This is a genomic window from Streptomyces flavidovirens DSM 40150 (assembly GCF_000429085.1).
Classification (GTDB): Bacteria; Actinomycetota; Actinomycetes; order Streptomycetales; family Streptomycetaceae; genus Streptomyces; species Streptomyces flavidovirens.
The window spans coordinates 1-57139 of record NZ_AUBE01000011.1; the positions used below are offsets into that span (position 1 = coordinate 1).

Sequence of the window (57139 nt, forward strand, 5' to 3'; positions counted from 1 at the left end):
AGATCATGCTGCGACCCCAGGAAGAACACGAGGTCATCCGACACAGCCGGGCCGAGCAGCAAACCGATGCCTGGAAGGACCGTTACAAGATCCGTGCCGGGGTCGAAGGCACCATCTCACAAGGAGTTCAACGCTGTGGCCTGCGAAGATCCCGTTACCGAGGTCTCGCGAAGACAAGCCTCCAGCACCAGCTGACCGGCGCCGCCATCAACCTCGCCCGCATCGATGCCCACCTCACTAAAACACCCCGAGCCCGCACCCGCACCAGCCACTTCGCAGCACTTCGCCCCGCTGAGCTGACACTCAGCGGGGCGAAACAGGGGCCGAATTAACCAACAGCGTCTCATCAAAGTCCGCCCCCCCCCTGAGCGAACACAGACCGGCCAACTGCGAAGATGCGGCGATCACACGTTGAAGCGGAACGTGCCGCGCAGGGCTCTCACCTGCGAAAACGCGGTCTCCGGGACCCATATCCAGCACCGATCCAGCACGGTGCAGCCTTATCCAGGACATCCAGCACGCGCGACCGCGGCGAAGGAAGCCCGTCCCCTCGCCACAGCGACGCATTGTGTACACATGAGACACTCGGTACCCTTGGGCGCATGACGCAGCCGCTGCCCATAGAGTCCATCCGTGATGTACGCGCGCACCTGGCTGAGGTCGTGGAGCGCGCCGATCGCGACGACGTCCCCACAGTGATCACGCGCCGGGGCAAGGAGGTAGCCGCCGTCGTCTCCATCGAGGTGCTGCGCAAGTACCAGGAGTGGGAAGAGCGCGAGATCAACCGGATCATCGATGAGCGCATGGCCAACCCGGCACCCGGCATCCCCATCGAGGACATCATGAGGGAGACGCTGGCGCGCGGTGAGTGAGTACCGAACCGTCTTCCACCCAGAGGCACAGTCCGAGCTTCGCAAGATCCCCCGCGACACGGCGCTGCGCATCCTGGCCAAGCTGACCGAGCTGGAGAGCGACCCCTTCGGATTCAACACCACGGCGCTCGTATCGCAGCCAGAACGCCGTCGCCTGCGGGTCGGCGACTACCGCGTCGTCTACACGATCGACAACGGAGAGCTCGTGGTGTGGGTCGTGCACGTCGGGCACCGCTCGACCGTCTACGACGCTTGATAACAGCTGATCCGGCGTCAGAATATCCAGCACCCATCCAGCACGGTGACGGCGAAGGGGTCGCCCCCTAGAGGAGTCGACCCCTTCTGACCTGCACGCTTGCGGAATCGCCTCGCGTACAGTAACGAACTAATCACACATTGAAGCGGAACTCCACCACAACCGCTCTGACCTGCGGTTATGCGGGCACATCCCAGCACCATCTCAGCACGGTATTCACAGCAAAGTACAAGAGGGCTCGGGCCCGCCAAGGCTACACAACAGCAGTCAGCCAGGGGCCGAGGTTTGTGGGACTTCTCTACACATCCGTTCAGCATGATGGCGCTCCCCGACGCCCCTGCCGAGTCTGCTATACGCGGCTCACAGAGGCCAGGCGGTCAGCAAATCTCCGGGCCATAAAGGCGCCAAGTCCGGACAGTCGACCCCACTGCGCAAACCGCCAGGACTGGAACAGGTTCGTCGATGAGGACGGCCAAATGCCGATAGAGCGACCAAGTCTGTGACCATGAAGGGCTCGAGTGGCGTCGTTAGCTCGCAACGGGCCGTTATCGGCCGCCAACTCGCGGCACTTCTGGCGTTCGAGGCGTCACATCCGAATCCTGACTCCGCGCAAGCGGACCAGCGCCCGGCTCAGAGGACTTCGTGGCTCACATCAATCGGCCGGGAACCGCCCTGCGACATCTCGTGCAGTACCAGGTCTTCCATCACACAACTCTCTTTGCCCGCCGCACGCGCAAGGTCATGCAAAGCAACGGCACGCGAGGCGAATTCCTGCCTGACCGCAACATCCGGCCAGGGGATCTTGTAGCGAGAGAAGTCCTTACGCCGCATAGCTCGGGCCTGCGTCCCCTGGGCCATGTCCACCAGCTCCCGGCTCCGGTGTCGCAGTGAGTGCAGCAGCCACATGCGATCAGCATCTGATTCCGTACGGATCGCAAGCGTGCGGGGACCCGCCACTACCGGGACAGCGGTCAGAACAGTCCGTACCTCACCAGGGCGCGGCGCGATCAGAAGAGTGCCAGACGGGCACACCGCATCGGGCTGCGCCACAGTGCCCGCAGCTGTCGCATCCAGAAAGACGGACCTGCTGTTCAAGACTTCCGCGGGGGACACGAACGGATAGGACACCTGCTCACCGTTCGGCGGCGACGGGACCGCACCGGTCACAATCCGGCCCACGTCGCCCACCGCACGCTCGTTAGTCGGACCGCGTCCGTAGTCATCAAGCGTCTTGACGAAGTACGTGTCGGCAAGTTCGGTCGCGCAGGCCTCAATCCGGGTGCTCAGCGCATGCTGCTGCTCAGCATGGGAGATCGCTCGCAGCAGCCGTTCCCGCTCCGAAGGCGGCGGCACCGGTACGGGTAGCCGGCTGAGGGCCTGGAGGGGCAGGGTCACGTGCTCGGAGTTGGACGAGGAGACCGTGAGATAGTCGCGGCTCTGCTGGGTTCTGAGCCACCAGCGAAGCCACAGATCCCATTGTTGGTCCCGGGATTCAGGTGTCCAGCGGATGACCAGGACAGACCTGGCGACGTTCCACCCTTGATGTTCCTCCGTCGCCACCGCCGTCTCCCCCACACGGCCTACAGCCACGACGAGGAGATCCCCCGCTCTGAGCATGCTGCGTGGGTGACGTCTGGCTACCTCCGGATCGACGTACGTGGGCGCCTGGGCCTGGATGACTCCCCCGATGATCTCTTTGGCGCCGATCATGGGAACTCCATAGGGAGACTTTCGCGGGCGCGTGATGCCGTACGCGATGTGCTCGACGCCGGGGAATTCGCCCAGCTCAACAACGGGCCACGACGGGGGAAGGCTCTCCAGCTCTCTGGTCATTCATGCCTGCCTTCCAGTACGCCGCGGACTCGATGCCGGGCAGCGGCACTACGGTCCATGGCCTCGTACAGCTGACGCTTCCGGATCCGGCTGTCCGTCCCGGAATTCGATGTCACGTTGTTTCGCTGCTGTAGGTAGCGCGCAGGCCTCAGATCAAAGCCCGCCCGGGCAATTTCCTCAAGGCTTGCCGCACGGCACCAAGGCACTGAGTCGGGCGCGTCCTCGCCTACAGGACTCTGTTCCCCCTGCCACGCCCTGAACATCCGGAAAAGGCGCTCAGCCTGCGCGGTGTCGAACCCGCGCCGCGCGCCGTCCCTCCACGTCGGCAGTTCTCCCGCATCTGCGAACAGGACTCGATCGCCGTTGGGCCGCGCCCCTTTCGCCAGCAGCCACAACGCTGTGCTCGTTCTGGTGTGTGCTAACGGCCACGACGGCAAGTCGACGATGCCTGCGACCAGCCCGTTTTCCAGCAACCTCTGGCGGATCAGCCCATCCGAACTGCTGCTGCTGTGCGCCGCCGCCGAGGAGAGCAGGATGACCGCCCGTCCGTGCGGTGCGAGATCGGCCAGGACGTGCTGGATCCAGGCGAAGTTCGCGTTGCCAGGCCGTGGCACGCCCAGGTCCCACCGTGCATCGCTCTGCAACTCACCGTGGCCCCAATCCCGCATGTTCACAGTGGGGTTGGTGATGATCACGTCGGTCCGTTCCTGCGGAAGCCCTGCCCGAAGAGTGTCAGTGCCGTCACCGGCGAGGTCAGCGCGGAATCCGTGCAGTGCCAGGTTCACGGCTGCGGCATAGCGCGCCAAGGGCCGAATATCTGCCCCGGACAAGTGCAATTCGGCCCCTTGTGCCTGGGCCCGGAAGGCGGCGGCGCGCAAGAGTCGCCCCGAACCGCACGCCGGGTCCCGCACCATCTCCCCGGCTCGGGGCGCGGCCAGCCCCGCGAAAAGGTACGCCACAGTATCCGGCGTGAAATAGTCGCCGCCTCGCGCATAGCGCGTGGAATACAAGTCCAGCAACACATCGAGCAGATACTCGGCCGTCTCCAACCGACCCACTTCCGTGACCAGCTCTTCGAGAGCCGCGTCCGTCTGCGCGAAGGGGCGGCTCACACCTTCGTCGCGATACGCGGGGAGTCGGTATTCGCGGGCAACATGGGTGCGCGACCAAACAGCGCTCAGCGCCTCCCCCACGGACTTGGGCCGGGGGGTAGCGTCGCTCCACCACCGCTTGTCCGTCCCCCTCACCCCACCTGCTCCAGCCCCGAACTTGCACTGGAGATACACCACCTGAAACGCCAGCCGGTACGCCGTATCGGCATCCGACGCACGCCGCAGCCGATCAAGCGCGCCGAGCACCCGGCGATACGTCAGCTGCCCCTGGCCTCTCTCCCGCTCCCCCGGTGTCACGACGACATCAGCCAAGTAGCGGTGGCCAGACCGATCAGCACGGCCGCCCCACAGGCTCCACCGCCATACTTGACGGCCGTAACAACCTTGCCCGCGCTCGCGTACTCGAGGATGCCGGCGACGAGACCCACTACGGTGGACGCCAGGATGACCACTGCCAACAGCAGCGCTCTGTGCGGCATGCTGCAACTCCCTTACGTGTCCCAACAGTTCGGCGGAATGTTCCGCGGACACGAACGTAGTGGCCGGGCGCACCCCACGTCTCGCAGCACGAGAGTTTGTTTCTCCGAGAGGTAGGGACGACGGCGCCCAGGCTCAACACGGCCATCGCCATCCTGGCGAAAACGGCATGCTCGCTGTGGGGCCAGACGGTTTCGGACCCGCTCCCGCCGCTGGGGCCCGCAGACAGCGAGAACCCGGCGACGAGCGGGGGAGTTCGAATCAGCTGGCAGCAGGCCCGTCCGTGGACCACTCGTTGGCGAAGTGTTCCATCTGCTTCAGCACAAGCTCGATGGCTGCCGGGGCCTGCTTCGGCGGGTAACCGCGGCGGGCGAGAAGGCGCTTGATCGTGGTGCGGAGTTTGGCACGGACAGGTTCACGGGAGATCCAGTCTGGCTTGAGCTGCTGTCGGATCTGCACGACGAGTTCGCGGGCGATCTCCGCGAGGGTCTCGTCGCCCATGAGCTCGCGGGCGCTGCCGAGGTCAGCCACAGCGTCGTAGAAGGCAAGCTCGTTGTTGTCGAGGGCGGGGGTGAACTGTACGCCTCGCCTGGCGTCGTTCGCGATCTCCTTGGCCATCTCAACCAGCTTGGCAATGATTTCGGCACTGGTGAGCTGCTGACGCATGTAGCGCACCATCAGGTCCTGGAGCCGGTCGGAGAACGCCGTCTGACGGACGATGTTGTGCCGGGTGACCTCGCGCATCTTCTGTTCGACGAGGCGACGCAGGGCCTCAGCAGCCAAGTGCGGGGTCTCGCTGCCCTGCAACTTGGCGACAAGTGCGTCGTTGAGGTGGGTCAAGTCCGCGGTCTCCAGGCCGGCTTCGGCGAAGAGGTCCGTCACGCCTCCCGTCTCGACGACCGCGGAAGTCAGCTGGGCGAGGTACAGCTGTACGTCGCGGGCAATCGGCAGACCCCGCGCCTCGCGTTCCATGGCGTCGAGCTTCGCCATATACGCCCGGACCTCGACGAAGAACTGGATGTCCCGCTTCCAGTGGGGCTGGTCCTCGAAGCACGCTCCGATATCCGCGGACGAGCCGGCGAGCGCGAAGAAGCGTTCAAGGCGATGTGCGTGGTTACGGAAGCGGCGGGCGAGAGTCTCCTCCGGGTTGTCGAGCTCCTCGGGGTTGTTGCCCGGAGTCTGCGGACTGCGCAGGTAGTTTGCGGTGCCCAGGGCGGCGTCGATGAACGCCGTCCGGATGGGCCGGGCGAGCCGCTCGCGCCAGTCCCAGCCGTGGAGCATCTGGTCGAGGATGTCGTACTCGTTGCGCAGTTCCTCCAGGGCCCGGTCGATGTCCTGGCCGAGGGTACGGTCCTTCTGGTCTGACTCGGAGTACTCGGCGATGGCCCGCTGCAGGTTCTCGGTGAGCGGGGCGTAACCGACGAGGAGGCCGTCCTCCTTCATCCGGTAGCGACGGTTGACGCGGGCCAGGGCCTGCATCAGGTTGGCGCCCTTCAGGGGCCGGTCCAGGTACATGGTGTGGATCGGCGGTGCATCAAATCCGGTCAGGAGCATGCTGTGGACGATGAGCAGCTCCAGCTCGTCGTCGGGGTCCTTGGCCCGGTTGATGACGGCCTTGCGCTGGCCGTCGCGTAGGGCGTGGGCCTTGAGGTGCTCGGCGTCCTGACGGGTGTTGGACGAGAACACGATCTTCATCGCGCCCTTGTCGATGTCGTCGCTGTGCCACTCGGGGCGCAGCGCGCGCAGTTCGTCGTAGACCTTGACGCAGATGTCGCGGGTGGCACACACGATCATCGCCTTGCCGGGCGCGCCACCGCTCTCGGAGACCCCGACGAACGGCTGCATCCGCGTGCGCCGCGCCTCCCAGTGCTCGACCAGGTCCCGGGTGAGGTCCCTTATCCGGGCCGGAGCACCGTATAGGGCGTTCATGGTGGCCACGGCCTGCTCGATGCGGGAGCGCTCAGAGTCGTCGAGACCGTCCGTGATCCGGTCGGCTTCCTCGTCAATGACCGTCGGATCGACGTCCCGGTCGAGGACGAGCTGCACCACACGGCTCTCGTGGTAGACCTTCACGGTCGCGCCGTCGTCGGCGGCCCGCTTCAGGTCGTATACGTCGATGTAGTCGCCGAAGACCTCACGGGTGTCGCGGTCGGACTCGGAGATCGGGGTTCCGGTGAACGCGAGCAGGGTCGCGTGCGGGAGCGCGTCGCGCAGGTGGCGGGCGTAGCCGTCGAGATTGTCGTAGTGGCTGCGGTGGGCTTCGTCGACGATGACGATGATGTTGCGTCGGTCGGAGAGCAGCGGGTGATCGTTGCCCGACTCCTTCTCCTCCTTGGTCTTGCCGAACTTCTGCAGGGTCGTGAAGAGGATGCCACCTGTGCGCCTGGCGGCCAGCTCCTCGCGCAACTGGGCGCGAGTGAGAACCTGTTGGGGTTTCTCCGGCAGCACCTCGCTCTCCAGGAAGGTGCCATACAGCTGGTCGTCGAGGTCGTTCCGGTCGGTGATGACGACGATGGTCGGGTTGTGCAGCGCCGGGTCGCGGGAGACGAGGTTGCTGGTAAGCACCATCTCCTCGGACTTGCCCGAGCCCTGTGTGTGCCAGACCACGCCTGCCTTGCCGTCACTGGCCGCGGCCTGCCGTACCTTGTCGGCGGCGCGAGTGACGGCGAAGTACTGGTGCGGCTTGGCGATGCGCTTCATCCTCTTCGACGGTACGAAGTTGATGAAGCTTTCGATCAGGGAGAGGAAGCGCGGCTGCGTGAACAGGCCGTGCAGGGCGAGATTCTGAGCCGAGTCGACGATGCCCTCGCCCCGGAGGGGGTCCACGCGGGCGCCGAACTCGTCGGTGTTCCACGGGGCGAAGTGCTCGTACGGCGTGAACGGGGTGCCGTACTTGGCGGTTATCCCATCGGACAGCAACACGAGCGCGTTGTAGCGGAACGCCGTCGGGAACTCCTCCACGTACCGGCTGATCTGCGCGTGCGCACCTTCAAGGGTGGCGCTCTCGTCACCGGCGCGCTTCAGCTCGATCACGGCGAGGGGGAGGCCGTTGACGTACAGGACGAGGTCGAAGCGGCGGTTCTTCTCACCATCGATGACGGTGACCTGGCGGACAGCACGGTAGGTGTTCGCGTCGGGGTCGACGAGGTCGATGACGCGGACGGTGGGATTGTGTTCCGCGCCGAAGGAGTCGGTGTAGGTGACGGACCGGATGCCGGCGGTCAGGAAGCCGTGCGCGGTCCGGTTCTCCTCGTACGCGTCCTGAGAGGCGGGGGTCGCGGCGGTGGCGAGGGCGTCGCGGACGGCGTCCGGGGGCAGGTCGGGGTTCAGGCGCTCGATCGCGTCGCGGAGGTCGGTGTAGAGGACCAGGTCATCCCAGGAGGTACGGTGGCCCGAGCCGGGGGCGAGCTCATTGCCCTCGGCCTTCGGCCAGTCGAGCTCGAGGAGCTCGTCGAGGGCGAGGTGCTCCCAGTCGGCTTCCAAAGGGCGGCAGTTGCCGCTCGGCAGGTTCTCGACGACGTGGGCGTCGTACGTGCTGGCCGTGTCGGCGCGGTTGTGGTGACGGTCGTTCGTCATACCTGGTCCTCCACGATCTTCTCGGCGTCTTTGACGCGGAGCCGGCCGGACATGAGTTGGGGGAGAAGGGTGTCGCGGAGGGCGGCGAGGGTGCGGGACTGGGTCTCCAGGGACTCCATGTGCGCGAAGGCCGATGATGCCTGCCGCCCGAAATTTCTGAGCGCAATTGGGTCGGGCTTATTCACCAAATAGTTGGAAGCATCTGCCGCACTGACACGCTGGCGCCCCGATGTGCCAACCATGTTGCGAATGGCGTGAGCCCGGAACCGTGCATCACGTGCCATGAAGTAGCTCAACTCGCTGGGAACTCCCGGCCGGGAGCGCATCACGATGAACTCAGTGGATCCGAGCCCAATCTCTCCCTCACTCATGAAGTCGACGTAGCCAGTCTTCCCGTTCTCCAGGCACGGCGTGATGCGTGCCAGAAGAGTGTCGCCGTTCATGAATCGCGGCCCAGACTTCGGAGCGCGTCGACTCCAGGCAGGAATACCAGCTCGGTTCGTTTGAAGGGCGGCCATGTCGACATATATCGGCTCTTCCGCACTGGGCTTTGCCAGCTTGGGGTTGAAGGTGATCAGATCCGTCAGAGGAATGGCCAGTGCATCGTCAGGCTCGTCAGCCATCCCCAACTCGGCGAAACCCAAGCGGAGCAACGCTTCGTAAGTGGCCGCGATGCGCTCATTGACGGCGATCTTGTCGTCCAGCGCCCCGAGCACCGCGGCAATCGCATCCTGCTCCGACCGCTCAGGCAGGCATACATGAAAAGCTTTGGCTTCAGGGAAATAGACCGTCTGATGCGTTGTCCCGTGCGCGAAACGCCTCACCGACTCCTGCTCCATGAGCAAAATATAGTGCAGGTATCGCGAAGAAAGTTTCGGCCCACAGACCCAGTTAATAAAGTCCTGGCTGGTTGCCATGGGAACACCCATCGTGACGACATACCCAACGGAAGCGGTCCGAGACAAGCAGACCGTCCCGGCAGGCAACAAGCGGGCGGACGAGTTGTCCAGGCCAGCTTGGGTAACCCATTGCTGAGTCGAGGTGATAATGCGCCCATGGTTGCCTGTGGCATCTCGAATACCAATCCACGGGATATCCCCGTCCCAGTATTCGGGATGCCGTCGACTCGGCGTGTGCCCGCTTTCCAGGCGAGCCACTTCCGAAAGCAAGGTCCACTGGAATCCAGGTGCTGCCGGCGTACCCGGGTGGCCTACGCTTAGAGCACCTTTACCAGGGATCACACCGGCTGTTGCTGCACGACCACCGGTCCTCGTCGTCGTCCTAGCCATCGAGTGCCCCCAGCTGCTCGCGGACCGTCTTCGTCAGCTCATCGCTCTTGTCGAAGAGTTCGTACAGCTCCCCTGTCAGCCGTGCGATCTTTTCCGCGACCGCCTCCGCGTCTTCTTCCTCTGCCTCGACGGCGCCCACGTACCGACCCGGCGTCAGCACATACCCGTGCTCCCGGACCGTCTTCAGGTCAGCGGTGAAGCAGAACCCAGGCTCGTCCGCGTACGAAAGCCCTTCGTCGCGCGCCGACTTCGTGCCGCGCCACGCGTGGTACGTGCCCGCGATCTTCGCGAGATCGGCTTCCGTAAGGATGCGTTCTGTGCGGTCGACCATCTCCCCCATCGCACGCGCGTCGATGAAGAGGATCTCCCCACGCCGGTCGTCCAGGCGCTTCACGCCCTGGGGCGACTTGTTGCGCGACAGGAACCACACGCACGCCGGGATCTGCGTCGTCCGGAACAACTGCGACGGCAGCGCCACCATGCACGCCACAAGGTCCGCTTCGACCAGCGCCTTGCGGATCTCGCCCTCGCCGCTCTGCTGGCTACTCATCGAGCCGTTGGCGAGGACGACGCCGGCGGAGCCGTTCTCGCCAAGCTTGCCGACGATGTGCTGGAGCCAGGCGTAGTTGGCGTTGTTCTTCGGGGGGACGCCGTACTTCCAGCGCGGGTCGGACTCCTTGCGCGCCCAGTCCTTGATGTTGAAGGGCGGGTTGGCCATGACGTAGTCGGCCTTGAGGTCCGGGTGCTTGTCCTCGGCGAAGGTGTCGCCCCAGCGGGCGGCGAGGTTGCCATCGATGCCGTGGATGGCGAGGTTCATCTTGGCCAGGCGCCAGGTGCGTTCGTTGAGTTCCTGGCCGTACACCGCGATGTCGGACTTGTGGTCGCGGCCCCGGTGCGCCTCGATGAACTTGCCGGCCTGGACGAACATGCCGCCCGAGCCGCACGCCGGGTCGTACACCCGGCCCTCGTACGGCTCCAGGACCTCCACCAGGAGCTGGACGACGGACCGCGGCGTGTAGAACTCGCCACCTCGCTTGCCCTCCGCGCGGGCGAAGTTGCCGAGGAAGTACTCGTACACCTCGCCGAGAACGTCCTGGGCGGGCTTGTCGCCACTGCCGCCGAAGCGGGCGTCGCTAATGAGGTCGACGAGTTCGGCCAGGCGCTTCTGGTCGACGTTGTCGCTGTTGAAGATCTTGGGGAGGACACCGGTGAGCGAGGGATTCTCGCGCATGATCGCGTCCATGGCCTCGTTGAGGAGGACGCCGACGCCCTTGGCCTTGGCGTTCGCCGCGATCCAGCCCCAGCGGGCGGTCTCGGGAACCCAGAAGACGTGTTCGCCGGTGTACTCGTCCTTGTCTTCCAGGAGTTCGGCCTGACGCTCCTCCTCGATTCCCTCGTCCGCGAGCTCCTTGGCAAGGGCTTCACGGCGCTCGTCGAAGGCGTCCGAGATGTACTTGAGGAAGATCAGGCCGAGGACGAACTCCTTGTATTGAGCGGCGTCCATGGAGCCGCGCAGTTTGTCGGCGGCCTTCCAGAGGATGTCCTGGATCTCCTTGGTCGTGGACGCGGAGAACAACTCCCCTTGCGGGGCGGGCTTCTTCTTACCGAGAGGCATGAGGTGCGGGGCTCCTTCGAGGTGTCAGAGTGTGTGGCTCGGAAAGTCGGGGGCGAGGATCGTGAGGGTGCCGTCGGTGAGGCCGGCGGCCGTCAGACGACTCAAGTCATCTAGCACCGCGGCCTGTTCACGTAGAAGTGCAGCGCGCTGGGCGATCTCGACGAGCAGGGCGTCACAGCGGGCGACTTCATCGGGTTCTAGGTCCGGAATGGCCATGTCCTCGATGCGCCGGGCGGCTCGCACAGCTCCACTGGCGCGGCGGTGTTCGGCCGCCGCCGCGCGGAGCAGGACGGCCAACACGCGCGGGCGGAGCGGTCGTTCGGCGTCGCAGCGGACGCGTAGGACACGGGCGGGATACGCGACGACGGAAAGGCCCTCCTCGTCGACGTAGGCCCCGAAGCGGGGGGTGACGGTGATGACCACGTCGCCAGGTTCGGTGAACTGCGCGTGCTCGTACGCCTTCATCAGCACCGCACGGTCGATGCGGTGCGCGCCGACTGGGGCGGTGCCGGTGATCTCGGCAGGAGTGAGGACATCGTAACGGCCCTCACGTCGTAGGTGCTCGGCGTCGATGCGGTGGCCCGGCAGTTTGCGCAGGCGGCGCTCCTTGACGAGACGGGTGACCGTGGTGCGCCGTATGGGCCGGTCGGTGGGACGGAGAGCCGCGTTGGTGCGTAGTTCCGGGCGTTGGTCGTGCTGGCGGTGCGCGGCATCGGTGAGCCGGCTCAGACGTACTTCGAGCTCCGAGATCCGGGCGGGGCGGTCGATCACTGCGCTGGTATAGCGGCTGGCGTGGGAACGGTGTTGGGGGGTAAAGGCGATACCCGGCCGGTCAGCCAGAACCTGTACCGGCAGGATGACGCCGTGCCGGGGTTCGTGGCGGCCGTCGTCGTCCCAGTTGGCCGTGCGCCAGATGTGGACGTCCTCGCACAGCACATCGAGGGTGCGGTGGGTGAGGTCCTGCGCGGAAAGGTCGATGAGGAGGACGCGGCCTCGCCGCTGCTCGTGCGGGGTGCGGTGCACCACCCACAGGGCGGTGCGGTAGGCGGGGCGGTAGGGCATGACCCCGCCGGGGAGGTTGACGACAGCCTTGACCAGACCGGAGGTGAGCAGAGAGCGGCGCAACCGGTCCGCCTCACCTCGCGGGGGCAGTGCCTGGGCGAGGGCATCAGCGGGGCCGAGGACCACCGCCATGCGGCCATCCGCGAGGAGGTCCGTCAGAGCCTCTATGCGCTCCAGCGCAACCAGCGGGTCCCGGTCCTCGCCCGCTTCATAAGGGAGTACAGCAGCAATGAGGTCAGGCGCGTCGAAGGCTTCGGTGGGCAGCTCGTCGCCCTCGCGGATATCGAGTTCGAACTCCGCGATGTCGTGGACCAAGGCCCGGCGCCGGACCAGGCGCACCAGGGACGGGTCCGGGTCACAAGCCTGGTAGAGGTGCCCTGTGTCGGTGACGTCCTTGTCACGCAGGGCCGTCAGGAGGTCGCCGGTCCGCACGTAAGGGATACCGATGACCCGACCCTCCGCCATCTCCTCGATACCGGAGAGCCGGGCGACGCACTGGGCCATGGCCGGGGTGACGGAATCCTCCGCCAGGTGATGGGCGCCCAGGCGGCGGCGCGCGTCGAGGATCCAGGCGAACGGTTCGGCCGGCGAGTACGCGGTCTCGACCAGTTCGTCGGCCACAGCCTTGAGGCCGTCGAGACTCTTCCCCACTTGGGCAGCCGCCTCGATCTCGCGCAGGAAGAACGCGTCCTCCTCGTCGAAGTACCGGGCCCGCGCGACCAGCTCCGGCCACCCGTCGGCGGCGAGTGGCTGGTCGTCGTGACGGCGCAGGCAGACCAGCGAGGTCAGAGTGTCGACAAGAGCCGTGCCCGGAAGTCGTTCACCCCATGCGGCGAGCGTGTGCAGGGCAAGTTCGGCACGCAGCTGGCGGGCGTCCGCGTTGCCCCGGCCAGTGGCGAGGAGCCAGTCAAGGACCTTGCGACCGTCGAACAGCGGCCGGGTTCCGTCATGGTGCACAGGGCGAGGAAAATCTTGGTGGCGTCGTGCCCACGTGGTCACGACGGGACGCTTGACCTGGGCCAAGGCGCCGATTTCGGCGTAACTGATCCGCCAAGGCATCGGCTCGGGCAGGATGGACGGCGTCGCATCGTGCTCAGTGGACATACGGGCTCATCTCCTTCCCGTGACAGATCTCGCTGCTCGTGCGGAATTCTGGCGACGCAGCGCCTCAGCCAGCCTTCTGAAGATTATCGCTGATCGCGTCGGGGCAAATACGAGCCACTGATAACCAGGGTTATCAGACTTCTGCATCCACGTTGATGGCTCTTGCTGTCACTTTGGATGCGTCACACCCCCGGTCTCATCGGGACGCGGCCATCACCACCGTTACCGGCCTAGCTCCGCCGGTCCCCGCACAACCCGTAAGGCCCCCCGTCACGTGTTACCCACCCATCGCGCAGCACGCGCTCCCCTCGCCGTGGAGGAAGCCTTGGCTCCCAGCACTTCTAAGCGCACCCTGTACCGGCTCCGCGGCGTCGCCCCGACGCTGGAAGCGATGTTCGAGTCCCTTGACCACGAACAGCTCACGCGGCTCGAGGCCGACATCCACATGGCCGACACGTGGATGGGCACCCCGGCGCTGGTCGTCACCGCCGGGCTGGAGCTGGGCGAGGCCGAATGGTGCGGGGAGCTGGCGCGCACCACGGGGGTACAGGTCAGCGAGGCAGTGCGGCGTACAGCAGCGCTGCTGCTGCTCGCCGTCGATGAGACCGTGTACGCCATCGGCCGTGACCAGGGTTACCGGTTGATCCCTCAGCACCTCAAGGACCAGAGGTTCGGTCTGTCCTTCGCGATCCGCCAGATCGACCCCTTGCACGTCCGCGGCCTCGTCTCCAACACTCTGGGGCAGGCCAGGACCGATATCGCCATCGTGCCCGGCGGCACCTCGGTACCCTCCCTCGGCGTCCGCGACCATGCCCGGATCGTGCGGCGCCTGGGCGGGTACCTCGACGGCATCGAACTCACCCGGGCCCGCAATGGCCGTGGCGACGTGTGCGCCGCCGACGGCGGCACCGGACTGCGCCTCCCCCTGGGTATTGAGCCGTACGACCTCATCTCCGACATTCGCGCGATCGCCCACGCCTGCCGCGACCGGGTTCCCCAGCCGGACCTCGAATTCGTCGAGCAGGTCATGCCGGTCCAGGACCGGGACACCATTAATGCACTCGACCAGCAGTTGGACGAACTTCTTGGCCAGCCCGCAGGAGAGGGGCGGATCACAGCCACCGTGCCGGCGGACCACCTGGAGGACTTCGAGGCCGCGAGCATCTATCAGACCCGGATCGCGAGCCGCGGAGCATTCGAGTCGGACGAGTTCAGTCTCGACTACCTCCTCGACCGGGCCCGCATCCAGCGGGTCGGCCACCGCCTGGAAGCCCTGCGTCAGGGAACCGTCACGCTCCTTCGCCATTCTTCAGCACGGCCCTCGTCTCTGGCAGCGGCACTCGAAGTCCAGGGCGTCACGAACGCGCTGCGGTGGGTCGAAGCCGAGGTCTCCCTCGGCGCGCGGCGGTTCTGCCTTCTGGACGGTGAATGGTACGAGTTGGGAACCGACTACTTGGATGCCGTCCGCGCCACCGTCGCGGCCCTCTTCACCACCCGGCCGTCGCATGACCTCCCGCCCTGGGAACTCAGCATGGACGAAGGCGACTACAACAAGCTCGCCGCTGAGGGCCGGGACAAGTGGGTCTGCCTGGATCGCAAGAACGTGAAGAACCCCTTCAAGGCCACCAATCAGGTCGAACTCTGCGACCTCCTGGCGCCGGATGACACGATGGTCATGGTCAAGCGGGCACAAGGATCCGGGCCCCTCAGCCATCTCTTCGCCCAGGCTCGGGTGGCCGTCGAACTGCTCCAGGAATCGGCCGCCGTTCGCCAGCAGTTCGCCCAGCTCGTCATCAAGCGCAGCGAAGGCAAGCACACCATCCCGGAAGACTTCATGCCCAAGCGCGTCATCCTCGGCGTGCTTCTCAAGAAGGGCACTCGCTTGACCCCCGAGTCCCTGTTCCCCTTCTCGCTCATCACCCTCGCCCAGACCGCCAAGGCGCTGGCCGTGAAGGGTGTGGCTCTGGAGGTCGTAGGCATTGACGCCGCTCCGGGTGGTGAGAACGCCAGCGTCGCAGCCGCCGCGTAGCCGCCCGGCGCAACAGATGCTCTTTCACATCCGGTGCACGTTGACCTCTAGCTCAGTCGGTCACGCCCATCCGGCCAACAAGCTGCCCTGTCCCGAGGAGATTCCTGGGGCAGGGCAGCACAGGTAGGCGAGCCAAGTTTCGTGCCAGATCTACACAGCACGGATATCCCATCTGCCCCAGGCCCATCCCAGCACGGGCGGCTCATCTTCATCCCAGCACAATCCCAGCACGGCACGGATGACCAGAGATGACGACAGGTGACGAGGGGTCAGCTATCCCAGCACCATCCCAGCACGGGAAAAAGCTAGGGGCCCACCCCCGGAGAGGTGGACCCCTTCTGACCTGCATGTTTGCCAGATCAGTGACACCGTGCCATGTCGCCTGCTAGACGTTGAAGCGGAACTCCACCACGTCGCCGTCCTGCATGACGTAGTCCTTGCCCTCCATGCGGGCCTTGCCCTTTGCGCGGGCCTCGGCGACCGAGCCCGTCTCGACCAGGTCGGCGAAGGAGATGACCTCGGCCTTGATGAAGCCCTTCTGGAAGTCGGTGTGGATCACACCGGCCGCCTCGGGGGCCGTCGCGCCCTTCTTGATGGTCCAGGCGCGGGTCTCCTTCGGACCTGCCGTCAGGTAGGTCTGGAGGCCCAGGGTGTCGAAGCCGACGCGGCCGAGGGTGGCCAGGCCCGGCTCCTCCTGGCCCATGGACTGGAGCAGTTCCAGGGCCTCGTCGTCGTCGAGCTCGATCAGCTCGGACTCGATCTTCGCGTTGAGGAAGATCGCCTCGGCGGGGTCGACGAGAGCGCGCTGCTCGTTCTTGAAGTCCTCGTCGACCAGCTCGTCCTCGTCGACGTTGAAGACGTAGAGGAAGGGCTTGGTGGTGAGGAGGTGGAGCTCGTGGAGGAGCCGGCCCTTCTCCGTGCCGGCGGTGATGCCGGCGGCGAAGAGGGTGGTGCCGGCTTCCAGGATCTTCTGGGCTTCCTCCACCGCCGCCAGGACCGCGACCTTCTCCTTCTGGAGGCGGGACTCCTTCGTCAGGCGCGGGACCGCCTTCTCGACCGACTGGAGGTCCGCGAGGATCAGCTCGGTGTTGATCGTCTCGATGTCGTCCTTCGGCGAGACCTTGCCGTCGACGTGTACGACGTTCTCGTCCTTGAAGGCGCGGATGACCTGGCAGATCGCGTCGGACTCGCGGATGTTCGCCAGGAACTTGTTGCCCAGGCCCTCGCCCTCCGAGGCGCCGCGGACGATGCCTGCGATGTCGACGAAGTCGACTGTGGCGGGGAGGACCTTCTGGGAGTTGAAGATCTCGGCGAGCTTGGCCAGGCGGGGGTCGGGGACGCCGACCACGCCGACGTTCGGCTCGATGGTGGCGAACGGGTAGTTGGCCGCCAGCACGTCGTTCTTGGTCAGGGCGTTGAACAGGGTCGACTTGCCGACATTCGGCAGGCCGACGATTCCGATCGTGAGCGACACGTTGGCGACTTCCTGGAGTGAGGACTGGCCCGGGAGTGGACCGATCCCCCAGTTTACGGGCGGGGGTGTGAGGTCGACGACGGGAATCCGGAGGGGAGCTGGGAGGGGTGCGGGGAAGGGTGCGGGGAGGGATGCGGGAAGGGTGCGGGGAGGGGAGGCCGGTGCGGGCTTCCGGAGGGTGTCGGCGGGCTCGTATCGGCCACGTGACGTCGAACGCACGGCCAAGGTCGGCCAAAGGGCGTGTCCTGCGCCTCATTCCTGCCTCCCCGCGACCTACGTTGTCCGGGTGGAGCAACACAGGGCACGTCCCCCTCGTCCCCAGCAGCGGTCGCAGACCCCCCTGCTCCCCTCGGGCGGGTCCGCCGACGCCGCCGCCGTCTACCGGGTGGCGGCGAGACCGGCACGTCCCGTGCCGCCCGTCGTCCTGGCCCTGCGGCGGCTGCCCAATCCGCGACTGACCGGGCTCGGCAGCGGGCTGTTCGCCGCCGCCGTGATGCTCGTGCTCGGCGCGCTCGACCGGCTGCTGTTCGGCGGTTCACCCATCGTGTATGGGCTGCTGTTCCTGCCGGTCAGCGCCCTGACCGCACTGTGGGTGCGGCCCGCCGACCTGGTCACGGCGCCGATCGCCGTACCCATCGCCTTCGCCGTCGGCCTGGTGCCGATCGCCGGGGGCGCGAGCGGCTTCGGCAGCCGGATCATGGCGGTGGTCACGGCGCTCGCCGTGCACGCGGGCTGGCTGTACGGCGGCACGCTCGTCGCCGGGCTCATCGCGACCGTACGCAAGGTGCGGCTGATGGCGCGGCGGCGGGCGGCCCAGGCAGCCGCTCAGGCCGCCGCCCAGCGCGCCGCCCGGCGCACAGCCCCGGACCCGGTGGAGTAATGGAGCGAAAAGCGGCGCGGCGCTAGGGGCCGGTGGCGGCCGCCGCCATCGCCGCGCCCACGATGCCCGCGTTGTTCTGGAGCTGCGCCGGGACGATCTCCGCGCGGATGCCTTCGATCAGGGGCAGGAACTTGTCCGCCTTGCGGCTCACCCCGCCGCCGATGATGAAGAGCTCTGGCGAGAACAGCATCTCGACGTGCGCCAGGTACTTCTGCACCCGGTGCGCCCAGTGCTGCCAGCTCAGGTCCTCGTCCTCCTTGGCCTTCGTGGAGGCGTGCTTCTCCGCGTCGTGGCCGTTCAGCTCCAGGTGGCCCAGCTCGGTGTTGGGGACGAGTGTGCCGTCGATGAAGAGTGCGCTGCCGATGCCCGTACCGAACGTCAGCAGGAAGACCGTGCCCTTGCGGCCCGTGCCCGCGCCGAACGTCATTTCGGCGACGCCCGCCGCGTCGGCGTCGTTGAGGACGGTGACCGGCAGGCCCAGGCGGTCACCGAGCAGGGCGCGCGCATCGACGTCGATCCAGCCCTTGTCGACGTTCGCGGCGGTACGGGTAATGCCTCCCGTGACCACACCGGGGAAGGTGATGCCGACCGGGCCGCTCCAGCCGAAATGGCTGACGACCTCCTGCACGCACCCGGCCACGTCGTCGGGCGTCGCCGGATGCGGGGTCAGTACCTTGTGCCGCGGTTCCGTCAGTTCGCCGCGCTCCAGGTTCACGGGAGCGCCCTTGATGCCGGATCCGCCGATGTCCACTCCGAACACGTTCATGGACCCAACGTTACGGTGTGCCGCTGACAGCGTCGCTGAAAGTCACTTTCCCGAGAGGCGGGCCGCTTCGGCGCGCAGGTCGCGGCGTAGCTCCTTGGGCAGCGAGAAGGTGATCGACTCGTCGGCGGTCTTCACGGTCTCCACGTCGCCGTAGCCGCGCTCGGCCAGCCACTCCAGTACGCCGTCGACCAGGACGTCCGGGACCGAGGCACCGGAGGTGAGGCCGACCGTGGTGACGCCTTCCAGCCAGGCCTCGTCGATCTCGTCGGCGAAGTCCACCAGGTGCGCTGCGGGGGCGCCCGCGTCGAGGGCGACCTCGACCATGCGGATCGAGTTGGAGGAGTTCTTGGAGCCCACGACGATGACGAGCTGCGCGTCCTCGGCCAGCTTCTTCACCGCGATCTGACGGTTCTGCGTGGCGTAGCAGATGTCGTCGCTGGGCGGGGAGAGCAGGTTGGGGAACTTCTGCTTCAAAGCGTCGACCGTCTCCATCGTCTCGTCGACCGACAGCGTGGTCTGGGAGAGCCAGACGACCTTCGACTCGTCGCGTACGGAGACGTTGGCGACGTCTTCGGGGCCGTCGACCAGGGTGATGTGGTCGGGGGCCTCGCCGGACGTGCCGATGACTTCCTCGTGGCCCTCGTGGCCGATCAGGAGGATGTCGTAGTCCTCCTTGGCGAAACGGACCGCTTCCTTGTGAACCTTGGTGACCAGCGGGCAGGTCGCGTCGATCGTCGCGAGCTTCCGCTCGGCGGCCTCCTGGTGCACGGTCGGCGCGACGCCGTGCGCGGAGAACATGACGATCGAGCCCTCGGGGACCTCCGCCGTCACGTCGACGAAGATCGCGCCCTTCTTCTCCAGGGTCTGTACGACGTACTTGTTGTGGACGATCTCGTGCCGGACGTAGATCGGCGCCCCGTACTGCTCCAGGGCCTTCTCCACGGCGATCACGGCACGGTCCACGCCCGCGCAGTAGCCACGGGGAGCGGCGAGAAGGACACGGCGGGCGGCGGTAGCAGTCATGTTCACCATCGTAAGGCCGCGCCACGGGCGCCAGAGGTCGCCTCGGGTCGCCTCTGTGATCAAGACTGGTCGCCCGGATCTACCGTACGGAGGCGCGATGACCGTGACCGGGAGCAAGACGGCGGGGCTGCGGCGCAGTCTGGGATTCCGGGATCTCGTCGTCTACGGGCTGCTCTTCATCGCCCCCATGGCGCCCGTCGGCATCTTCGGGACGCTCGACGCCAAGTCGCACGGCGCGGTGGCGCTCGTCTATGTCGTCGCGACGGTCGCGATGGCGTTCACCGCGTTCAGCTACGCCCAAATGGTGCGGGTCGTCCCCCAGGCGGGTTCCGTCTTCGCGTACGCCCGCAAGGCGCTCGGCGAGGGTCCCGGATTCATCGCCGGGTGGATGGCGATGCTGGACTACGTTCTGATCCCGGCGGTCGCGTATCTCTTCTCCGGGATCGCGATGCACGCGCTCGTGCCGGCCGTTTCGCAGTGGGTGTGGACGGCGCTCGCGGTGGTGGTGACGACCGGGCTGAACATGTGGGGCGTACGGACGGCCGCGCGCGTCGGCTTCGCGGTGCTGGCCATGGAGATCGTGGTGCTGCTGGTGTTCGTGGTGGCCGCCGTCGTGGTGCTCGTGCAGGACGGGGCGCGGCGCGGCTGGCTCTCGCCACTGTCCGGTGATGGTTCCATCGGCGGCTTCTCGCCGGCGGCGGTGGTGGGCGCGGTTTCGGTGGCCGTGCTGTCGTATCTCGGGTTCGACGCGATCGCGTCGTTCGCGGAGGAGGTGACGGGCGGATCGGCGAAGGTGGCTCGGGCGGTGCTGTTCTGCCTAGGGCTCGCGGGGGTGCTGTTCGTGACGCAGACATATCTGGCGGCGCTGCTCCAGCCGGTGTCGGCTGCGGAGCTCGCCGCAGAGCCGGGGAAGCAGGGGACCGCCTTCTACGACGCGCTGGATACGTCGATCGGGACCTGGCTGGGTGATCTGGTGGCGGTGAGCAAGGCGATCGGCGCGGCGTTCGCGGCGCTGGCGGGGCAGGCGGCGGCCGGGCGGCTGCTGTTCGCGATGGCCAGGGAGCGGCGGCTGCCGCGCGTCCTGGCGAAGGTCGACGCCGCTTCGGGCGTTCCGCGGATCGCGCTGGGGCTGGCGGCCGTGGTGACGCTGGTGGCGGCGGTGTGGGCGTCGCGGCGCGACGACGGTCTCGACCATCTGGTGTCGGTGGTCGACATCGGGGCGCTGACGGCGTTCGTGCTGCTGCACGTGTCGGTGGTGAGCTGGTTCGGCGTACGGCGGATGGAGGGGCCGCCGGTGTGGTGGCGGCACGTGCTGCTGCCGGTGCTGGGGGCGGCCGTCGCGGTCGCGGTGATCGTGGAGGCGTCGGGGACGGCTCAGGCCGTGGGGGCGGTGTGGCTGGTGGTGGGGCTGATCGTGGTGGCCGTGCAGCGGGGGCGTCGGACCGGTCCCGGTGTCAGTGCCGGCGGCTAGCCTTCGTACATGGCTCTGAATACGTCCGCGGACGCCCCGCTGCCGGTCGGTCAGGTCTCGCGCCTCATCGGCGGGTGGATCGACCGGCTCGGCGCGGTGTGGGTGGAGGGACAGATCACGCAGATCTCGCGCAGGCCCGGCGCCGGGGTCGTCTTCCTGACGCTGCGTGACCCGTCGCACGACATCTCGGTGGGCGTGACGTGCTTCCGGCAGGTCTTCGACCCCATCGCGGACGTGGTGGCGGAGGGCGCGCGGGTCGTGGTACGCGCGAAGCCCGAGTGGTACGCGCCGCGCGGGCAGCTGTCGCTGCGGGCGACGGAGATAAAGCCGGTGGGCATCGGCGAACTGCTGGCGAGGCTGGAGCGGTTGAAGAAGTCGCTGGCGGGCGAGGGGCTGTTCGCGCTCGACCGCAAGCGGCCGCTGCCGTTTCTGCCGCAGCGCATCGGTCTGGTGACGGGCCGGGCGTCGGCGGCCGAGCGCGATGTCCTGGAGAACGCGCGCCGGCGCTGGCCGGCGGTCCGCTTCGAGGTGCGGAACGTGGCGGTGCAGGGCGTGAGCGCGGTGGCGCAGGTGGTCCAGGCGGTCAAGGAGCTGGACGAGCTGCCGGACGTCGACGTGATCATCGTGGCGCGGGGCGGTGGCAGCGTCGAGGATCTGCTGCCGTTCTCGGACGAGCAGCTCGTACGGACCGTGTTCGGGTGCCGTACGCCGGTCGTGTCGGCGATCGGGCACGAGCCGGACTCGCCGCTGCTCGACCTGGTGGCGGACCTGAGGGCGTCGACGCCGACGGACGCGGCGAAGAAGGTCGTGCCGGACGTCGGCGAGGAACTGGACCGCGTCCAGCTCCTGCGCGACCGGGCGCTGCGGACCGTACGGGGCCTGCTGGACCGCGAGGAGCGGGGGCTCGCGCACGCGCTGGCCAGGCCGGTGATGGAACGGCCGCACCGGATGGTGGAGGACCGCGAGGCGGAGGTCGACGCCCTGGTGGCGCGCAGCCGGCGCACGCTGGGGCATCTGCTGGACCGCGCTGACTCGGAGCTGTCGCACACCCGGGCGCGGGTGGTGGCGCTGTCCCCGGCGGCCACCCTGGAGCGCGGCTACGCGGTGCTGCAGCGGAACGACGGTGCGGTGGTCCGCTCACCGCAGGAGGTCACGGCCGGTGACGAGCTGCGGGCGCGGGTGGCGGAGGGCGAGTTCGCAGTGCGGGTCGCGGAGTGACACCGCCGCCGGTCGCGGCTTCGCCCGGCCGCGGTCTTTTCACAGCTCATACCTAAGGTGGATCACATGGCAGAGACGGACGAAGCAGCGACGACACTCGGGTACGAACAGGCGCGGGACGAGCTGATCGACGTCGTACGGCGCCTGGAAGCGGGCGGTACGACGCTGGAGGAGTCGCTCGCGCTCTGGGAGCGCGGCGAGGAGCTGGCGAAGGTCTGCCGACGGTGGCTGGACGGGGCCAGGGCCCGCCTGGACGCTTCGCTCGCCGAGGAGAGCTGACGGCGGGGCGGCGGGGGCCGTGCGGGTCGGGGCGGCGCGGGCCCCTGCGGCGCGGGGTACGAGTGCGTCCGCTGTGAGGCGGATCACTGCGCACCGGTTTTAGTTGAAACTTAACCTACTTTCGCTTACGGTGAGGTCACAGCCTGATCCCCCTGCACGTCCGGAAGGTAAGCCGCATGTCTCTCGCACTTGACCCCGCCGCCCAGGACCTCCTCTTCCGCGAGGCCCGCACCGCGAACACGTTCACCGACGAGCCGGTGACCGAGGAGCAGGTCCAGGCGATTTACGACCTGGTCAAGTTCGGCCCGACCGCGTTCAACCAGTCGCCGCTGCGCGTCGTCCTGGTCCGCTCCCCCGAGGCCCGCGAGCGCCTCGTCACGCACATGGCCGAGGGCAACCGGCCGAAGACCGCCGCCGCCCCGCTGGTCGCGATCCTCGCCGCCGACAACGAGTTCCACGAGGAGCTCCCGGCCCTGCTCCCGCACTTCCCGCAGGCCAAGGACATGTTCTTCTCGGAGCGCCCGGCCCGTGAGGCGGCGGCCGGCCTGAACGCCGCCCTTCAGGCCGCGTACTTCATCGTCGGCGTCCGCGCCGCCGGTCTGGCCGCGGGCCCGATGACCGGCTTCGACTTCGCCGGCATCCAGAAGGAGTTCCTGGACGACGACCACACCCCGCTGATGGTCGTCAACATCGGCAAGCCGGGCGAGGACGCGTGGTTCCCGCGCTCGCCGCGCCTGTCCTACGACGAGGTCATCACCACCGTCTGATCCTGCGACGCGACACCGCCACCGCCACCGCCTGATCACGTACGACGAAGCCGCCGCGACCCCGAGGGGTGCGGCGGCTTCGTCGTACGCGCATCACGTCATCAGGACTTCTTCGCTTCGAGCGCCTCGGCCATCTCCGTCAGCCGCTTCTGCGACGCCGTGCCCGTGATCACCGTCGTCGCGCCCTTTTCCTCGCGCACCAACGCGTCGTACTTCGGGCCCTCCCAGCGCTGCCAGCTCTCCCCGCCGACGCGCAGGGTCTTCCCGGTCTTCGTCGCCTTCTGGCTGACCTTGTGGACGAACTTCTCCGCGGGTCCGCTCGACTGCTCGACCGCGACGTACTCCCGCTCCGGATCGAGGAAGCCCAGATGCCAGGCGTCGCCGCCCTCCCGGTCGTACGAGACCGATGTCGGCCTCCAGGTCTCCGGGAGCCCCACCGGGGCCGCCACCGGGTACGGCGCCGCCCGCCGCGCCGTGATGAGCTCGACCCGGTAGTCGACCGGCTTGACCGGGTCAGCCGAGTCGTCGTGCGGGATCAGCGTGTAGATCCCCGCGACGACGACACCGATCGCCGCCATCGACAGCATCATGTCCCGGACCGTCTGCTTGCCTTTCATACCTGCCACGCCCCCCATCGTCCCCCATGCCGCACCGAGGCCCGCGCGAGGGGCATCTCATCCCGATATGCCGCTCATACGTGCCCCCCTCTGCTCATTTTGTCGACGTACCGATAGAGTCGGCACCACCCTCTACACTCCGGCCGTCGCCGTACAGAAAGGTGCGCTCCGATGACCGAGCACCATCTTCCGTCTCAGCTCGAGGTCTCGCCCGAGGCCCCCGACCGCAACCTGGCCCTGGAGCTCGTCCGGGTCACCGAGGCCGCCGCCATGGCCGCCGGGCGGTGGGTCGGCCGCGGCGACAAGATCGGCGCGGACGGCGCAGCGGTGAAGGCCATGCGGACCCTCGTCTCGACCGTATCGATGAACGGCATCGTCGTCATCGGTGAGGGCGAGAAGGACGAAGCCCCGATGCTCTTCAACGGGGAGCGCGTGGGCGACGGCACCGGCGCCGAGGTCGACATCGCCGTCGACCCGATCGACGGCACCACGCTCAACGCCAAGGGCATGCCGAACGCCATCGCCGTGCTCGCCGCCGCCGACCGCGGCACCATGTTCGACCCGTCCGCGGTCTTCTACATGGAGAAACTGGTCACCGGCCCCGAGGCCGCCGACTTCGTCGACATCAACGCCCCCGTCTCGGTCAACATCCGCCGGGTCGCCAAGGCCAAGCACTCGACGCCCGAAGACGTCACCGTGATGATCCTCGACCGCCCCCGTCACGAGGGCATCGTCAAGGAGATCCGCGAGACGGGCGCCCGTATCAAGTTCATCTCGGACGGTGACGTCGCGGGCTCGGTCATGGCGGTGCGCGAAGGCACCGGCGTCGACCTGCTCATGGGCATCGGCGGTACGCCCGAGGGCATCATCTCGGCCTGCGCGATTAAGTGCCTCGGCGGCACGATCCAGGGCAAGCTGTGGCCGAAGGACGAGGCCGAGCGTCAGAAGGCTCTCGACGCGGGTCACGACCTGGACCGCGTACTGCACACGAACGACCTGGTCAGCGGCGAGAACGTGTTCTTCGTCGCCACCGGCATCACGGACGGCGAGCTGCTGCGCGGCGTCCGCTACCGCTCGGAGACCGCCACCACGCAGTCGCTGGTGATGCGCTCCAAGTCGGGCACGATCCGCCAGATCGACTCGACACACCGCCTCTCGAAGCTGCGCGCCTACAGCGCCATCGACTTCGACCGCGCGAAGTAGAGACAGCGGCGGCCCCAGGGGCCACGCGACGGCGTCCCTCGTACGAGGGGCGCCGTCGTCGTACCCACATGCCTCCGTCACACCCGCACGGCGAGCAGATACAGACGCGTGATCTGTACCTCGTTGAGGTTGTCGTCGGAGACGAGATAGAGGGGCCGCCAGCCCTTCCGTTTCCCCGTGGTCCACGGCTCACCGAGCGCCATTCCTTCCGCGTTCTGGAGCAGCGGGTTGACCTGGTGGCCGCCCTTCGTCGCCACCCGCCCCGGATCGCCGGGCGGGCACTCGGCGAGGTCGAAGAGCTTTTCGCTCCGTACGAACTCGTCGGCCGGCCTGCGGTACAGCACCTGCTCCCCCGTCACGTCCTGCGCGCCCGTGAGCGACAGCCGTTGAACGCGGACCGCGTTGCCGATCCCGACGGCGTACTGCCGCTCCAGCGCCAGCAGCTGGTCCGCACCGACCGCCACCAGTTCGGTCAGGTAGAGCCCGTCCGCGGCCCGGTAGGCGTATTGCCGGTCCGGTACGTACGTGCCGCCCGGCGTGCCCTTGTAGCGCTGGATGCGCAGCAGGTTGCGGCCGCGTGCGTCGCCGTCCTGGGACAGGGACGCTTCCATTCCGGCGTACAGATGCCGGCCGTCGGGGGAGAGCGCGAGCGCCTCGATGGTCCGGCCGGTCTGGGCGCCGCCGACGGGCCAGGGTTTGAACTCCTTCGGCACGGGCAGGTCGGCGCCGATCTGGCGGCCGGTCGCCAGGTCGAATCTGCGGATGGCGGGGCCCGTCTCGGCCGCGACGAGGATCGTACGGCCGCTTTTTTCGACGACCAGAGCCTCCGCGTCGATCCAGGCGGGCAGTTCGCGGCCGGGCGCGGGGCGCAGGGTGGTGGCGGTCTGCGCCGAGGGTTCCAGAGTGTCGGCGCTGCCGGAGCGGCCGAGCCGGAGCGGGAACACCCGGTTGAATTCGTTGTCGGCGAGTGCGAGCGCCTCGCCGTTCCCGCCGGGGAGGAGCGCGAGGCCCGAGAGGCCCGCCAGCTTCTCGCCGTCGGCCTCCTGCTTGTTCAGCACGTCGGAGTGGTCGAGCAGGAAGGCTCCCGGAGCGCACTGCCCGGTCGCCAGGACCGGCTCGCGGGTGTGCTCCTGCCACCAGTCGACCGCCGGCATCGCGGCGAACCCGATCCCGAGCCCGAGCGCCCCGGCGACGACGGCCCACGGCCAGCGCCGCCCGCGCGGCGCGGGGACGAGGGGATCGGGCGCCAGCAGCGGCGGCAGTACGGCGAGATTGCGGACGAACTCCAGGTCACCGACGCCGTTCTGGCTCTCGTCCTGGGGCTCTTGCGGGGTGGGCAGATCGTCCCGCCTGACGACCCGGTCCCTGACCTCCCGGAAGACGGCGTGCAGCCCGAGCATCTCCGGCCCGTCCGGGACGCCTTTGCGCAGTACGTCGACGAGCTCCCCCGTGAAGGCGCTGCACTCGTCCGGGTCGGGCGCGTGGGACGGGCGGTCGTGGGTCGCGGAGGTCATCACGTACGAGCCCTTGACGTCCCGCAGTGTCTTCACCGCCGCCCGCACCCCGAGGTCCGCGGCCACGGTCCCGGTCGGTGACATCTGGAGCACCTTGCCGCTGAAGCAGCAGTCGAGGATCAGCACCCGGCGCATCGCGGCGCCGTTGTCCTTCATCGCGCGGCGCACATAGCCCGCGTCCACGCAGGTCTCCGGCTTGTCCTCACTGGAGCCGGGGAGGGTGAGGCAGAGCCTGCTGTCGTCCCGGTCGAGCAGGCCGTGGCCCGCGTAGTAGACCAGGAGGGTGTCCATGGCCTGCTGGGCCGCGACCCTGATCGGGTCGCAGATGTCGGCGGACGTCCTCGGGTTCGAGACGGTCACGATCCGGTCTTCGGGTACGCCCCAGACCGACCGATCGGTGAGCGCCGCGCGCAGCTCGATGAGGTTGTGGCGGACGCTGCGCAGTGGGGCGAGGCCCTTGCCGCCGGGGTACTTGTCGACACCGATCAGCACACAGGCGGAGCGGGCCGGGTCGATCCGCTGCGACCCGCCGTCGGGTAACGGTGTGGGGCCCGCGGGACGGGCGGCGGCCGTCACGGGAGGTGCCTGCGGGGGCGCGGCGCAGTGCCGTCCGGGGAGCCGGGGTTGACTGCCGCTGGAGGCTCGGGGGCGACCACTGCTGCGGGCTCGGGGGCGGCCGGTACGGGAGCCTCAGGGACGGCCGCTGCCGATGGCTCGGGGGCGACCGGCGCTGATGGCTCAGGATCCGGTTCGGGCTCCGGCGGGGTCTGTCCGTGCGCGCGCATGATCTCCGCGATCCGCTCGGAGTCCGCGCCGAAGACATTGATCGTGATCGCGCTGCGCGGCCTGCGCGCCCGCCGCCACGCGTCGAACGACAGCGGCAACTGAGCCGCCGCGACAGCCGTGGACACCAGCGCGGCCACGGCTTCCGCGTCGATTCCCATCCGCCCCCGCACAGCGGCACCTTCCGCGACCTTGTCGATGCGCGCGTGACCGCGCAGCGACAGGTCGTCCGAAAGCCACCTGTACAGAGACCGCAGATCCTCGTCACGATCCGGGCCCTCGGCCAGCTCGAATTTGATCTCCGTACCGTCCATGCGGTCCACGCGACTCCCCGTGCGCTCGGCCCCGTACAAGGTGGCGTGCGTCACACACACCCCGCCCGATATTGGCACAACTGGCATGAAGGATCCGCCGGTTGCGCCAGGAACGAAGGAGGGCGAAGGGGAGCGGGCGGGGGAGGGTCAGCCCGCGGCGGCGATCCGGCTGCCGGGCGAGGAGGCCTTCAGTTCCACCTCCCGCCGCCTGCGCCTGGCCAGCACCACCCGGCGCTCCGCAGCGGTCAGGCCGCCCCAGACGCCGTACGGCTCGGGCTGGAGCAGTGCGTGCTCCCGGCACTCGACCATCACGGGGCATCGCGCGCAGACGCGCTTCGCGGCCTCTTCCCGCGCCAGCCTCGCGGCCGTCGGCTCCTTTGACGGGGCAAAGAACAGCCCGGCTTCGTCCCGGCGGCACACCGCCTCCGTGTGCCAGGGGCCGGCCTGATCCCGGGCCGGCGCACGCTGCGACGGAACGGCGGCGACCTGCAGGGACTGATGCGGCGGAAGCGGCACGGTCTACTCCTGACGACGGCTTCGGGAGCGAGCAGCGATGCAGCACTCCCTACCCGCTGTGCGCACGCCTATGCACAGGGTTTCGAACCGTCTCGGCTCGCGTCAGTGTCCGAGGTGTTTGCGCATGCGACCGCGCAGGTCCGCGACGCGCTTTCCGCGCTTGGGTTTCGCCTCGATGTTGCCGAGCACCGAGTAGCCGTTGACCACCACGACCGGCGCCTCGGGGTCGTCGGCTTCGAGGGTGTCGACCTCGAAGTTGCCGAAGATCCCGGTTCCGCCGCCGCGCAGCGTGATGTTCTCGGGGACGCGCACTTCGACGTGGCCGAAGATCGAGGTCGCGTTGATCACCGTCAGCCGCTGGCCGAACAGCGCCTCGGTGAGGTCGATCTCGACGCTGCCGAAGAGCGCGAAGGCGTTCGTCCTGCCGCCGATCCGCCAACGGCCCTTGCGCGTCGAGCCGCTGAAGACGGCGACCACGTTCTCCGCCACGGCCGGCACCGAGGGATCGACCGGGTCGTACGCCGCCGAGGCCGGCTCGCGCCGGGCTCCGCCGCCGGGGGCGGGCAAGTCCTGGACCAGCGGCTCCAGTTCGGCGACGGTCTTGGCGCGGTAGACGGAGTCGATGCGGTCGGCGTGCTCCTCGGCGGTCAGCCTGCCCTCGACCATGGCCTCGCGCAGGATGTCCGCGATCCGGTCGCGGTCCGCGTCCGACGCGCGGAGGGCCGGCTCCCGCGGAGCAGGCTCGGCGGGCACCGCGGGGGCGTTCGGCTGCGGCTGCGGCTGCTGGGGGTGCTTCTCGGCGTCCACCGTCCCAGCGTACCCAAACGCGATAGATCGCGACTAGTGCGTACGTCCGCCAACTGAGCCTTACCTCACAGACCCGGCGCTCCGCCGGAGTCTTACGCTGGTGGACGGGCTGCGCCAATGGAGGCCAGTTGCCGTCTGCCGAGTGAGGAATGGCCGTAATGCCAGAGTTTGCGTACTCCGATCTGCTCCCCCTGGGAGAGGACACCACGCCGTATCGCCTGGTGGCCGCCGAGGGTGTCTCCACCTTCGAGGCCGACGGCCGTACGTTCCTCAAGGTCGAGCCCGAGGCGCTGCGCACCCTGGCCGCCGAGGCCATGCACGACATCTCGCACTACCTGCGGCCCGCCCACCTCGCCCAGCTGCGCCGGATCATCGACGACCCCGAGGCGTCCTCGAACGACAAGTTCGTGGCACTGGACCTGCTGAAGAACGCGAACATCGCGGCTGCGGGCGTCCTGCCGATGTGCCAGGACACCGGCACGGCGATCGTCATGGGCAAGCGCGGCCAGAACGTCCTCACGGAGGGCCGGGACGAGGAAGCCCTCTCGCACGGCATCTTCGACGCCTACACCAAGCTCAACCTGCGCTACTCGCAGATGGCCCCGCTGAACATGTGGGAGGAGAAGAACACCGGCTCGAACCTGCCCGCGCAGATCGAGCTGTACGCGACCGACGGCGGCGCGTACAAGTTCCTCTTCATGGCAAAGGGCGGCGGCTCCGCCAACAAGTCCTTCCTCTACCAGGAGACGAAGGCGGTCCTCAACGAGACCTCCATGATGAAGTTCCTGGAGGAGAAGATCCGCTCGCTGGGTACGGCCGCCTGCCCGCCGTACCACCTGGCGATTGTCGTCGGCGGCACGAGCGCCGAGTTCGCGCTCAAGACCGCGAAGTACGCCTCCGCGCACTACCTGGACGAGCTGCCGGGCGAGGGCTCGCCGACCGGCCACGGCTTCCGGGACAAGGAGCTTGAGGAGAAGGTCTTCGAGCTGACGCAGAAGATCGGCATCGGCGCGCAGTTCGGCGGCAAGTACTTCTGCCACGACGTGCGCGTGGTGCGCCTGCCGCGCCACGGCGCCTCGCTGCCCGTCGCGATCGCCGTGTCCTGCTCGGCGGACCGCCAGGCCGTCGCGAAGATCACCGCCGAGGGCGTCTTCCTGGAGCAGTTGGAGAAGGACCCGGCGCGGTTCCTGCCGGACACGACGGACGAGCATCTGGACGAGGCGGGGGATGTCGTACGCATCGACCTGAACCGGCCGATGGACGAGGTCCTCGCGGAACTCACCAAGTACCCCGTGAAGACCCGCCTCTCCCTCACCGGTCCGCTCGTCGTCGCCCGCGACATCGCGCACGCCAAGATCAAGGAGCGGCTGGACGCGGGCGAGGAGATGCCGCAGTACCTGAAGGACCACCCGGTGTACTACGCCGGGCCCGCGAAGACGCCCGAGGGTTACGCGTCCGGCTCCTTCGGCCCGACGACGGCCGGCCGCATGGACTCCTACGTCGAGCAGTTCCAGGCGGCGGGCGGCTCGAAGGTCATGCTGGCCAAGGGCAACCGCTCGAAGCAGGTCACGGACGCGTGCGGTACGTACGGCGGCTTCTACCTGGGCTCGATCGGCGGCCCGGCGGCGCGTCTCGCGCAGGACTGCATCAAGAAGGTCGAGGTCGTGGAGTACGAGGAGCTCGGCATGGAGGCGGTCTGGCGGATCGAGGTGGAGGACTTCCCGGCGTTCATCGTGGTCGACGACAAGGGCAACGACTTCTTCACCGAGCCCGCCCCGGCCCCGACGTTCACCTCGATCCCGGTCCGGGGTCCCGGCCTGGCCTGAGTCTTCGGTTCGCAGCCGCCCCCGACCGCGCATCGCGGTAGGGGGCGGTTCTGTTTTCGCCCCTACCCCCCCGTGCGCTCTACTTCTGTAGAGTCGACCCTCTACAGAAGTAGAGTCCGGGCAGAGAGGTCCCTCCATGAGCACGCTCGCCGACCGGTTCGTCCCTCATCCGCACTTCGCCTCGGCGCACGAGACCGTCGTCCGGGCCCCGGCCGAGGCCGTGTGGGCGGCCATCCAGGAGTTCGACAGGACCGGCGGATTCAAGAACGTCCGGGCGGTACGGGCGCTGGTCGCCGTGCGCCGGACCCTCGGCCGGCTCCGCAACCGGGCCGGTTCGTACGACGACATGCCCACCCTGTCCGTGCCGCTCGCCGAGGCCCCGCCTTGCGAAGTGGTGCACGGCATCGTGGGTCAGTGGTGGACGATGGGAGGCGCCGCGAACCGTGCGGACGTCGTCGGCGCCGAGGCGTTCCTGGCGTTCGACGAACCGAACCACGCGAAGGCGGTGTTCGCCCTGCGGCTCGCGGAGTCACCGGACGGCCGGAGCACCAAGGTCGTCACCGAGACCCGCGTCGTGTGCACCGATCCCGCGGCGCGGCGGGCGATGGGGCGCTACTGGCTGCTGATCCGTCCGTTCAGCGGCCTCACCCGGAGGCTGATGCTCGGGGAGCTGCGGAAGCGGGCGGCAGCGTGAGCAGGAGCCCACGGGTGGCGGCCCTGCTGGATGCCGCCGTCTCGGTCATCGCCGCCGAGGGTCTGCGCGGCCTCACCCACCGGGCGGTCGACGCCCGCGCGAACGTGCCGGTGGGCTCGACGAGTTACTACTTCCGCACGCGGGAGAAGCTGCTCACCGGCGTGGTCGCACTCATCGCCGAGGAGGAACTGGCCGACATCGCACAGGCCGAAGTGGCCGAGGAGTTCGCGTCCGCCCCGCCGGTCCGGCAGGTGGCCGACCGGTTCGCGGGCGTACTGGCCCACTGGCTCGGCCCGGAGCGAGAGCGCACCCGGGCCCGGCTGGAGATCCTGCTGACCGCCGGCCGCCCCGACGACGAGACCGGCACCGAACTGCGGCGCGCCAGGGAACGCTTCGTCGAGCAGGCGCGTCTGCTGGCGGCCGGGCTCGGCAGCCGGAACCCCGTGGAGGGCGGGCGGATCGTCGTGGCGTTCGCCGAGGGGCTCACGTACGACGGGGTGGTGCGGCCGGGACCCGACACCACCGACCGGGCCACCCTGCGGCGGGCACTGGAAACCGTCCTCACCGCCCTGGCCGCACCGCAGGGAGCGGGAGCGGAAGAGGGCGGGTGAGGCGGCGGGCTGCCGCGCGTGCGCCATGCGCGTGCGGAGCCCCGGCTCTCCGGGGCCCCGCACGTCGCACTTCGCGCCCGTCAGGCATCAGGCGTCAGGCGAAGCGCTGGTTCGCCGCTCCCGTGCAGGGCTGGAGCCGCAGTGGGTCCTTGGCCGCCGCGAGGGTGACGCACAGGCCCGTCGCCGCCGCCGGGCGGATCGTGGAGCCGTCCCGTACGAACTGCTGGTTCGCCGCGCCCGAGCAGTTCCAGAGGACCAGTCCCGCACCCGCCTGGTACTTGGCGCCGGGTACGTCGAGGCACCGGTCATGAGTCAGTTCCGTACGGACCGACTTCTGGGCGGTGTCGTACCACCAGCCCTGGTTCCGGCCGCCGTGGCAGTCCCAGCCGCCCACCGCCGTCCCGTTGCGCGTCGTCGATCCCGGTACGTCGGCGCACGTCCCCGTCCCCGCGTTCCTCAGCGGCTTGTACGCGTCGTCCCACGCCCCCGCGAACAGCACGGGCTTTCCCGTACTCGCCGGGTCCGCACAGCTCGCCTCCCGCAGCGAGGAGTTGTAGACCTGGGTCAGGCAGGACGCGAAGGCCGCGTGGCCGCGGATGTTCGGGTGGAAGGACTGGCGGACCGAGTTCTCGTCCGGCGTGCCGGGCTTGGAGAGGTCGATGTAGAGGCCGCGCGCCCACGGGTCCTCCATGCAGACCTCGTGGCCGTGGAAGAGGCGGGAGTTGTCGAGATAGACGGAAGCCGTGTTCGCCGCCGCCCTGCGCATCCCCCGCTCGAAGGCCGAGACCGCGGTGTTGCGGCCCCAGGTCGCGTCGGAGTCGTACCCCACACAGCCGCCGGGGATCTTGCCCGGGAAGTCCGGGTTGTCCTTGAAGTCGGGGCCGATGGGGCTCGGGTAGCCCATCACGACCATCTTGTAGTCGCCGTCGGCGTACCCGGCGCCGCGCATGACGGTCCGCAGGTCACGGACGGTCTGCTCGACCTTGGGCACGAGTGCGTCGACCCGCCCCTGCCAGCCGGGCGCGTACTTGGGCTCGCAGGGCCCCTGGATCGTCAGCCAGCGCGTGACGCAGTCCGTCATCACCGGGCCGAACTGGAGGTCGTCGTTGGCGCCGGCGACCAGCAGGACCATCTTGATGCGGGTGTTGCGGGCCTTGACGGCCAGGTTGTCGCTCTGGACCAGCTCGTCGGCGTACTGCTTGCTTCCGCCGATCCTGATGTTTCCGGTGTACGCGCCCGAGCAGGAGACGTTGTACGTGACGTCGGCCGGGATGCCGGTGCGGTGGATCGCGGCGTCCGGCGAGCGGTGGCACCAGTTGTCGGGGCCGTTGGTGCCGGGTTCGTACGTGCCGACGCCCTCGCCGGAGATCTCGCTGTCGCCGAGCGAGATCAGCCCGGTCTTCCGCTGGTCCATCGGCCGCTCGGCCGGGTCGCCGTAGAGCTTGGTGGCCTCGGCGGCGCGGACGGCCTCCAGTTCGGCAGGCAGGGGGGTGGAAGCGGATGCCGCCTTTTCGGCGGCGGTGGCGGGGGCCGTCGCCACCAGGCCGCCGCCCATGGCCGCCGCGAGTGCGGCGGCGGCCGCGACCGTAGAGCGAAGTCTGAGCCGTGTGCGCTGCATTGCGCCTCCCCGGTTTGTTGTTTCCCCCGGTATTTACTGGCGGGTAGGCGACTTGGGAATACGCAGAACAAGACAAGTGCTCAACTTTTCTGAGGAGGCACGTGATCATGACGACCGAAGACCACCAGGACGGCTACCGCGTCGAGCACGACTCGATGGGTGAGGTACGCGTACCGGCCCACGCCAAGTGGCGCGCCCAGACCCAGCGGGCCGTGCAGAACTTCCCCGTCTCCGGGCAGCGCCTGGAGCGCGCCCACATCGAGGCCCTCGCCCGCATCAAGGCGGCTGCCGCCCTGGTCAACGCCGAACTCGGCGTACTCGACAAGGACATCGCACAGGCGGTGCGGGACGCGGCCGAAGAGGTCGCACAGGGGCGCTGGGACGAGCACTTCCCGGTGGACGTCTTCCAGACCGGCTCCGGCACCTCCTCCAACATGAACATGAACGAGGTCGTCGCGACGCTCGCCACCGAGCGCCTGGGCAGCCCGGTCCACCCCAACGACCATGTCAATGCCTCCCAGTCGTCCAACGACGTGTTTCCGTCGTCCATCCACATCGCGGCGACCGCCGCCGTGACGGCCGATCTCATCCCCGCCCTCGACCACCTCGCGGCCGCCCTGGAGCGCAAGTCGGCCGAGTTCGCGGACGTCGTCAAGTCCGGGCGTACGCACCTGATGGACGCCACTCCGGTCACCCTGGGCCAGGAGTTCGGCGGCTACGCGGCGGCCGTGCGGTACGGCGTCGAGCGTCTGCGGGCCTCCCTGCCGCGCCTGGCGGAACTCCCCCTCGGCGGTACGGCGGTGGGCACCGGCATCAACACCCCGCCGGGCTTCTCGGCCGCCGTCATCGCCGAGGTCGCCCGCTCCACCGGTCTGCCGCTCACAGAGGCGCGCGACCACTTCGAGGCGCAGGGCGCGCGGGACGGACTCGTCGAGACGTCCGGTCAGCTCCGTACGATCGCCGTCTCCCTCACCAAGATCTCCAACGACCTGCGCTGGATGGCCTCCGGACCGCGTACCGGATTGGCCGAGATCAGCCTTCCCGACCTCCAGCCGGGCTCGTCGATCATGCCCGGCAAGGTGAATCCGGTCATTCCCGAGGCCGTGCTGATGGTCGCGGCACAGGTGATGGGGAACGACGCCACGGTCGCCGCGGCCGGCGCGGCGGGCAACTTCGAGCTCAACGTCATGCTTCCGGTGATGGCCAAGAACCTGCTGGAGTCGGTGCGGCTGCTCGCCAACGCCTCCCGGCTGCTGGCCGACCGTACGATCGACGGCATCACCGCCAACGTCGAACGCGCCCGCGAGTACGCCGAGTCGTCGCCTTCGGTCGTCACGCCGCTCAACAAGTACATCGGCTACGAAGAGGCCGCGAAGGTCGTCAAGAAGTCCCTCGCCGAGCGCCGCACCATCCGCGAAGTCGTCCTGGAGTCCGGGTACGTAGAACGCGGCGACCTCACCGAGCAGCAGCTCGACGAGGCACTGGACGTGCTGCGTATGACGCACCCGTGACCTGGGTCGCGGCAACCGGCGGACCGTACTCCTAAGATCTGCTCATGACAGATACGGCAGGCGGTGCGGGCGGGGCGCGTTGGGCGCCGGGGGACCACATCCTCTGGCGCTACCGCGGCAATGCCTCGGACCGGATCCACATCTGCCGCCCCGTCACGGTCGTCCGCGACACCGACGAACTGCTCGCGGTGTGGATGGCGCCCGGCACCCAGTGCGTACGGCCCGTGCTCGCGGACGGTACGCCCGTGCACGAGGAACCGCTCGCCACCCGGTACACGGCGCCGCGGACCACCACCACCTCACGGTGGTGGGGCACCGGCGTGCTGAAGCTGGCCCGGCCGGGCGACCCCTGGTCGGTGTGGCTGTTCTGGGATCGGGGCTGGCGGTTCAAGAACTGGTACGTGAACCTGGAGGAGCCGCGCACCCGATGGGCCGGCGGCGTCGACTCCGAGGACCACTTCCTCGACATCGCCGTGCACCCGGACCGAGCCTGGTGCTGGCTCGACGAGGACGAGTTCGAGCAGGCCCGCCGGGTGGGACTGCTGACCGACGAGCAGGCCGGGCGGGTACGGGACGCGGGGCGCGCGGCGGTCGGCCTGATCACCGCGTGGGGCGCGCCGTTCCGCGACGGGTGGGAGAACTGGCGGCCGGATCCGAGGTGGGCCGTTCCCCGGTTGCCCGATGACTGGGACCGCACTCCTGTTCACATCGCTCCATGAGACCCTTGAAACGCCCCCATGGGTCAAACGTAGGATCGCCTTCCGCAACACTGAGCGCACTGATCACATTGAGCTCTCTGGCAACTGGCGGACTCGGAGTTAGAGCTGACCGTATGTGTCACCACAGGGGGTGGGAGCCGTGCCGGAGAGCGAATCTGCCGAGTTCAGGGCCCACCGTCCTGTCGAGGCCGCCCGCAGAGCGGGTATATCGCCCCACACAGCGATTGCATCGCACAAGCTCCCCGGACGGACGGAACCCCACGCGTGACGGAGCACCAGTCCACCTCGCACGAAGGCCGGCAGCCCCTGGTTGCCCGGCCGCACGAGCGCACCCGGCCGCGGCAGGAGGAGGCGCCCCCAACGGTGCCCAGCCCCGCGCCCGCTCCTGTGCCGGCCGGCGGCGGGTCTGCGGAACCGGCCGCGGCGGCCAGGAGCGAAGGTGACCGGCTGCGGTTCGTGGGAGCGGCGACGCGGCGGATCGCGCGCGGCATCGACCTCGACGAGATCGTCCTCGGCCTGTGCCGGGCGTCCGTGCCGACCTTCACCGACGCGATCCTCGTCTATCTGCGCGACCCCCTCCCCGTCGGCGACGAGCGTCCCGCCGTACCGTTCATGCTGCGCCTGCGCCGCACCGACCGGCTGCGCTTAGCGGACGACGGGGCCGAGGAGATCGACCTCCAGGTCGAGCCGCTGCCCGCCCCGCAGCTTTGCGAGGTACGCAGCGGAGGCGCTCTCGCCGAAGTACTCAGAGGCGTACGCCCGGTGTTCGGCGACTCCTCGTCCGCGCGGGCAGCACTGTCCGAGCTGCTCGGCGAGGCCATGGGCCTGCCCGACGGGCGCCGCGCGATCCTCGCGCCGCTGCGCGGCAGGCGCCGCGTGATCGGCGCCGCCGTGCTCCTGCGCCGCCCGGAGCGGCCCGCCTTCGAGGCCAACGACCTGCTGGTCGCCGCCCAGTTGGCCACACACACCGCGCTCGGCATCGACAAGGCCGTGCTGTACGGGCGCGAGGCGTACATCGCCGACGAGCTCCAGCGCACCATGCTGCCCGACTCGCTCCCGCAGCCGACCGGCGTCAAACTGGCCTCCCGGTACCTGCCGGCCGCCGAGACGGCCCGTGTCGGCGGCGACTGGTACGACGCGATCCCCCTGCCCGGCAGCCGCGTCGCGCTGGTCGTCGGCGACGTCATGGGCCACTCCATGACGTCCGCCGCGATCATGGGCCAGCTTCGGACGACGGCGCAGACCCTCGCCGGTCTCGACCTGCCGCCGCAGGAGGTCCTGCACCACCTCGACGAGCAGGCGCAGCGGCTCGGCTCCGACCGCATGGCGACCTGCCTGTACTGCGTGTACGACCCGGTCTCGCACCGCATCACCATCGCCAACGCGGGCCACCCGCCGCCCGTACTGCTGCACCTGGGCGGCCGCGCGGAGGTGCTGCGGGTGCCGCCGGGCGCGCCCATCGGCGTCGGCGGGGTCGACTTCGAGGCGGTCGAGCTGGACGCCCCGGCGGGCGCCACGCTGCTGCTGTACACGGACGGCCTGGTCGAGTCGCGGCTGCGGGACGTGTGGACGGGCATCGAGCAGTTGCGGGAGCGGCTCGCCGCCACCGCGCAGCTTACGGGGCCCGACCATTCGCCGCCGCTGGAGGCCCTGTGCGACGACGTACTGGACATGCTCGGGCCCGGTGACCGGGACGACGACATCGCGCTGCTCGCCGCCCGCTTCGACGGGATCGCGCCGAGCGATGTCGCGTACTGGTTCCTGGAGCCGGAGGAGCAGGCGCCCGGCCGGGCCCGCCGCCTGGCGCGGCGGGCACTGGCCCGCTGGGATCTTGAGGAGCTGAGCGACTCGGTGGAGCTGCTGGTCAGCGAGGTGGTGACGAACGCCGTGCGGTACGCCGAGCGGCCCGTGACGCTGCGGTTGCTGCGTACGGACGTACTGCGCTGCGAGGTCGGCGACGATTCGCCGCAGTTGCCGAGGCAGCGGCGGGCGCGGGACACGGACGAGGGCGGGCGCGGGCTGTTCCTGGTGAACCGGCTGGCGAGACGGTGGGGCGCTACGCGGCTGTCGTCCGGCAAGGTGGTCTGGTTCGAGCTGGCCACGCGCCCGTAGCCGATCTGTACGTACGACTGCGGCGGGCACCCCAGGGGGTGCCCGCCGCAGTCGTGTGTTTCTGCCGGTGTCCGTCAGAGGCGAGACGGTTCTGCCGGTGTCTGTCAGGGGCGACGCGGCACGAAGGCGCCGTCGGAGCCACGGTCCGTACCGCCGTCGGCTCCTCCGTCCGCGCCGCCGTCGGAGCCGCCGTCCGAGCCGCCGCCGGAGCCTCCGTCCGCCCCGCCGTCGGAGCCGGCGGTGTCACCGCCCGGGTCCGGCGGGCCGATCGTGATGGGCGGCGGCGACGTCGGGGGCGTGGTGGACGGCGATGTCGGGGGCGTCGTGGACGGCGACGTCGGAGGCGTGGTGGACGGCGACGTCGGAGGCTTGCTCGGGGTCGTCGGGGACTTGCTCGGGGTGTTGGTCGGATCGGGTGTCTTGGTCGGCGGGGGCACGAAGGCGTCGTCCGGGTCGATCTCCAGGTCGAAGTCGGCGTCGGAGCCGCCGCCGAGGGCGCCCAGGGTGTAATCCGCCCAGATGCCGGCGGGGAAGCCGCCGCCGCTGGCGCGGCCGGCGTTGGCCGTACCGGTCAGGGAGACCTGCCTGCCGCCGTCGGGGGACTCGCCGAACAGGGCTACGGCGGTGGACAGTTCGGGGGTATAACCCACGAACCAGGCGGACCGGTTCTTCTCCGAGGTGCCGGTCTTGCCCGCCGCGTTGTAGTTCGGGCTGAAGGCCCGGACGCCCGTACCGCTGTTCACCACTCCGGTGAGCACCTTGGTCACGCTGTCCGCCGTCGAGCGGTCGATGACCTGCTCTGCCGTCGGCTCGGGCATCTCGACCCGGCCGCCCGGGCGGTCCTTGTGCTCGGCGGACTTCACGATGGTCGGCGTGACCTTCTTGCCGTGGTTGTCGAGCGTCGCGTAGACACTCGCCATGTCCATCGTGCTGGCGCCCATCACACCGAGGGACATGGCGGGACGCTCGTCGAAGCCGCCCTTGTCCTCCATGCCCATGTCGAGCGCGGTCTCCTTCACGCGTGGCGCCCCGACGTCCACGAGCATCTGCGCGAAGACGGAGTTGACCGACTTGTTCATGGCCTGCTGCACGGTGATGGGCCCGTAGCTCTTGCCCAGGTCGTTCTGCGGGGCGAAGGGGGTGGCGCTGCCCACGACGGGGCGCTTGCTCGTGCCGTCGTAGATCGTGCTGGGCGTGATGGGCGCGTCTTCCTGCGTCTTGGAGTTGCTTTCCAGGGCGGCGGCGAGGACGACGGGCTTGAAGGTCGAGGCCGGCTGGTAGTCGGAGCGGGTGGCGTTGGAGTAGTAGTGCTTGGTGTAGTCCACGCCGCCGTACATCGCGACAACCTTGCCGGTCTTCGGGTCGACCGAGGTCGCGCCGGCCTGGAGGGTCGCGTCCACCTTGTTCTTCTTGCGGTCGAGTTTGGACTCCAGCTGCCGTTCGACCGCCCGCTCCAGGGCCTTCTGGCGCTTCTGGTCGATGTTGAGCGTGATCGTCCAGCCGCCCGCGTCGAACTCGGCCTCGCTGACGCCCTGCTTCTTCAGCTCGGCCTTCGCGGCGTCGACCATGTAGCCGATCTGGCCCTCCATACCGGCGGCGCCCTTGGGGTTCTGCGGTATGTCGAACTTCATGGCGTCGCGCCGGGTCTGGTCCAGCTCGTTCATCTCGATCATGTTGTCGAGTACGTAGTTCCAGCGCTCCTTGACCAGCTTCTTGCTGGTGGGGCTCGCCACCGCCCAGTCGTACTGGCTGGGGGCCTGGAGGAGCGCCGCGAGGTACGCGCCCTGCTCGACGGTCAGCTTCCCGGCGTCGACGCCGTAGTACGCCTGGGCCGCGGCCTGGATGCCGTACGCGCCGCGTCCGAAGTAGCTGGTGTTGAGATACCCGGCCAGGATCTCGGACTTGCTCTGCTTCCGGTCCACCTTGATGGAGATCACAAGCTCCCTGAGCTTGCGGGAGACCGTCTGGTCCTGGGTCAGGTAGTAGTTCTTGACGTACTGCTGGGTGATGGTCGAGCCACCCTGCTTGCCCTTGCCGGTGACGGTGTTGAGCAGGCCACGGGCGGTGCCCTTGAAGTCGACGCCGGAGTCCTTGTAGAAGTTCTGGTTCTCGGCGGCGACGAAGGCGGTCTGGACGTCCTTGGGGATCTTGGCGAGCGGGAGTATCTCACGGTTGAGCTTGCCGGACCGGGCCATGATCTTGCCGTTGCTGTACTTGTAGACGTTGCTCTGCAGCTTGGCCTCGGCGTTGGCCGCCGGTACGGGCACCCATATGTACAGCGCCACGAAGACGCCCATGAGGAGCAGGCAAAGCCCGAAGAAGGTGCCCAGCATCTTCTTCCAGGTGAAGAAGCGGCGTATGCCACCCGTCTTCTTCGCCCGGCGCGCACCGCGCTGCCGGTTCTGTCGCGCTTCTGCTCGGCCCATTACTCCGTAACTCCGCTCATCGAGCCCCCGGATGTCAGCTCAGAAAGCTAACACCGCACCTGCGGACAAAGGACTGCCGATCGGGTCTTTTCCGTACGTGACAATCAGCACCTGTCTCTCTGGAACCGACTCATGGGAGGGCTCCAGGGTTGCGAAAGTCCTCGCACAGGTTTACGGTCCTCGAAAAAGTGATATCACTTTGATAGACCACGACGACCGTACGAAACCGTACGAGACCAGTACGGGACCAGTACGGGACCAGCACCGAACCGGGGGCCCACATGTCCACACCCAGCACGTCCGCACCCAGCACGTCCGCGCCCACCGACCTGCCCGACATGCCCGCGCCACGGGTGCGCAAGAGGGCCGCGCACAGCATCGGCGGCGGCCTCGCGCTGCTGCTCGGCCTGCTGGGTCTGCTGGCCGGGGCGGGCCTCGTCGCCACCGGCGCCCCCTTGGCGTCGACCGGCCCGAAGGTGGCACTGATCGTCACGGGTGTCGTGATCGCCTTCGCGGCGTTCCTCGCGATGTGCGGTCTGAACATGGTGGCGCCGGGCGAGGCCCGTGTCGTCCAGCTCTTCGGGCGCTACCGCGGCACCATCCGCACCGACGGACTGCGCTGGGTCAACCCGCTGACCACACGCTCGAAGATCTCGACCCGGATCAGGAACCACGAGACCGCGGTCCTCAAGGTCAACGACGCCTATGGCAATCCGATCGAGCTCGCGGCGGTCGTGGTGTGGAAGGTGGAGGACACGGCGCAGGCGATGTTCGAGGTGGACGACTTCCTGGAGTTCGTCGCCACCCAGACGGAGGCCGCCGTGCGCCACATCGCGATCGAGTACCCGTACGACGCGCACGACGAGGACGGCCTGTCCCTGCGCGGCAACGCCGAGGAGATCACCGAGAAGCTCGCGGTCGAGCTGCACGCGCGGGTCGAGGCGGCCGGCGTCCACATCATCGAGTCCCGCTTCACGCACCTGGCGTACGCACCCGAGATCGCCTCGGCGATGCTTCAGCGGCAGCAGGCGGGGGCGGTCGTGGCGGCGCGCAAGCTGATCGTCGAGGGTGCGGTGGGGATGGTCGAGATGGCCCTCAACCGGATCACCGAGCACGACATCGTCGAGCTCGACTCCGAGCGCCGGGCGGCGATGGTCAGCAACCTGATGGTGGTGCTGTGCGGCGACCGGGCGGCGCAGCCGGTCCTGAACACCGGCACGCTCTACCAGTGACGGACGAGCCCGCGCAGCGGAAGCAGCCGCAGCAGCAGCGCAAACAGGTCCTGCTGCGGCTGGACCCGGCGGTGTACGAGGCGCTGGCCCGGTGGGCGGCGGACGAGCTGCGCAGCGCGAACTCGCAGATCGAGTTCGTACTCCGCCGCGCCCTGGCAGAGGCGGGCCGCCTCCCCGGCACCGCCGGCCCGATCCCCCGCCGGGGCCGCCCGCCGAAGCCACCGGCCCCGGAAAGCCCCGACCCGGAACCCCCGCCGGCGACGTAGGGGGTGCGGCGGAACCCTGCGGGGCTTTTTCCCCACCCCGCCCCTTCCCGAACTGGGGCAGGCCCCACACCCCGAACGGCCCGGACTTCCCCCCACCGCCCCCCGAACCCCGCCACCCCAAGCCGGCCCGCCCCCACCTCAACGCCTCACCCCGCACCACTTAGCCCTCCGGCACCTGAGGAGCGGGGTTGGGGGCGGAGCCCCGGCAGCCCCCCCGGCCACCCCCGAGCCCACCCGGCGCTTGAGGAGCGGGCGGAGCCCCAGCAACCCCCGGCCGCCCCAGCCGTCCGGTGCTTGAGGACCGGGGTCCGGGGCGGAGCCCTGGCAACCCCCGGCCACCCCCAGCCCGTCCGGCGCTTGAGGACCGGGGCCGGGGTGGAACCCCGGTTCGGGGTGGGGGAGGCCGCCGCAGGGGGGTCGCGCCGCTATGCATGTGCGGTATACCTGCTGCGTATAGTGCGCCGCATGTCAATCGGCCATATCCTCCTCGGGCTCCTCGAGACCGGACCTCGTCACGGTTACGACCTCAAGCGCGCCTTCGACGACAAGTTCGGCCACGACCGCCCACTCCACTACGGGCAGGTCTACTCGACCATGGCCCGGCTCCTCAAGGCCGGGCTCGTCGAAGTCGCCGGGGTGGAGTCCGAAGGCGGCCCCGAGCGCAAGCGCTACGCCATCACCGACGCCGGTGTCACCGACCTCGAACAGTGGCTCGACCGGGCCGAGAAGCCCGAGCCGTATCTCCAGTCCACGCTCTACACCAAGGTCGTCCTCGCGCTCCTCACCGGCCGCAGCGCCACCCGCCTCCTCGACATCCAGCGCACCGAGCACATGCGCATGATGCTCGCCCTCACCGACCGCAAGCGCCGAAGCAACGTCGCCGACCAACTCGTCTGCGAGCACACGCTTTTCCACCTCGAAGCGGACCTGCGCTGGCTGGAACTCGTCGCCGTACGCCTCGACAAGCTGGCCGCAGAGCTACGCCCCTGACTCAGCCCCCGCCCGCCACCACCCGCACCGGCAACCGCCTCATCGCCTCCCGCAGCGCCTGCGCGAACGTTTCGAACTCGCTCTGGCGCGCCGCGCCCGTCCGCATCGCCAGTGCGACGCGGCGCGACGGCGCCGGGTCGGCGAAGTAGCCCGTCACCAGCTGGTCGTTGCGGTCTGTCTCCACCCGCACCGCCGTGCGCGGCAGCAGCGTTACGCCGAGGCCGCCCGCCACCAGCTGCACCAGCGTCGAGAGGCCCGCCGCCGTCGTCGTGACCGGCGCGCCCTCCGTACGGCCCGCCTCCCGGCAGATGTCGAGCGCCTGGTCCCGCAGGCAGTGCCCCTCGTCGAGCAGCAGCAGATGCAGCTCCTTGAGCGCGTCGCGCGGAATGTCCTCGCGCCCGCCCAGCCAGTGCTCCCGCGGTGTCACCAGCACGAAGTCCTCGTCGAAGAGGGGGAGTTCGGTCACCCCCGGCACGCCGAGCGGGACGGCCAGCAGGAGCAGGTCCAGGCGGCCCGCCGCCAAACCCTCCAGCAGCGACGACGTCTGCTCCTCGTGGACCTGAAGGTCCAGTTCCGGATACCGCTCGTGGACGAGCATGAGCACCGTCGGCAGCAGGTACGGCGCCACCGTCGGGATCACCCCGAGCCTGAGCACCCCGGTGAAGGGCGCCCGTACCGCCTCCGCCTCCTCCATCAGCTCGCCCACCGCGTCCAGCACGGCCCTCGCCCGCACCGCGAGCCGCTCCCCCGCCGGGGACAGCAGCACCTTGCGCGTCGTACGCTCGACGAGTTGCACCCCCAGCGCGTCCTCCAGCGCCGAGACCGCCCCCGACAGCGCCGGCTGGCTCATGCCGATCGCGGCGGCCGCGTCCCTGAAGTGCAGGTACTCCGCCACGGCGACGAACGCCCGCAGCTGCGCCAGGCTGGGCTGCTTGGCCCGGACACCGCTGACGCCCCCGGCACCGCTTCCATTACCACTGGGCACTGATAACCACCTCCGATCGGATCAAGCCAGTCTAGCTATTTCTTCTATCAATGCTTCCTGTGTCACTGTGGGGATCCGTCCAAGCCCCAGGAAACTCCCGAAACGGGATTTCCCTCTCTGCAAGGAGCGCGCGTGCTCACTGTTGGTGACCAGTTCCCCACGTACGACCTCACTGCCTGTGTCTCCCTGGAGACCGGCAAGGAGTTCGAGCAGATCAACCACAAGTCCTACGAGGGCAAGTGGCGCGTCGTCTTCGCGTGGCCCAAGGACTTCACCTTCGTCTGCCCCACCGAGATCGCCGCCTTCGGCAAGCTGAACGACGAGTTCGCCGACCGCGACGCGCAGATCCTCGGCTTCTCCGGTGACTCCGAGTTCGTGCACCACGCCTGGCGCAAGGACCACCCGGACCTGACCGACCTGCCGTTCCCGATGCTGGCCGACTCGAAGCACGAGCTCATGCGTGACCTCGGCATCGAGGGCGAGGACGGCTTCGCGCAGCGCGCCGTCTTCATCGTCGACCCGAACAACGAGATCCAGTTCACGATGGTGACCGCCGGTTCCGTGGGCCGTAACCCGAAGGAGGTCCTCCGGGTCCTCGACGCGCTCCAGACCGACGAGCTGTGCCCGTGCAACTGGACCAAGGGCGAGAACACCCTCGACCCGGTCGCGCTCCTGGCCGGTGAGTGACCCATGGCCCTCGACGAGCTGAAGTCCGCCATACCGGACTACGCCAAGGACCTGCGCCTGAACCTCGGCTCGGTCATCGGCAACAGCGACCTCCCCCAGCAGCAGCTGTGGGGCACGGTCCTGGCCTGCGCGATCGCCTCGCGCTCGCCCAAGGTGCTGCGTGAGCTGGAGCCGGAGGCGAAGGCCAACCTCTCCGCCGAGGCGTACACCGCCGCCAAGTCCGCCGCCGCGATCATGGCGATGAACAACGTCTTCTACCGCACGCGCCACCTGCTCTCCGACCCGGAGTACGGGACGCTGCGCGCCGGTCTGCGGATGAACGTCATCGGCAACCCCGGCGTCGAGAAGGTCGACTTCGAGCTGTGGTCGCTCGCGGTCTCCGCGATCAACGGCTGCGGCCAGTGCCTCGACTCGCACGAGCAGGTCCTGCGCAAGGCGGGCGTCGAGCGCGAGACGATCCAGGAGGCAGTCAAGATCGCCTCTGTGATCCAGGCCGTCGGTGTGACGATCGACTCCGAGGCCGTCATGGCCGGCGAGTAGTTTCTCGGTACGTACGCGAAGGGGCCCACCGACCGGCATTCCGGTTGGTGGGCCCCTTCGTTCGCTCGTGCGGGTGGCCGTCTGCTGACCGGCATGCCCGGTGGGATCGGCCTACGATGATGCTCTCGACACCAGCCACTCAGGAGGCGCCATGTCCGCCGCAGCAGTCGAGCACTCACACCACGACGACGAGCCGCCGCTGACCCTGCTCGAAGCAGCCAACCAGTTGTCCGAGCAGCATCCGCGCTTCCGCTTCGAGATTCTCGGAGGCAACATCGTCGTGACCCCTGCACCGGACGGCCCACACGCCGAAGTTCTCAGCGAACTCATGATTCCCTTCTTTTCGGCAGGTGTGCACGGCGACGCAACGAAGGTCCTCCAAGGTATCGGTCTGTGGCTGCCCACCGGAGAGGAGGACTACGCGATCCCGGACTTGTCAGTGGTCGACGCCGACTACCGTGACCACAGGGCCGAGAACAACTGCTACGACCCGCTCTGCTTCCGCCTCGTCATCGAGGTGACCTCCGGCAACTACAACAACGACCTCAAGAACAAGGTCGCCGCGTACGCAGACGCCAACATCCCCGTCTACGTGATCGTCGACCGCAAGAACGACCGAGTCCACGTACTGACGGACCCGGCCCCCGGCACGTACGAAAACCACACGCTGCACGCCCGGGGCCAGCAGGTCACCCTGCCCGATTCGATCGGCGCCAAGGTCACCCTCGACGTCACCGCGCTCCTGCAGGCCGGTCAGCGCAAGGGCTGACTCACCGCTCCGGCGTCGATCCCGCCGCCGGGGCCACGGTCACCGGGCCGGCCGGCTCCGGCACGGCCCGTACCGCCGCCTCCATGCTGTACTTCCGCAAGTAGCCGACCACCGTGTTGGTCACCGCCACCAACGGCACCGCCACCACCGCCCCGCCGATACCGGCGACCAGGCCGCCCGCCGCCACCGCGAGGACGACCGCCAGCGGGTGCACCCGTACCGCGCGGCCGAGGATGAACGGCTGCAGCACGTGGCCCTCGATCTGCTGTACGGCCAGTACGACGACCAGCACCATCAGCGCGGTGAACACGCCCTGGGTGACGAGCGCGACGACGACCGCCAGCGCGCCCGACATCACCGCGCCGACGAGCGGGATGAAGGCGAACAGGAAGATGAAGACGGCGAGCGGCACAGCCATCGGTACGTCGAGGAACCAGATCCCGAGACCGATGAAGATCGCGTCGATCAGCGCGACGATCACCGTGCCCCGCACATACGCGGTGAGCGTGCGCCAGGCGCGCGGCCCCGCACCCGCGACGCCGGGCCGGGCCTGCGCGGGCACCAGCTTGAGCGTCCACTCCCAGATGCGCTTCCCGTCGTACAGCAGGAAGAGCGTCGAGAACATCGCGAGCAGCATGCCGGTGAGGAACTCGACCATCACGGTGACGCCCTGGAGGCCCGCCGAGGTGATCTCCTCGGTGTTGGTGCCGACCGCGTCGGTGAGGTTCTTCGCGACGTCGTTGATCTGCTTCTCGGTCACATGGAACGGGCTGTTGAGCAGCCAGCGCTTGAGTTCCTCGATGCCGTCCTTGAGGCGGTCGGAGAGGTTGTCGAGGTTCTCCATGACCTGCCACACCACGAACCAGCCGACGAGCCCCATGATGACGAAGCCGAGGATCGCGGTGACGGCGGTGGCGAGGCCGCGCGGCAGTCCGGTCCTCCGGAGCCGGGCGACGGTGGGCTGGAGCATCGCGGTGACGAGCAGAGCCGCGACGAAGGCGAGGACCACCAGCTGTACGGCGGTGATGATCTTCATCAGCACCCAGAGCGTGCCCGCCAGGACGAGCAGCCGCCAGCCGGCCTCGGCCGCGACGCGCATCCCCCACGGGACGGCGGCGACGGGGTCGGGCCTGGCGGCGACGGCGGGGGCGTAGGCGGGCGGCGCGGGGACGTGGTCGACCCCGGTTGCCGGGTCGTACGGCGCCGCGCCCCCGTGACCGGTGGCGTCGGCGGCCTCCGCCTCTGCCTCGGCCGCGGCGCGGCGCTCGTTCAACAGCTCTCCCATCCGGGTCAGCTTGGCGCCCGTACGGCTGAGCCATCCCAGCTGTGCCTGTGGCTTCGGCTGTGGCTGGGGCTGTGGCTGGGGCTGTGGCTGTGTTGACATGTCGCTCTCTCTTCTCCCCGTCGCATGCTCGCTCCCCCCGGGGAGACACCAGCCCCCGACGGTACACGTGCAGAGCCCCTCACCGTAGGACGGTAAGGGGCTCTGCGAAGTTGAGCGAACGCGCTGGTACTAGTACCAGTGGTTGGCCTGCCAGAACGACCAGGCGCCACAGGGGCTGCCGTAGCGCTCGTCCATGTAGTTCAGGCCCCACTTGATCTGCGTGGCCGGGTTGGTCTGCCAGTCGGCGCCCGCGGACGACATCTTGGAGCCGGGCAGCGCCTGTACGAGGCCGTAGGCACCGGAGGAGGGGTTGCTCGCCCGGTAGTTCCACGTGGACTCGTGGTTCACGATGTTGCTGAAGCACTGGAACTGGTCGCCGGGCACCATCTGCCGCGCCATGGCCTGGACCTCGGCGACGGTGTACGAGCCCTGGGCCGAGAAGCTGGACGCCGAACGCGTCGCGGAGCGGCTGGCGGCGGCCTGCTTCTCCTCCTCGCGCTCCTTGGCCTCGGCCTCGGCCTTCGCCTTGGCCTCGGCTTCCGCTTCGGCCTTGGCCTCGGCGGCTTCCTTCTTGGACTTGGCGTCCTTGGCGGCCTGGAGGCGGGCCGATTCCTCCGCGGACTTCTTCGCGGTCACGTCGGCGGCGTAGGCCTGTGCGTCGGCCTGCTGCGTCAGGGACGCGGTCTGCACCTGGGCCTGCTGGCCGGCAGGGATGTCTGCGAGGAGCGTCGTGTCGGCTGCGGTCGCCTCGAAGTTGTCGTTCGAGGGCTGAGTGTCGCCCGAGGCGACGCCCACAACGGCGCCGACAGTGGTGACCGCGGTAGCCGAAGCCACGGCGAATCCCCGGACCGAAATCCGGCTCACACGGTTTCCTTCCAGCAGTGCCCGCTCGGGTGACCTCGCGGACGCAATCGTGCCCCTGGCACTGGCCTCCCCCTATTGCTAGGTGACGGGAGGCGCGGACCCGGTGGGCAACTCCTTTGCGGGAGTGCCGCGTGTGACTCGGGCGGCATACGGCGACGGCTGTTGAGTTGTCTGGTGTCGCATCCCTGAAGATGCGGGTGTGCCGTATGCGGGGCCTGACGGAAGCAAGACTCTGCCGGAAGCGGACGCCGGGAAGCAATTCTCCGTTGCGTGGGAAAGCTCACACGCCGTTTGCACCAGGAGTTTTACGGAAACCTGAGCGCAGCAGGACGCCGCCCGGCTAAGATTCTGCGTTCTGCCGGACGGCGCCAACTACCTTTCCCCCCTTAGAGGGTCAACAGGATCAAAGGTGCACGTCCTCCAGCATTTCGGTCACCAGCGCGGCGATCTTCGAGCGCTCCGAGCGGGTGAGCGTGACATGCGCGAAGAGCGGATGGCCCTTCAACTTCTCGACGACGGCGACCACTCCGTCGTACCGGCCGACCCGCAGGTTGTCGCGCTGGGCGACATCGTGGGTCAGTACCACGCGTGAATTCGCGCCGATCCGGGACAGAACGGTCAGCAGGACGTTCCGTTCCAGCGACTGGGCCTCGTCCACGATCACGAACGCGTCGTGCAGCGAGCGGCCCCGGATGTGCGTGAGCGGCAGCACTTCCAGCATGCCGCGCCCCAGCACTTCCTCGATCACCTCGCGGCCCGCCACGGCCGACAGCGTGTCGAAGACCGCCTGCGCCCAGGGACTCATCTTCTCGGACTCGGAACCCGGCAGGTAGCCGAGCTCCTGGCCGCCCACCGCGTACAGCGGCCTGAAGACCATCACCTTCTTGTGCTGCCGGCGCTCCAGCACGGCTTCGAGCCCCGCGCAGAGCGCCAGCGCCGACTTGCCCGTACCCGCCCGGCCGCCCATCGAGACGATCCCGACGTCCGGGTCGAGGAGCAGGTCCAGGGCTATCCGCTGCTCGGCGCTGCGCCCGTGGATGCCGAAGGCCTCCCGGTCGCCGCGTACGAGCCTGACCATCCCCTCGGGGGTGACCCGGCCCAGCGCCTTGCCGCGCTCGGACTGGATCACCAGGCCCGTGTGTACGGGAAGGTCCGCCGCGGCCGGTTCGTACACCGTCTCCTCGCTGAAGAGCAGGTCCACCTGCTCGGCGGTGAGCGGCAGTTCCGCCATCCCGGTCCAGCCGGAGTCGGTGATGGCGAGCTCGGCGCGGTACTCCTCGGCGAGCAGGCCGACCGAGGACGCCTTGATCCTCAGCGGCAGGTCTTTCGACACGACGGTGACGTCGTACCCCTCGGCCTGGAGGCTGCGTGCCACCGCCAGGATCCGTGAGTCGTTGTCCCCCAATCGATAGCCGGCCGGAAGCACGCCGGGATCGGAGTGGTTGAGCTCGACACGTACCGTTCCGCCCAGGTCGCCCATCGGGATGGGGGCGTCGAGGCGTCCGTACCTGATCCGGCAGTCGTCGAGCAGGCGCAGCGCCTGCCGGGCGAAGTAGCCGAGCTCCGGATGGTGCCTCTTGGCCTCCAACTCCGTGACCACGACGATCGGAAGCACTACCTCGTGCTCGTCGAAGCGGGACATGGCGTTCGGGTCGGCCAGCAGGACGCTGGTGTCGAGAACGTAAGTGCGCCTGTCGGGCATGCGGCGCTTTGTGCTGGTCACCACGGAAGGACGTACCCCCTCTGAAGACGAGCCTGAGGTCGGGGTGCGACGGCGTCGCGAGCGGTGGGACCGGGCTCGGGCCACGATGCACGGGCCGAGCTCCGGCCCTCCGCTTCGTCCACACTCAGCGCGTGGTCGTCCTGGTGCAACGGGCCTCCCGGGCGAGCGGACTTGCCGCTCACTGAGATACGGCGTCCGTGGACCGGACGTCGACCTGGAAGGGGTATTCCCTCGAACACCCGCCGTCATGCCATGGCATATGACACGCCGTGAGCCGGGAACCGTTCCGTGACGTGTGAGGTGCTCGCGCGGTGGCGGGCGGGCGCCCGTCAGGCTCCGTAACGCCGGTGGCGGGCCGCGTAGTCACGCAGGGCGCGCAGGAAGTCGACCTTGCGGAAGGCGGGCCAGAAGACTTCGCAGAAGTAGTACTCCGAGTGGGCGCTCTGCCAGAGCATGAAGCCCGAGAGCCGCTGCTCGCCGCTCGTACGGATCACCAGGTCCGGGTCGGGCTGGCCGCGTGTGTAGAGGTGCTCCGAGATGCGCTCGACGTCGACGATCTCGGCGACCTCCTCCAGGGAGGTGCCCTTGCGCGCGTGCTCCAGCAGGAGCGAGCGGACGGCGTCGGCGATCTCCTGGCGGCCGCCGTAGCCCACGGCGACGTTGACGAGTATCCCGTCGTTGCCGATCGTGGCCTGCTCGGCCTCCTTGAGCACGGCCTGGGTACGGGCGGGCAGTACGTCCAGCGTCCCGACGTGGTGCACGCGCCAGCGGCCGTCGGCGGCGAGGTCGCGGACCGCGCCCTCGATGATGCCGAGCAGCGGCGTCAGCTCCGCCTCCGCGCGGTCCAGGTTCTCGGTGGAGAGCATCCAGAGCGTGACGACCTCGACGTCGGTCTCGGCACACCAGCCGAGCAGCTCCTGGATCTTGCTCGCGCCCGCCTTGTGGCCCTGCTCGGTGGTGCCGCCGGAGGCCTTGGCCCAGCGCCGGTTGCCGTCGAGGATCACGCCGATGTGCTTGGGCACCTGGTCGTGATCGAGGCGGCCTTCCACCCGGCGTGCGTAGAGCCTGTACACCAGGTCGCGCAGGTTCACTGGGTCTCACCTCATGGCGTCGTGCGGGTTCGGTTACGTCCCTGGGACCAACTCCGGCACGCGCGGCTCCACCGGCCGGGCACGTGCGGTCCCGAAGCGGCCACACTACTGCGCAGGCGTCTCAGCGGCCCAACCCGGTCTGTCACAAGTCCGTGATAAGGAGAGGAATGTGACTGATTCCCCTTCGTACCTCGCCGCCGGTGACCGCTACGACTCCATGGAGTACCGGCGCACCGGCCGCAGCGGGCTCAAGCTGCCCGCCGTCTCGCTCGGCCTCTGGCACAACTTCGGCGACGACCGCCCGCTGGACACCCAGCGCGCGATCCTGCGCCGCGCGTTCGACCTCGGTGTGACGCACTTCGACCTGGCGAACAACTACGGCCCGCCGGCCGGCTCCGCCGAGCTGAACTTCGGGAAGATCTTCGCGCAGGACTTCGCCCCGTACCGCGACGAGCTGGTCATCTCCACGAAGGCCGGGTACCTGATGCACCCCGGCCCGTACGGCGAGTGGGGTTCGCGGAAGTACCTGCTGTCATCCCTCGACGCCTCGCTGACCCGGATGGGCCTCGACCACGTCGACATCTTCTACTCCCACCGCTTCGACCCGGAGACCCCGCTCGAAGAGACGATGGGCGCGCTGGCATCCGCCGTGAAGCAGGGCAAGGCGCTGTACGCCGGTGTGTCGTCGTACAACGCGGAGCAGACCGCGGAGGCGGCCGGGCTGCTGCGGGACATGGGCGTACCGGCGCTGATCCACCAGCCGTCGTACTCGATGATCAACCGCTGGACCGAGGACGACGGCCTGCTCGACACCCTGGAGGAGGCGGGCATGGGCTGCATCTCCTTCGTGCCGCTCGCGCAGGGGCTGCTCACCGGCAAGTACCTGAACGGCATCCCGGAGGGCTCGCGCGCCACGCAGGGCAAGTCGCTCGACCCCGGTCTGCTGTCGGACGAGGTCGTACGCCGCCTCAACGGCCTGAACGACATCGCGCGGCGCCGCGGCCAGTCGCTCGCGCAGCTTGCGCTCTCGTGGGTGCTGCGGGACCCGCGCATGACGTCGGCGCTGATCGGCGCGTCGAGCGTGAAGCAGTTGGAGGAGAACGTCGCGGCGCTGGGCGGGCCGGCCCTGTCCGACGAGGAGCTGAAGGAGATCGACACCTTCGCGGTCGACACGGCGGGCACGAACATCTGGGCCGGGCGGGGCTGACGCGGCCGATGCGGCCGATGCGGCCGATGCGGCTGGCGCGGCTGGCGGCGCGGGTGTGACGGCACAAAAAACGGGCCGGTCCGTGGGGGGGATACGGACCGGCCCGAGGGGGGGTTTCCACCATAACCCTTCGTAAAGGGTGCTCGCGCCCACGCCGTGCCGAAAGTCATCCGTGATTTTTTTGAACGGGGCTGTACGAGGGCCCCGAGCCCAGTCGGCACTAGGGAAAATACGCTTCTGCGGACCGCCGCCCGTCCCCCCGAAGAGCTAATCGGGCGAGGGGAGCGGACTTGACGCTCCGCTTACGCGACGTCGCGCTGCTTGGCGGCCAGGATCTGTTCCATGTGCTGGTTGGCCCATGCGCCGAGCGGTCCCAGGGCCGCGTTGAGCCCCTCCCCCATCTCGGTGAGCGAGTACTCGACGCGCGGCGGGACCTCCCGGTACACCTCGCGGTGGACGATGCCGTCCGCCTCCAGCTCGCGAAGCTGCTGAATCAGCATCTTCTCGCTGACACCGGGCACCTGGCGCCTGAGCTGCCCGAAGCGAAGGGTCCCGCCGTCGTCCAGCGCCCAGAGGATCAGAGCCTTCCACTTGCCGCCGACCACGTCCATCGCGGCGTCGAGGCCGCAGACGTAAGGCCCGGTGCCCTTGCTCACTGCCAACTCCTCTGGTCCGTACCCGCGGTGACCGACTGTCATCGAGTCACATCGACTGTACGGGAGGGGTCGTTGGCGAGCGGCCCAGCGGCCGGCGGCCGACCCGGAGCCTTCAGTAGCGCAACGCCGCCGCGATCCCGTGCGCGTCCGCCAGGGACTCGTCCGGCACGAAGATGACCTCACCGTCCGCCGAAAGCACCGTCTCCACCAGCGAGTCGATGATGTCCTCCTCCGCGCCCGGCACCCCCGCCTCCTCGGGCTCCAGCAGAGTGAGCGTCGCCCGTTCCGCACCCTCGACCGTGTCGGGACGGGCCGTCACCCGCAGGCTCTCCTCGACGACGAGCAGCGCGACCCGGCCCTCACCCGCCGCCTGCCACACGTCCTGCGCACCCGCCGAGTACCGCTTCCCGCTGCGTGCCTCGTCGAGTCCGCGCATCGCCCGCGCCGTATCGGCCTCGGCGAGGGCCTGGCGGGCCGGGGCAAGCTGGGCGGACATCTCCGCCGGCGTGGTGTTCAGCAGGCCGCCCGCCTCCACCTCCGCGGCGAGCGCCTGCCCGTGGCGGGTGACCTCGCGGTACATCGAGATGTGCTTGCTCAGCCCGACCAGGATGACCGGCAGCGGGGTCGCCTGGAGCACCGGCGTGAGCTTCCTGTCGGCTTCCATGAGCATGTTCCGGAAGTCCTGAGTGGTCCAGTGGCCACCGTCACGGCTGGGCGCCTTGTCCCGCTCCGCGCCCGAGGAGATGACCGGGAAGCCGGAATCCTGGTCCTCGGTCACCTGATCGCCGCTCCCTCGCCACAGCCGCACCTCGCCCGTACTGAGCACGAGGACCAGGTACTCCCGCTCCCGCGCGGCCAGCGCGACCAGGTTGCGGGTGAGGTACGTCGTGTTGATCACGATGCGCTCCGGCACGGAGCCGCCGACGAGGAAACTCCGGTGCTCCTCCGGCGAGGCGTAGACGACGAGGCCGTCACCGAAGTACTCCGGGTCGAGCGCGTCGGCGGCGGCGGCCAGCTCCTGCGCCACCGCGGTCGCCTGCGCCTTTGTGACCTCGGGGTCGTCGGCGAGGCGCTTCTCGGCCTCGGTGAGCAGGTTGCGCAGGCGGATGTGGTCCTGCTGGCTCTCCGGCCAGTGCCGGTGCGTGGGCAGTGTGACCGAAACCGCCGGGTACGGGCGGGGCTTGCGCAGTTCGGCGAGCAGTTCCGGGGTGGGGCGGGTCGGCTGCGTCATTCGGGCACTCCTGGCTGCGGCTGCGGCTGTGGATCGCGGGCAGACGGCTTCCCGTGCCGTCCGCCCGTACGTGCGTTCATTGCGAGCATTGCCTGCGTTGCGTGCGTTACACACGTCTCATGGCAACTTCTCACGATTGCGTGGTCGGCGCGCGCTCTCAGCGGGCCTCAAACGGCCGAAGCGGCGAGTCCGCCCAGCAACAGCCCCGCCAGCGCCCCGGTGATCATGAAGGGGCCGAACGGGATGGCGGTCTTGCGCCCGGCGCGCCGCAGGATCACCAGCCCGACGCCGTACATCGCACCGAGCAGGAACCCGGCGAACGCCCCGGCGAAGAACACCGGCCATCCGTACCAGGCTAGGGCGGTCCCGAGGGCAATGGCCAGTTTGACGTCGCCGAAGCCCATGCCGTTCGGGTTGATCAGGAAGAGGAGGAAGTAGCCGCCGCCCAGAGCGACGCCGCCGAGCACCGCGGTCGGCCACGACCCGCCGTCGCCCGGCAGCAGCGCGGCAAGGCCGAGCAGGGCCGCGGTCGCGGCGGCCAGCGGCAGGGTCAGTACGTCGGGCAGCCGGTGCACCCGGCGGTCCACGACCGTCAGGAGCACCGCGAACGGCGCCAGCACCAGCCACACCGCGAGTTCCGGCCTGGCGCCCGTCCCGGCGGCGAGCAGTGCGCATGCGAGGGCGGTGACGAGGGCGTGGCGGACGGGGTGCGCGTACGCCGTCCGGGCGGGCGGCCGGTCCGGTGCGCCGGCCGGGTTACCTACCGACGCGGCCGCCCCCACCACCTCCGCGCAGCCCGAGCAGCGCGCGGTGCCGAGCCAGCCGCGCGCCGGTCCGGTGAACGGGTGCCCGGCGGGGCAGGCCGCGCGCCACGGCTCCCCCGGCTCGACGGCGAGCCGGTAGGCGGCGCGCGGGACGAGCAGTCCGGTGGCGGCGCCCCAGAGGGCGGCGGCCGCGATCAGCGTGACGTACACGGCACGGAGCTTAGGGCCGGGCGGGGCGGAGGGGCATGGGCCCGTGGGCCCACGAAGGGCCCAGAGCCGCAGGGCGCCCGCTACTGTCGCGGGCCATGGGGCAATGGCGGGACGGAGCGGGGACGTTGACGGTGGAAGGCGGCTGCGCCGGGCCCGTACCGCTGGAATTCGCGACGTCCACGCGGGCCCGCACGCGGGGGCTGCTGGGCCGGGACGGGATCGCGGGAGCGATGCTGCTGAGCCCGGCGCGGGGCGTGCACACGTTCGGGATGCGGTTCGCGGTCGATGTGGCATACCTGGACCGCGAGCTGAGGGTCGTCGCCGTACGGACCATGCCTCCGCAGCGCCTCGGCCTGCCCCGCCTCCGGGCACGGCACCTGCTGGAGGCGGAGGCGGGCGCTATGGAGGGGTGGGGGCTGCGGGTGGGGGTGGCGGTGCGGGTGGGGGTGCGTTGAGGGTTTCCCCGTCCCGGCCCACCCCGTCCAGCGCCGCCGCTGCCGGTTACGTCGGCCCGTACGGCACATCCTCCGCAATCCGCGGGTCGTAATACGTGACCCGCCACGCCGCCCCGAGCTGCCGCGCCAGCTCGCGCGCGAGTTGCGCGCCGCGCTCGGCGAACGCCGCCTCGTCCTGCGGGCTGGGGAAACCGGACGCCACGGGGTCGTCGCGGTTCAGGGTCGCGTCGTACGCGTCGCCCCATCGCTCCAGGTCCTCGGCGAGGCTCCGGTCGACGGGCAGTTCACCGGGCGCGACGTTGTCGCGGACGCCGTCGCTGCCGCGCACCCACACCGGATGGCAGTCATAATCCGCTGCCAGCCGCACCTGCCGTACCTGCCGCACGGCCCCTGCTTCTTCTACGTCGTCGCTCACGCCGTCACCTGTCTCGCTATCCCGCACTCTTGGGGTTGGCACCGACAACGAACCCGTTGTTCCCCACCGTCACCGCCACCCGCCGCTTCTGCCCCTTGAACTCAACCTCGTAGATGGGCCGCCCGTCTCCCTTTCCCTGCGTGCCGACCTTCTTGCCCTTGGTCGCAGCCTGCATCACCAGGTCGGGAATGTCCTCTCGGGCGACTCCGCTCCGCTCGAAATCATCGGCGTGCTCTTCGATGATGTGCTTGAGCCCGGCCCGCGAGTTGCCCTCCTCCAGGAACACGATCTTCCCATCGGCATCGCGCTCGGCCCTGATGACCTTCTCCGGGTCGAACTTGACACCCGTCTCCTTCATCTCGTCGAGGAGTTCCTTGTCCACGCAGTCGTTGTTGTGGACCAGGGCGTTCTGGCCGCCGACACCGACGTAATAGGTGTGGATTCCCTCGACGGTGAGGTCGTGGGTGGTCTGCCGCCGGGTGTGGTGTGCGACCGCCGTGACGGGCAGGGCGGCGCCGTCGGGGGCGCGGAGCTTCGCGCCGGGCCCGATGTCGCCGGCATCGGTCCAGCGGTTCGCGCCGCTGCCGGTCAGCCAGAAGGGGTGCGTGTCGGTGGCGGTGACGGACCGGAGCCCGGCGGGGGTCCGGACGGTCAGGCGGGTGAATTCCTTGTCGTCGTACGTCGTGATGGTGTTCGTGACCCGGCGAGTGGTCGTCACCCCGCTGACGGGATCGGTCACGGTGACGCGATCGCCGACGCGTACGGTCTCGATGGGGATGCGGGTGCCGTCGGCGAGAAGCACCGGAGTGCCGGGGAGGAAGCTGTGCGCGCCGGCGCAGGTGATCGGCCTGTTGTCCGGCTTATCGGGTTCCCCGGGTTTCTTCTCGTCGAGCTTGCGCTGGGCGTCGTCGAGCTTGTCCTGGGCGTTCTTGACGCGCTTGCGGTTCTTGACCATGCCGGTGAGGCCGTCGTACAGGTCGTCGCCGTGCTTCTTCAGCTTCCGTACGAGCTCGGCGGCCTTCTTCCACTTCCACGGCGCGCCGTACTTCGCCGCGAGCTTGCCGACGGCTCCGCCGATCAGGCTGGTCAGTACATTGATGAGGGTGTCCGTGCAGGCTCCGGCGTTGCCCTTGGTGACGCAGTCGACGGCGTCGGTGATGCCGAGCTCCTCGGCCAGGATCTTGCCGAGTTCCTTTGCGGCCTGCTGCGCCTTCTCGCTGTCGCTCTGCTCGGCGCTCTTGGCGTCCTGGAGCTCTTTGAGGGCCTTCTCGTACGCGATCCGCTCAGCCGACTGAG

The 57139-nt window shown here is 68.9% G+C and carries 51 protein-coding genes (1 of these 51 cut by a window edge); 24 read left to right on the forward strand and 27 right to left on the reverse strand.

What is annotated here, in order from left to right; translation table 11 throughout:
• The 3 genes from G412_RS38110 to G412_RS0116520 form a co-directional block, all read left to right on the forward strand.
• A partial coding sequence (locus tag G412_RS38110; RefSeq protein WP_208857896.1) for a transposase occupies positions 1 to 332 on the forward strand: 332 nt, incomplete at its 5' end.
• 270 nt (positions 333 to 602) lie between these two features.
• On the forward strand, positions 603 to 872 hold the full coding sequence (locus G412_RS0116515; protein WP_019434848.1) for a type II toxin-antitoxin system Phd/YefM family antitoxin: 270 nt from the start codon (positions 603 to 605) through the stop codon (positions 870 to 872).
• The gene (locus G412_RS0116520; protein ID WP_028813055.1) at positions 865 to 1128 is read left to right on the forward strand and encodes a type II toxin-antitoxin system RelE family toxin; all 264 of its coding nucleotides are present in this window, start codon (positions 865 to 867) and stop codon (positions 1126 to 1128) included. Before G412_RS0116515 ends, G412_RS0116520 begins: the two co-directional genes overlap by 8 nt.
• 630 nt (positions 1129 to 1758) lie before the next feature.
• Here the strand turns inward: G412_RS0116520 and G412_RS40925 are convergent.
• The 7 genes from G412_RS40925 to G412_RS0116555 all read right to left on the reverse strand — a co-directional run bounded on the left by G412_RS40925 (position 1759) and on the right by G412_RS0116555 (position 13196).
• Complete coding sequence (locus G412_RS40925) at positions 1759 to 2961, reverse strand: restriction endonuclease subunit S domain-containing protein (protein ID WP_244283043.1); 1203 nt, start codon at positions 2959 to 2961, stop codon at positions 1759 to 1761.
• Positions 2958 to 4385, reverse strand: coding sequence for an N-6 DNA methylase (locus G412_RS0116530; RefSeq protein WP_244283044.1), 1428 nt, complete (start codon positions 4383 to 4385; stop codon positions 2958 to 2960). Before G412_RS0116530 ends, G412_RS40925 begins: the two co-directional genes overlap by 4 nt.
• Positions 4367 to 4552 carry a hypothetical protein gene (locus G412_RS0116535; RefSeq protein ID WP_028813058.1) on the reverse strand — a complete coding sequence of 62 codons (186 nt, stop codon included), beginning with the start codon at positions 4550 to 4552 and terminating at the stop codon, positions 4367 to 4369. The genes G412_RS0116530 and G412_RS0116535 overlap by 19 nt, the downstream gene beginning before the upstream one ends.
• Positions 4553 to 4811: 259 nt before the next feature.
• Positions 4812 to 8126, reverse strand: coding sequence for a type I restriction endonuclease subunit R (locus tag G412_RS0116540; RefSeq protein ID WP_028813059.1), 3315 nt, complete (start codon positions 8124 to 8126; stop codon positions 4812 to 4814).
• Positions 8123 to 9415 (reverse strand): restriction endonuclease subunit S, encoded by a 1293-nt coding sequence (locus G412_RS34755; protein ID WP_078607053.1) that lies wholly within the window; start codon positions 9413 to 9415, stop codon positions 8123 to 8125. Before G412_RS34755 ends, G412_RS0116540 begins: the two co-directional genes overlap by 4 nt.
• Complete coding sequence (locus tag G412_RS0116550) at positions 9408 to 11030, reverse strand: class I SAM-dependent DNA methyltransferase (protein WP_028813060.1); 1623 nt, start codon at positions 11028 to 11030, stop codon at positions 9408 to 9410. The genes G412_RS34755 and G412_RS0116550 overlap by 8 nt, the downstream gene beginning before the upstream one ends.
• 24 nt (positions 11031 to 11054) lie before the next feature.
• Positions 11055 to 13196, reverse strand: a complete 2142-nt coding sequence (locus G412_RS0116555) for an N-6 DNA methylase (RefSeq protein WP_028813061.1) — start codon at positions 13194 to 13196, stop codon at positions 11055 to 11057.
• Positions 13197 to 13521: 325 nt separating this feature from the next.
• Here G412_RS0116555 and G412_RS0116560 point away from each other — a divergent pair, with 325 nt between their 5' ends.
• On the forward strand, positions 13522 to 15225 hold the full coding sequence (locus G412_RS0116560; RefSeq protein ID WP_028813062.1) for a TIGR04141 family sporadically distributed protein: 1704 nt from the start codon (positions 13522 to 13524) through the stop codon (positions 15223 to 15225).
• Positions 15226 to 15610: 385 nt separating this feature from the next.
• Here the strand turns inward: G412_RS0116560 and ychF are convergent, their stop codons facing one another.
• Positions 15611 to 16699, reverse strand: coding sequence for a redox-regulated ATPase YchF (gene ychF, locus G412_RS0116565; protein WP_028813063.1), 1089 nt, complete (start codon positions 16697 to 16699; stop codon positions 15611 to 15613).
• Positions 16700 to 16985: 286 nt separating this feature from the next.
• On the opposite strand from ychF, the gene G412_RS0116570 reads away from it, so the two are divergent.
• A complete protein-coding gene (locus G412_RS0116570; RefSeq protein WP_078607055.1) occupies positions 16986 to 17579 on the forward strand; it encodes a DUF6542 domain-containing protein in 594 nt (197 codons plus the stop codon).
• Between the two features lie 22 nt (positions 17580 to 17601).
• Here G412_RS0116570 and ppgK read toward each other — a convergent pair whose 3' ends face one another.
• Positions 17602 to 18345: a polyphosphate--glucose phosphotransferase gene (gene ppgK, locus G412_RS0116575; protein ID WP_028813065.1), complete on the reverse strand. Its 744-nt coding sequence runs from the start codon at positions 18343 to 18345 to the stop codon at positions 17602 to 17604.
• 42 nt (positions 18346 to 18387) lie between these two features.
• A complete protein-coding gene (locus tag G412_RS0116580) occupies positions 18388 to 19377 on the reverse strand; it encodes a 4-hydroxy-3-methylbut-2-enyl diphosphate reductase (RefSeq protein ID WP_078607057.1) in 990 nt (329 codons plus the stop codon).
• Positions 19378 to 19465: 88 nt separating this feature from the next.
• On the opposite strand from G412_RS0116580, the gene G412_RS0116585 reads away from it, so the two are divergent.
• From G412_RS0116585 to G412_RS0116600, 4 genes are all read left to right on the forward strand, one after another.
• Entirely contained in the window at positions 19466 to 20839 is a 1374-nt protein-coding gene (locus tag G412_RS0116585) for an APC family permease (protein WP_028813067.1), read from the forward strand.
• A 9-nt stretch (positions 20840 to 20848) separates the two neighbouring features.
• Positions 20849 to 22057: an exodeoxyribonuclease VII large subunit gene (gene xseA, locus G412_RS0116590; RefSeq protein ID WP_028813068.1), complete on the forward strand. Its 1209-nt coding sequence runs from the start codon at positions 20849 to 20851 to the stop codon at positions 22055 to 22057.
• A 66-nt stretch (positions 22058 to 22123) separates the two neighbouring features.
• A complete protein-coding gene (locus G412_RS0116595) occupies positions 22124 to 22336 on the forward strand; it encodes an exodeoxyribonuclease VII small subunit (protein ID WP_028813069.1) in 213 nt (70 codons plus the stop codon).
• A gap of 176 nt (positions 22337 to 22512) precedes the next feature.
• On the forward strand, positions 22513 to 23103 hold the full coding sequence (locus G412_RS0116600; protein ID WP_028813070.1) for a malonic semialdehyde reductase: 591 nt from the start codon (positions 22513 to 22515) through the stop codon (positions 23101 to 23103).
• A 101-nt stretch (positions 23104 to 23204) separates the two neighbouring features.
• Here G412_RS0116600 and G412_RS0116605 read toward each other — a convergent pair whose 3' ends face one another.
• Positions 23205 to 23720 (reverse strand): DUF4245 domain-containing protein, encoded by a 516-nt coding sequence (locus tag G412_RS0116605; RefSeq protein ID WP_208857898.1) that lies wholly within the window; start codon positions 23718 to 23720, stop codon positions 23205 to 23207.
• A 171-nt stretch (positions 23721 to 23891) separates the two neighbouring features.
• Between G412_RS0116605 and glpX the strand changes: the two genes are divergently transcribed.
• Entirely contained in the window at positions 23892 to 24923 is a 1032-nt protein-coding gene (gene glpX, locus G412_RS0116610; protein ID WP_028813072.1) for a class II fructose-bisphosphatase, read from the forward strand.
• A 77-nt stretch (positions 24924 to 25000) separates the two neighbouring features.
• Here glpX and G412_RS0116615 read toward each other — a convergent pair whose 3' ends face one another.
• From G412_RS0116615 to G412_RS0116635, 4 genes are all read right to left on the reverse strand, one after another.
• Positions 25001 to 27013 carry a caspase, EACC1-associated type gene (locus G412_RS0116615; RefSeq protein ID WP_028813073.1) on the reverse strand — a complete coding sequence of 671 codons (2013 nt, stop codon included), beginning with the start codon at positions 27011 to 27013 and terminating at the stop codon, positions 25001 to 25003.
• Positions 27010 to 27534, reverse strand: a complete 525-nt coding sequence (locus G412_RS34760; RefSeq protein ID WP_244283059.1) for an effector-associated constant component EACC1 — start codon at positions 27532 to 27534, stop codon at positions 27010 to 27012. The genes G412_RS0116615 and G412_RS34760 overlap by 4 nt, the downstream gene beginning before the upstream one ends.
• 147 nt (positions 27535 to 27681) lie before the next feature.
• Complete coding sequence (locus tag G412_RS0116630) at positions 27682 to 28050, reverse strand: WhiB family transcriptional regulator (protein WP_028813074.1); 369 nt, start codon at positions 28048 to 28050, stop codon at positions 27682 to 27684.
• A gap of 102 nt (positions 28051 to 28152) precedes the next feature.
• Positions 28153 to 28857: a DUF1707 SHOCT-like domain-containing protein gene (locus tag G412_RS0116635; RefSeq protein WP_028813075.1), complete on the reverse strand. Its 705-nt coding sequence runs from the start codon at positions 28855 to 28857 to the stop codon at positions 28153 to 28155.
• A 158-nt stretch (positions 28858 to 29015) separates the two neighbouring features.
• Between G412_RS0116635 and G412_RS0116640 the strand changes: the two genes are divergently transcribed.
• From G412_RS0116640 to G412_RS40180, 3 genes are all read left to right on the forward strand, one after another.
• Positions 29016 to 30683 (forward strand): fumarate hydratase, encoded by a 1668-nt coding sequence (locus G412_RS0116640; RefSeq protein ID WP_028813076.1) that lies wholly within the window; start codon positions 29016 to 29018, stop codon positions 30681 to 30683.
• 136 nt (positions 30684 to 30819) lie between these two features.
• Positions 30820 to 31377, forward strand: a complete 558-nt coding sequence (locus G412_RS40175) for a hypothetical protein (protein ID WP_051338413.1) — start codon at positions 30820 to 30822, stop codon at positions 31375 to 31377.
• Positions 31374 to 31988, forward strand: a complete 615-nt coding sequence (locus tag G412_RS40180; protein WP_028813077.1) for a TetR/AcrR family transcriptional regulator — start codon at positions 31374 to 31376, stop codon at positions 31986 to 31988. The genes G412_RS40175 and G412_RS40180 overlap by 4 nt, the downstream gene beginning before the upstream one ends.
• Positions 31989 to 32082: 94 nt before the next feature.
• Here the strand turns inward: G412_RS40180 and G412_RS0116655 are convergent, their stop codons facing one another.
• Positions 32083 to 33606, reverse strand: coding sequence for a ricin-type beta-trefoil lectin domain protein (locus G412_RS0116655; RefSeq protein ID WP_028813078.1), 1524 nt, complete (start codon positions 33604 to 33606; stop codon positions 32083 to 32085).
• Positions 33607 to 33713: 107 nt separating this feature from the next.
• Here G412_RS0116655 and G412_RS0116660 point away from each other — a divergent pair, with 107 nt between their 5' ends.
• The 3 genes from G412_RS0116660 (at position 33714) to G412_RS0116670 (ending at position 37948) form a co-directional block, all read left to right on the forward strand.
• Entirely contained in the window at positions 33714 to 35117 is a 1404-nt protein-coding gene (locus G412_RS0116660) for a class II fumarate hydratase (RefSeq protein WP_028813079.1), read from the forward strand.
• A 44-nt stretch (positions 35118 to 35161) separates the two neighbouring features.
• Positions 35162 to 35836 carry a cytidylyl-2-hydroxypropylphosphonate hydrolase gene (fomD, locus tag G412_RS0116665; RefSeq protein ID WP_028813080.1) on the forward strand — a complete coding sequence of 225 codons (675 nt, stop codon included), beginning with the start codon at positions 35162 to 35164 and terminating at the stop codon, positions 35834 to 35836.
• 264 nt (positions 35837 to 36100) lie between these two features.
• Positions 36101 to 37948, forward strand: coding sequence for an ATP-binding SpoIIE family protein phosphatase (locus G412_RS0116670; RefSeq protein ID WP_028813081.1), 1848 nt, complete (start codon positions 36101 to 36103; stop codon positions 37946 to 37948).
• A 104-nt stretch (positions 37949 to 38052) separates the two neighbouring features.
• On the opposite strand, the gene G412_RS34770 is transcribed toward G412_RS0116670, so the two are convergent.
• Positions 38053 to 40374 (reverse strand): transglycosylase domain-containing protein, encoded by a 2322-nt coding sequence (locus G412_RS34770; protein WP_078607061.1) that lies wholly within the window; start codon positions 40372 to 40374, stop codon positions 38053 to 38055.
• A 281-nt stretch (positions 40375 to 40655) separates the two neighbouring features.
• Here G412_RS34770 and G412_RS0116680 point away from each other — a divergent pair, with 281 nt between their 5' ends.
• From G412_RS0116680 to G412_RS0116690, 3 genes are all read left to right on the forward strand, one after another.
• Positions 40656 to 41606: an SPFH domain-containing protein gene (locus G412_RS0116680; RefSeq protein WP_028813082.1), complete on the forward strand. Its 951-nt coding sequence runs from the start codon at positions 40656 to 40658 to the stop codon at positions 41604 to 41606.
• Positions 41603 to 41872, forward strand: a complete 270-nt coding sequence (locus G412_RS0116685) for a type II toxin-antitoxin system antitoxin (RefSeq protein WP_028813083.1) — start codon at positions 41603 to 41605, stop codon at positions 41870 to 41872. The genes G412_RS0116680 and G412_RS0116685 overlap by 4 nt, the downstream gene beginning before the upstream one ends.
• Positions 41873 to 42337: 465 nt before the next feature.
• Complete coding sequence (locus G412_RS0116690; protein WP_028813084.1) at positions 42338 to 42862, forward strand: PadR family transcriptional regulator; 525 nt, start codon at positions 42338 to 42340, stop codon at positions 42860 to 42862.
• Between the two features lies 1 nt (position 42863).
• Here G412_RS0116690 and G412_RS0116695 read toward each other — a convergent pair whose 3' ends face one another.
• Positions 42864 to 43847 carry a hydrogen peroxide-inducible genes activator gene (locus tag G412_RS0116695; protein ID WP_078607063.1) on the reverse strand — a complete coding sequence of 328 codons (984 nt, stop codon included), beginning with the start codon at positions 43845 to 43847 and terminating at the stop codon, positions 42864 to 42866.
• A gap of 132 nt (positions 43848 to 43979) precedes the next feature.
• Here G412_RS0116695 and G412_RS0116700 point away from each other — a divergent pair, with 132 nt between their 5' ends.
• From G412_RS0116700 to G412_RS0116710, 3 genes are all read left to right on the forward strand, one after another.
• On the forward strand, positions 43980 to 44534 hold the full coding sequence (locus G412_RS0116700) for a peroxiredoxin (RefSeq protein WP_028813086.1): 555 nt from the start codon (positions 43980 to 43982) through the stop codon (positions 44532 to 44534).
• 3 nt (positions 44535 to 44537) lie between these two features.
• Entirely contained in the window at positions 44538 to 45074 is a 537-nt protein-coding gene (locus tag G412_RS0116705) for an alkyl hydroperoxide reductase (protein WP_028813087.1), read from the forward strand.
• 151 nt (positions 45075 to 45225) lie between these two features.
• Positions 45226 to 45843: a Uma2 family endonuclease gene (locus G412_RS0116710; RefSeq protein ID WP_028813088.1), complete on the forward strand. Its 618-nt coding sequence runs from the start codon at positions 45226 to 45228 to the stop codon at positions 45841 to 45843.
• Between the two features lies 1 nt (position 45844).
• Here the strand turns inward: G412_RS0116710 and G412_RS34775 are convergent, their stop codons facing one another.
• The 4 genes from G412_RS34775 to G412_RS0116730 all read right to left on the reverse strand — a co-directional run bounded on the left by G412_RS34775 (position 45845) and on the right by G412_RS0116730 (position 50905).
• Positions 45845 to 47128 carry an AI-2E family transporter gene (locus G412_RS34775; protein ID WP_244283046.1) on the reverse strand — a complete coding sequence of 428 codons (1284 nt, stop codon included), beginning with the start codon at positions 47126 to 47128 and terminating at the stop codon, positions 45845 to 45847.
• A 228-nt stretch (positions 47129 to 47356) separates the two neighbouring features.
• Complete coding sequence (locus G412_RS0116720; protein WP_028813089.1) at positions 47357 to 48091, reverse strand: aggregation-promoting factor C-terminal-like domain-containing protein; 735 nt, start codon at positions 48089 to 48091, stop codon at positions 47357 to 47359.
• A gap of 403 nt (positions 48092 to 48494) precedes the next feature.
• Positions 48495 to 49817, reverse strand: coding sequence for an RNA 5'-3' helicase PhoH2 (phoH2, locus tag G412_RS0116725; RefSeq protein WP_028813090.1), 1323 nt, complete (start codon positions 49815 to 49817; stop codon positions 48495 to 48497).
• 326 nt (positions 49818 to 50143) lie between these two features.
• Positions 50144 to 50905: an isoprenyl transferase gene (locus tag G412_RS0116730; RefSeq protein WP_028813091.1), complete on the reverse strand. Its 762-nt coding sequence runs from the start codon at positions 50903 to 50905 to the stop codon at positions 50144 to 50146.
• A gap of 169 nt (positions 50906 to 51074) precedes the next feature.
• On the opposite strand from G412_RS0116730, the gene mgrA reads away from it, so the two are divergent.
• Positions 51075 to 52112 (forward strand): L-glyceraldehyde 3-phosphate reductase, encoded by a 1038-nt coding sequence (gene mgrA, locus G412_RS0116735; RefSeq protein WP_028813092.1) that lies wholly within the window; start codon positions 51075 to 51077, stop codon positions 52110 to 52112.
• A 302-nt stretch (positions 52113 to 52414) separates the two neighbouring features.
• On the opposite strand, the gene G412_RS0116740 is transcribed toward mgrA, so the two are convergent.
• From G412_RS0116740 to G412_RS0116750, 3 genes are all read right to left on the reverse strand, one after another.
• A complete protein-coding gene (locus G412_RS0116740) occupies positions 52415 to 52810 on the reverse strand; it encodes a winged helix-turn-helix transcriptional regulator (protein WP_051338416.1) in 396 nt (131 codons plus the stop codon).
• A gap of 70 nt (positions 52811 to 52880) precedes the next feature.
• Positions 52881 to 53999 (reverse strand): baeRF3 domain-containing protein, encoded by a 1119-nt coding sequence (locus tag G412_RS0116745; protein WP_028813094.1) that lies wholly within the window; start codon positions 53997 to 53999, stop codon positions 52881 to 52883.
• 167 nt (positions 54000 to 54166) lie between these two features.
• Positions 54167 to 54973: a prepilin peptidase gene (locus G412_RS0116750; protein ID WP_028813095.1), complete on the reverse strand. Its 807-nt coding sequence runs from the start codon at positions 54971 to 54973 to the stop codon at positions 54167 to 54169.
• Positions 54974 to 55068: 95 nt separating this feature from the next.
• On the opposite strand from G412_RS0116750, the gene G412_RS0116755 reads away from it, so the two are divergent.
• Positions 55069 to 55428, forward strand: coding sequence for a DUF192 domain-containing protein (locus G412_RS0116755; RefSeq protein WP_028813096.1), 360 nt, complete (start codon positions 55069 to 55071; stop codon positions 55426 to 55428).
• Between the two features lie 46 nt (positions 55429 to 55474).
• Here G412_RS0116755 and G412_RS0116760 read toward each other — a convergent pair whose 3' ends face one another.
• On the reverse strand, positions 55475 to 55843 hold the full coding sequence (locus tag G412_RS0116760) for a hypothetical protein (RefSeq protein ID WP_157839112.1): 369 nt from the start codon (positions 55841 to 55843) through the stop codon (positions 55475 to 55477).
• A gap of 16 nt (positions 55844 to 55859) precedes the next feature.
• Positions 55860 to 57139: the 3' portion of a Hint domain-containing protein gene (locus tag G412_RS37195; RefSeq protein ID WP_167546468.1), read on the reverse strand. The gene runs 343 nt beyond the window's last position; the window shows 1280 of its 1623 coding nt (coding positions 344–1623); its start codon lies off the right edge, out of view; its stop codon occupies positions 55860 to 55862.

What these genes read in the sequence shown, in the direction of transcription:
- G412_RS0116740 (WP_051338416.1), bottom strand. Translation starts at nt 52,810, where the DNA reads ATGACAGTCGGTCACCGCGGGTACGGACCAGAGGAGTTGGCAGTGAGC.
- G412_RS0116655 (WP_028813078.1), bottom strand. Translation starts at nt 33,606, where the DNA reads ATGCAGCGCACACGGCTCAGACTTCGCTCTACGGTCGCGGCCGCCGCC.
- G412_RS0116690 (WP_028813084.1), top strand. Translation starts at nt 42,338, where the DNA reads ATGTCAATCGGCCATATCCTCCTCGGGCTCCTCGAGACCGGACCTCGT.
- G412_RS0116585 (WP_028813067.1), top strand. Translation starts at nt 19,466, where the DNA reads ATGACCGTGACCGGGAGCAAGACGGCGGGGCTGCGGCGCAGTCTGGGA.
- G412_RS0116600 (WP_028813070.1), top strand. Translation starts at nt 22,513, where the DNA reads ATGTCTCTCGCACTTGACCCCGCCGCCCAGGACCTCCTCTTCCGCGAG.
- G412_RS0116595 (WP_028813069.1), top strand. Translation starts at nt 22,124, where the DNA reads ATGGCAGAGACGGACGAAGCAGCGACGACACTCGGGTACGAACAGGCG.
- G412_RS0116540 (WP_028813059.1), bottom strand. Translation starts at nt 8,126, where the DNA reads ATGACGAACGACCGTCACCACAACCGCGCCGACACGGCCAGCACGTAC.
- G412_RS0116515 (WP_019434848.1), top strand. Translation starts at nt 603, where the DNA reads ATGACGCAGCCGCTGCCCATAGAGTCCATCCGTGATGTACGCGCGCAC.
- G412_RS0116640 (WP_028813076.1), top strand. Translation starts at nt 29,016, where the DNA reads ATGCCAGAGTTTGCGTACTCCGATCTGCTCCCCCTGGGAGAGGACACC.
- G412_RS0116705 (WP_028813087.1), top strand. Translation starts at nt 44,538, where the DNA reads ATGGCCCTCGACGAGCTGAAGTCCGCCATACCGGACTACGCCAAGGAC.
- G412_RS34770 (WP_078607061.1), bottom strand. Translation starts at nt 40,374, where the DNA reads ATGGGCCGAGCAGAAGCGCGACAGAACCGGCAGCGCGGTGCGCGCCGG.
- G412_RS34775 (WP_244283046.1), bottom strand. Translation starts at nt 47,128, where the DNA reads ATGGGAGAGCTGTTGAACGAGCGCCGCGCCGCGGCCGAGGCAGAGGCG.
- glpX (WP_028813072.1), top strand. Translation starts at nt 23,892, where the DNA reads ATGACCGAGCACCATCTTCCGTCTCAGCTCGAGGTCTCGCCCGAGGCC.
- G412_RS0116755 (WP_028813096.1), top strand. Translation starts at nt 55,069, where the DNA reads ATGGGGCAATGGCGGGACGGAGCGGGGACGTTGACGGTGGAAGGCGGC.
- G412_RS0116710 (WP_028813088.1), top strand. Translation starts at nt 45,226, where the DNA reads ATGTCCGCCGCAGCAGTCGAGCACTCACACCACGACGACGAGCCGCCG.
- G412_RS0116580 (WP_078607057.1), bottom strand. Translation starts at nt 19,377, where the DNA reads ATGGTGAACATGACTGCTACCGCCGCCCGCCGTGTCCTTCTCGCCGCT.
- G412_RS0116745 (WP_028813094.1), bottom strand. Translation starts at nt 53,999, where the DNA reads ATGACGCAGCCGACCCGCCCCACCCCGGAACTGCTCGCCGAACTGCGC.
- G412_RS0116535 (WP_028813058.1), bottom strand. Translation starts at nt 4,552, where the DNA reads ATGCCGCACAGAGCGCTGCTGTTGGCAGTGGTCATCCTGGCGTCCACC.
- G412_RS40925 (WP_244283043.1), bottom strand. Translation starts at nt 2,961, where the DNA reads ATGACCAGAGAGCTGGAGAGCCTTCCCCCGTCGTGGCCCGTTGTTGAG.
- G412_RS0116550 (WP_028813060.1), bottom strand. Translation starts at nt 11,030, where the DNA reads ATGCCTCTCGGTAAGAAGAAGCCCGCCCCGCAAGGGGAGTTGTTCTCC.
- G412_RS34755 (WP_078607053.1), bottom strand. Translation starts at nt 9,415, where the DNA reads ATGGCTAGGACGACGACGAGGACCGGTGGTCGTGCAGCAACAGCCGGT.
- ppgK (WP_028813065.1), bottom strand. Translation starts at nt 18,345, where the DNA reads ATGAACGTGTTCGGAGTGGACATCGGCGGATCCGGCATCAAGGGCGCT.
- G412_RS0116660 (WP_028813079.1), top strand. Translation starts at nt 33,714, where the DNA reads ATGACGACCGAAGACCACCAGGACGGCTACCGCGTCGAGCACGACTCG.
- G412_RS34760 (WP_244283059.1), bottom strand. Translation starts at nt 27,534, where the DNA reads ATGGACGGTACGGAGATCAAATTCGAGCTGGCCGAGGGCCCGGATCGT.
- G412_RS0116555 (WP_028813061.1), bottom strand. Translation starts at nt 13,196, where the DNA reads ATGTCCACTGAGCACGATGCGACGCCGTCCATCCTGCCCGAGCCGATG.
- xseA (WP_028813068.1), top strand. Translation starts at nt 20,849, where the DNA reads ATGGCTCTGAATACGTCCGCGGACGCCCCGCTGCCGGTCGGTCAGGTC.
- G412_RS0116605 (WP_208857898.1), bottom strand. Translation starts at nt 23,720, where the DNA reads ATGAAAGGCAAGCAGACGGTCCGGGACATGATGCTGTCGATGGCGGCG.
- G412_RS0116680 (WP_028813082.1), top strand. Translation starts at nt 40,656, where the DNA reads ATGTCCACACCCAGCACGTCCGCACCCAGCACGTCCGCGCCCACCGAC.
- G412_RS40175 (WP_051338413.1), top strand. Translation starts at nt 30,820, where the DNA reads ATGAGCACGCTCGCCGACCGGTTCGTCCCTCATCCGCACTTCGCCTCG.
- fomD (WP_028813080.1), top strand. Translation starts at nt 35,162, where the DNA reads ATGACAGATACGGCAGGCGGTGCGGGCGGGGCGCGTTGGGCGCCGGGG.